Consider the following 57,671-nt stretch of genomic DNA (forward strand, 5'->3'; position numbering starts at 1 on the left):
AAAGCACAGCATGGTCCAGGAGCACTATTACCCAGGTGGCTTCGTAAAAATCCAGACTCTGATTATAAGCGTAAACCAGAGTCCAGAGATCCAAAAGAAATTCTAGACTCTATAATTGCAAGAGAAGTAAATCAATTAAATACTGAGCCGAAACTATCTGAAAATTACCAAACTGTGGTAGAAGCTCAAAAATTATTAAAAGAACGATTTACACTAAAAAATGCAGTAGATCATCTATTACAAAACATTGGACTCGGTCATTTAATTATTAGAAAAGTGCCTGAGGACTTATTTGATGAAGTTGATCCCGTACTTGCTCTGAGCGAGGAATTTTCACAACTCGCTGATATAACCCCTCCTCGGCTTCATTTATCACGTTCATGTCACAGTTTGGGATTTTTTAGTCCAAGTTGCGCTTTAGAAAGTAGGGTTCTGCCACATAAATTATCACGATCGCAAGGCGATGAAATTCAGATGGATTCAAGTCAAAGTTTCAGAGCCTCGCAAAATTAGCCCTGTCATCTCTCTTAAAAGTTCATTATAACCAGTTAAAAGAGTTGACAGGATTATTTAGACACCACCCTCTTATTGCTTCCCGAGTTCATATTTATTGTGAAGATTGATTGAGCTTGAAACATGGAAAATTAAAGTGATGATTCAGTTAGAAAGACACTGTCTTTTGTATTGTTAAGAACAGTAATCATTGACCAATATCATGCAAAGCTGTAATTCCCATCATACTGATCTTGAGCTCGATGCTGCTCTCATGTAAGGCTGATCATCGCACTGAAGCCTAAGGTTCTGCTCCTGTTGCATTTCAGAACTGAACTTCTTCAAAGCGTCCATTTCCATAACATGTCGAACAGTATAAGGTAATGCATCTAAACCGCGTTGAAGACAATTCTCTTTTATTTCATTTATTGTAGATAATCCATAGGCATTACTCATTTTTAATCCCTGCCCAAAGTAAGCATTGTGAATGAGCCTTTCGGAAGACTCTTCAAATAATCCGGCTAAATGAATCAATTCCCAGCATCTTCTATAACAGTCAATTGTTTTATTTTCCATATTAAGATTCTGATAAAAACCAGCGAGATAAAAATAAGTATTTGCAAGCAACAAACAACCAGGGGTTTTAAATTTTAGTAATTTGGAATACAAGGCATCTACGTTACTGTATAGGTTATCGATTTGTTTCTGTTCAGTACTCTCCTTGCAACCAATAATCAAAGTGGTTAAAATCTGTTGGATGGCATGAAAAGAATCAAATTTAAAAGCTGAAAGTGAAAGATATTCTTCATAGTTACTTTCTGATGTTCCTTTTTCCTTCCTGGCAGCTAAATACAATGTATAGCCACAATAAAAATCAGCTCTGGATTTAGGAAATGGATCTCGAAATTGAAAACATGTATCTCTTTGCAATCGTATCTTGTTGAATTTATTTATCCAGAATACACTTAACTGAGGGCTATCAAGTACTTCTGTATCTCCATCCTGACTCTTGGCTTTGAGCAAAGCCAGCTCCAATGGTGTTAGCTTCTCTAGATCTGAAACAATCTGTTCTAAACTAGCATTTTGCAGATCTACTCTTTTAATTTCAATATGAGAGTAACTCATAGGTTCCCTTAATTTATTATTACAATTGTATCATCATTAGTGATTATTTTACTTCTTATTTGATCATTTTTCAAGCTGATTGATTGATGACGGGTGAGCAAAATAGGAACTATCAACCAAAATCTGTGCTATGCTTTTACAATACCGTCGCAATTCATTTCATACGAACAATCAATCCAACAAGCAGACAAGGAAGTTTCATGCTAAAAACATACAAATATAGTGTTTGGTTCATCGCGGCATTATTTGTAGTTTATTCCTTTTGTCTCAATACAGCATCGGCAGTTTTTGCTGAATCAATACAAACATCACTTCATGCGAATAATATCAGTGTATCGGCTGCATTAAGTGCATTTATTCTCGGGTTTGCCTTCATGCAGATTCCAGCCGGTTATTTACTGGATAAATTCAATGCACGATATATAGTCAGTACCGGCATATTGATTCTGGCAACAGGCAATGTTTTAATTTCATATGCAGACAATCTGACACTATTCACTCTGGCCAACTTCATTCAGGGAATTGGAGCATCCTTTGCATTTATTTCTGCCGCAGTACTCATATCTCAGTGGTTCTCTGAAAAAGAGTTCCCTATATTGTTTGGCTTAATCCAGGGCGTCTCATGTACTTTAGCGGGCATCATTCATTATTGGTTCACATTAGCCTTAGCGACACACAGCTGGAATGACATCTACCGAAGTTTATCACTCTTTGGATTTTCTTTATTTATATTATCCCTGTTATTAATCAAATCCCCCAAAGATTATAAACGAGAACAAGGTTGCTCTTTAAAACAGTCACTAATCACCGTTTTAAAAAACAAACAAATACTTTTGTGTTCAATTGCAGGCGCGACATCCTTCGGAGTGCTTCTGGCCTATGCGGGCCTGTGGTATCTGAAAATTCAGATGTATTACTCTATCGCCAATCTTCAAGCTGTGATGATAAGCGCAATGATTTTTTTTGGTATTGGTGTGGGTACTCCCTTCCTCGGCTGGTTTTCAAATAAAATAAAATCACGGGTTAAGGTAATTCATGTCACCCTGTGTCTGGGTACTATGACACTATTACTTGGGATTTATCTTCCACATTTTAATTTGAATACACTCATCATCATTCAAATCGTTTCATTTTTTATAGGTTTTTTTCTCTCAGGCTCCATGCTGTTTTATACCCTGGTAAGTGAATTTTCAACTAATGCTACGCGAGGAGTTGCTATTAGCGTATTAAATACTGCCGTATTCTTATTTAATACCTTGATGATGTTTCTTCCTTATTTATTTATTACCGCTTTGTCACCAGACTTTTTTACCTATCTCTGGATACTGCCTTTCTTTATTCTGGTTTCGATACTGCTACTTTATTTTATAAATGACAGTTCTCCATCTTAATTCATTGGGAGTTATAGCATGAATGATAAAACAGCATACCGAGGTTCACTGTTCTATTTCAAGGATTCAGCGACTATTGCTAATGTACCCGTCAATAAAGACAAACAAACAGATGAAGATTGTCAGTACGTATACATTGAAGATGGGCTTCTGATTGTAGAATCCGGAAAAATCGTAGAAGCGGGAACTTATAGTGATTTAAAAAATAAGATTAAAGACTTAAAACTGGTCAATTACACCGGTAAATTAATTACCCCTGGATTTATCGACACTCATCAGCATGCATCGCAAAGCGCCATTGTTGCCGCCTATGGAGAGAAACTATTGGAATGGCTGGAGAATTATGTTTTTCCAGCTGAGAGTACATATATTGACGATGAACATGCACGAAATGATTTAAATTTCTTCCTGGATCAACTATTAAAGAACGGCACAACTACAGCCGTATCCTATGGGCCCTTATTTTATAGCGCATCGAATATATTTTTTGAAGAATTAACCAATAGAAATATGCGCTTCATCACCGGCAATATATTAATGGATATTAATTCACCCGACTCTCTAAAGTTGACCGCAGAACAGAATTATGACAATTGCAAACAATTGATCGAAAAATGGCATAATACCAATAGACTCGCCTATTGTATTTCTCCCCGTTTCGCTCTGTCTTGCTCTCAACAAATGCTGGAACTGTGTGGCGCGTTAAAAAAAGAGAATCCGGATTGTTACATTCAGACACACTTAGATGAAAATCTGAAAGAAATTGCTGAAGTAAAAAAATTGTACCCCAAGAGTAAACATTACATGGATGTATACGACCATTTTGGACTGGTCACTGACAGGACTGTATTTGGCCACTGCATCCACACAACACATGAAGAACTTGAGTTATTTAAAAAATCAGGAGCAATAATATCCTGGTGCCCATTAAGTAATAATTTTCTCGGCAGTGGATTATTCAATTTTGGCAGAGCAGTTAAATATACGGACAAAATTACAATGGGAACCGATTGGGGAGCAGGTAATTGTCTCTCCATGTTCGCGGTATTGGATGATGCCTATAAAGTCTCCATGCTTAACAGCGTACAATTACCCAGCATGATCCGATGGTATATGGCAACCTATGGGGCGGCTAAAGCCCTCCAGCTTGATGACAAAATTGGTACGTTTTCTCCAGGTAAAGAGGCGGACTTTATCGTGATCGATGCGGATGCAACTCCTTATTTAAAATACAGGCGTGAAAAAGTGAATGATATTTTTGAATTTCTCTTTATTTTAATGACTTTGGGCTCAGAGGAAAATATAAAGGCAACCTACATCTATGGCAAACCTGCATACATTAATGAACATTAGGACATGTGTATAAATCATCGATGCCCCGAATAAAACTGAATGATTCGCCAAGGGAATACAACAATAAATTAGGACGCCAAAATAGTTATCTCGGAATCGCTGCTTTCCAGCAAGCGATACCGAGTGAATTTTATATATACTTTTATCCGGTTACTCAGGAACAGAACGTTCTTCTTCTAAAAAACGAACCTGGCCGGTTTTAATATCATGCACTCCAGCAACTATCCCTACTTTCTTACTGTTTACCAAATCTCTAAGAATGGGACTTCTAGCCTGAATTTCTCTGACAACATTTAATGCATTTGCCTGAGCAATAGCATCAACTAATTGCGCATCACTACAATTTTTAGTGCCCATAGATTCCATACTGGGTTTCACAACCGGTTGAATTTTATCTAAAACATCAGTTAAATGCCCCAATTTGACGTCTTTACACGCACCGGAAACAGCGCCACAAGACGTATGCGCCAATACGACAATTAAGCGCGAACCAACAACCGCTGAGGCATACTCCATACTGCCCAGTATGTCATCGTTAACCACATTCCCGGCAACACGTAAGGTAAACAAATCAGCTAAACCTTGATCAAAAATTAATTCCGGCACACTACGGGAATCCATGCAATTGAGCACTACTGCAAAAGGAAACTGACCATAGGAAGAGATCTTGGCCTGTTTTAAATAATCACGAGAAATTTGTTTATTTGCAAGAAATCGCTGATTCCCTTCTTTCAATCTTAATAAAGCCTGCTTAGGGGACATTTGCTGTTGCTTTTCCTGACTTATGGTTTTACCCAGAGGAGCTGTTTCACTAGATGAAGCGTGGGCCAGATCATTGGAAATCCAGATGACACTGCAAGCCAGGACCATTATTTTTAATACGATATGATACATTAATAAACTCCCTTTCAATAATTTATATTTTAACCAAATTTATCATAACGTTAACTTACCTATATTTGCAAAGATCGATTACACAAGATTCCTTCATCTATAATGAATAAAGAAGCCTTATTTACTTGCAAGGTACTCTCCAGCTATTGTCCCTGTTTACTTTTAAAGTTACAGTCATGATCCAAATTAAATAGTGGAGCATTCATGTTAAGGAAAACCCAACTACTAGGCACAGGACTGATTATTTTAGCAGCCTCATCAGCAAACTCAGGATTTTATACCGGAATTGGGATGGGATCAGATTCAGTTGATTTCGCAATGAGATCCCGGGTTACTGGACCAAACCCAGGGCATCCTGCAAATTTTGATGTAATCAATAAATCACATGCATCAGCTACGGGCATTTTTGGTTCACTCTTTGCCGGTTATGGCGCACTTGTTTATAAGAAATTTTATTTTGCCGCAGAAGCAAACGGTACTCTCAGTGCAACTGAATCTAACGGCTATAATTTTGAATTCATCCACAAATCGTTCTCACAGACCGAAATTAAACTTAAAAACACGATTGGCATCAGCATACTTCCGGGATATCAATTTTCACCTGATACATTATTTTATGGTCGCCTGGGACTTACTAACAGCACACTGCAAGTAAATACCTCTGACATTTCCCTGGCTAACTTCACCAGGAAAAAAAATGGCTTTCGTTATGGCTTGGGTATAAAACAGAACATTACCAATCGGCTGGCATTGCGTATGGATTATAGCCGTATAACCTATAATGGCACTAATACAAGTACTTTTGATCCCATAGGAGTAGTGATTAAATCAACACATATGTCACCCAATGAACAATTAATTGAATTTGGGTTAATTTTTAATTTTGCATAATTCACTTTAATCCACTCATAATGAATGGCTGTTACAGCCATTCATTCCCTATTTTGATTTTCTACGCAGACTGCCCAATTAATATATTGCATTAACTACCCCCCTAATTCATAATTAGAGTCTCGATTTTTATGGAAAAACTATGACAGCATCGTTACTCGATGGAAGAGAGTTATCAGCTCTTCGCCGGAATGAACTCAAACTCAGAGTGCAGCATCATGTTCAACAAGGACAGAGAGCACCGGGGCTGGCTGTCGTACTCATTGGCACTGATCCTGCATCAACGATCTATGTTAATAATAAACGAAAAGCCTGTGAAGAAGTGGGTATCAGGTCCCACTCCTATGATTTACCGGCAGAAACCAGCCAACAGGAATTACTTCAACTGATTACAGAGTTGAATCACTCAGAAGAGATTGATGGAATATTAATTCAATTACCATTACCCAAACACATCAATGAAACAGTGATCATTGAACACATAAAACCAGAAAAAGATGTGGATGGTTTTCATCCTTATAATTTGGGACGACTGGCTCAGAGAAACCCCTTATTGAGGCCTTGTACGCCCTTGGGCATTATGAATCTGTTACACCATTATCAATTAAATGTTAAAAGAAAACATGCGGTAGTCATAGGTGCTTCAAATATTGTTGGCAGACCAATGAGTCTTGAGCTATTACTCGCAGGTGCTACTGTTACGATTTGCCATAAATTCACCCAAAATCTACAAAAACTGGTGGAAATTGCCGAGCTGGTCGTTGTTGCAACAGGCAAAATGGACGTCATTGATTCTGACTGGCTTAATGAAAGTCAAATAGTAATTGATGTTGGAATGCATCGTTTGAGCGATGGCAGTATTCGAGGTGATGTTGATTTTCGTAAAGCAGTAAATAAAGTAGCCTGGATAACTCCTGTGCCAGGTGGAGTTGGTCCAATGACTATAGTTTCATTACTTGAAAATACTATGTTAGCGGCATCGAAATTCAAGGGATGAAACTTATTTATCCAGTTCATCCCAATCAAATTCACCGCTTAACTCATCAAAATCATCTTTAAACTCATCTCTCAGGCGCTTTCGTTCTAATCGGTCTTCCAGCATGCGTTTTACTCTTTTTTTCTGAGTCATGTCGTCAATGTCGTCATCATAGTTATAATCAGAAAACGATTGATCATCATATTCTTCATGTAAACCCATTTCACCCTCCTTTTGAATGTCCTCAAGAAAAGTATAGTGCACAAATTTAAAATACGGTAATTGGAGTTGAATTCATTAATTAAGCACAATAATGTATCGAATAAATCGACATGGAGAGCCATTTATTCCCTGAACCGAAATCAAATACACTACTCTGAAAACAACTGTTCACCGCGTATAAAAAATACATCACTGCCCTATAAAACACTGCGTCCAGAACAGTTATTACGATAAATAATGGGATTCTGTTATACTCAGCAAAACTCTTTAAACAAGTACTCATTTATGCTCAGCTATCAACATGGATACCATGCGGGCAATTTTGCCGATGTAATCAAGCACGTGACTTTAACCCGACTGTTATCGTATGTAATAAAGAAAGACAAACCATTGCTTTATCTTGAGACCCATTCTGGAAAAGGACAATATGACTTAAGGGATAAACAGGCAGAAAAAACAGGAGAATACAAACAGGGAATTAAATTAATCTGGCCTGATCGTAAAAAGCTCAATCCAGTATTTAAAGACTATTTTGATACCATCAGAAGTATGAATCATGAAGATGGATTAAGAAATTATCCTGGTTCCCCTTACTTCGCAATTCATACATTACGCATGCAGGACAGATTATACTTGTGTGAACTTCATCCTGCTGAATTCGAGTCCCTGGATCAGATGGCTCATTTGAATAAGAAAGTCCATACCAGCAATACTGATGGTATGATCAGTATGAAGGCGCTATTACCCCCTCCTGAAAAAAGAGGATTAATTTTTATTGATCCCTCCTTTGAACGCAAGGAAGAATATAAAGAAATCCCTTCCGCTATAAAACAGGCTTTTGCCAAATTTTCAACTGGCGTTTATTGTCTTTGGTATCCTGTGGTCAACAGAAAACTAACCGAACAGCTCATCCGGGGTATGAAAGATATTGAGGCAAAAGAAGCACTAAGAATAGAGTTTAATCTTACTCTAGCTCCCAAAGATGGAATGACTGGTTGTGGATTATGGATTATCAATCCGCCTTTCACTTTAGCTGCGGAACTTAAAATAGTACTGGATACGCTTAGAACCTATTTTAATCCAGGCGTGTCTTCTTACATTATTGAACCTTATTCTAAATTACACGAGAAATAAATGATTCAAGTGATCCCTATTCCTGCATTTTCGGACAATTATATCTGGGCTATTACGGGTGATGAGCCGGGGGTTTTCGACTGTATCGACCCTGGAGAGGCAGATCCGGTCATTCATTTCGCAAAAACAAATCAATTAAAACTTCGTACTGTTTTATTAACGCATCATCATCATGATCATATTGGTGGGGTGACTGATCTACGTAAAGCTTATCCGAATTCCATAATCTATGGGCCAAGTGATTCGCGAATTCCTTACCTCACCCAAACCGTGGGTGAACACCAATCCCTCAAAATTGGAACATTAACCATTGATGTCCTGTTTAATCCAGGACATACGTCCACTCATATAAGTTATTATGAACCTAGTCAGGAATGGTTGTTTTGCGGCGATACCCTTTTCTCCGCGGGCTGCGGCCGAGTGTTCGATGGGACAATGGAACAATTACACCACTCGCTAAACCTGTTTAAAAAATTACCGCAGTCTACAAAAATTTTTTGTGGTCACGAATATACACAGCAAAATCTCAGATTTGCTCTGACTGTAGAACCTCAAAATCAGGATGTTATAAACTATATAAACCAGTTAACACACCAAAAACTCAGCTGCTCCCTGCCCTCTAACCTTGGCCTGGAGTTGACTGTTAATCCTTTTCTTCGCACGGATAAACATGCAGTAATTGAATATGCTCTAAACCATGGTGCGCAATCTTCTGATTCTCTAGAGGTATTCAGAATCTTAAGAAATCAAAAAAATTCATTTCAATAAAAAACAAATGGTCTCAATTTTATGCTTTTTGTATTTATAAAATCCACAAAGGGTTTAATAGTTCACTGATTTTTAGTAAACTGTTTAGCCAATTATGAACTCAGGTAATACCATTGAAATTTAAGTCATTCATTATAAAAGGTTTTTTATTCTGCAGCTTTATGTTTCTTGGCATTTCTAATGTTTCAATTGCTCGCGGTGCGCCGGATGTTTGGGATGTACTGCGTAGTGAATTTTCTCTAAATCATGAAGTAACCCGTCCTGAAGTCCAGGAACAAATTAGATGGCTAGTTGCTCACCCAAGTTACTTAAATAAAGTCAGCAGACAATCAGAACGCTACATTTATCATATTCTGGGTGAAATCAAAAAACGCAAATTACCTGGCGAGCTAGCGCTTATTCCAATGGTTGAAAGTGCCTATGATCCCTTTGTCTATTCTGGGGCCGGAGCTGCAGGATTGTGGCAACTCATGCCCAAAACAGGCAGTGAACTGGGATTAAAACAGGATTGGTGGTTTGATGGACGACGCAGCATTGGACCATCTACCGATGCAGCACTGAATTATTTGCTGTACCTGAATAAATTTTTCAAAGGGAACTGGATATTGGCTATTGCTGCTTACGATTGCGGAGAAGGGACTATCGCCCGGGCAATTAAATCTACAGTACGTCCCAGTAGAACTGTCAACTTTTGGAATTTGCCTGTACCAAGAGAAACCAAACTTTACGTACCTCGATTGCTTGCCTTGGCAGAAGTAATAAAGAATCCAGGTCGTTATAAAGTGAGTTTGCCCAGTATTCCTTATCTACCTTATTTCGAAGAAGTAAATATAGGCAGTCAAATTGATTTGAATCATGCCGCCAAACTTGCTGGCATCAGTTATACAGAATTAAAAAAACTGAATCCTGGTTATAATCGTTGGACAACCCCACCCTATAAACCATTCAAATTACTAATACCTACAGAAAAAGTTGAACGATTTAATCTGAATTTATCCAATATACCCGAAGATAAACGTGTAAGCTGGCCGAAACATCAAGTACAAGAAGGCGACAGCCTCGACTCTATTGCCGCTCGATACAACACAACGGTACAGTTAATTAAGCAATTAAATCAATTGACCAGTAATAGTGTAAAGCCCAATCAAGCCATATTGATCCCAAGTAATAAAAAGACACCTGTGGTTGTCAAAAAAGAAGCTTCTGTTTCAACTACTTTGGCAAAACAGTTAACCAAAACTAAAAACCAAAGAGTGATTCATGTAGTAAAAGCGACAGACAGCATCCAAAAAATTCAAAAGACTTATGGAGTAACGGCTAACGAGATTAAAACCTGGAATAAATTAACGTCAAATAAACCCTTAAGAGCCGGGCAACATTTAATCATTTGGAACAAGGTAAAACAACCTTCCTTCTACATAGTAAAACGAGGAGATAGTTTAAGCGTTATTGCGAAGTCTCATCAAACAAAAGTGAAATCACTTCTTGAATTAAATCCAGGCCTTGGAAGAAAGAAAACGCTTCGCCTGGGACAAAAAATATTGGTGGGCTAATCAATCCAGATGAGCCATTAGGAAGTGCGCTGATAACGGATGATATTTACGGAAATTCAGGGCCTTTTATCTTAAGATTTTGCTCAGGTTTAATTCGCTGGATTAATACCTGTCCATTGAAATTGATACAGATAATGAACCGGAAAATGAATTACTAATAACCATAAAAACGAAAAAATGCCTGAATTATAGTTTTTCGTTTTTCAGGATGACCTTGAAAAATCACATATTACTTATTGATTTACAATACAATTTTTATTAATGTGCGAGAATATATTGATTTATTTTCCTTTTCAGGTATGAAGCTTGCAGGAGTGTACTGAAACTTGTGTTATACTGTTAATATCTAATTAATAAATTAAATAATATGAAATTACTGTTTGATTTTTTTCCCATAGTTTTATTTTTTATTGTATATAAATTTTTCGGAATTTATATAGCAACAGCTGTTGCCATGATTGCATCAATCAGCCAGGTAGCTTTTTATCGATTAAAATTTCAGCACTATGAAAAAATGCATGTGATCAGCCTTGCCATTATTATGGTTCTTGGTGGCGCCACTTTATTTTTTCACAATCCATGGTTTATCAAATGGAAACCAACTGGAATTTATTGGCTATCCGCTCTAGTATTCTTTAGTTCCAGTTTTATAGGCTCTAAACCTATCATTCAAAAAATGATGGAAGCCAATGTAAAGCTGTCTTCTAAAATCTGGCACAGGCTTAATTTTGCCTGGACCTTGTTTTTTATTATGATGGGCGCTTTAAATCTTTACGTCGCTTATTATTATGATACTGATGCCTGGGTTAATTTTAAATTATTTGGTGGAGTTGGATTTACTTTACTGTTTGTACTGATACAGGCTTTTTATTTAACCAAGCATATGGATGAAAATGCGCTGGAAAAACAATAATATATAACAGAGTCTTCATCTACGATGATGAAAAATAAGTAGGAGCTACGATGAGACTATTACTTGTTGAAGATGACGAACTACTTGGCGATGCTGTGAAGACTGGTTTAACCCAGTTTGGATATATTGTTGATTGGTTAAAAGATGGCGAAGCGGCTCGTGCTGCTTTAAAATCAGAATCATTTGAATTGATCATTCTGGATTTGGGGTTACCCAAATTATCAGGCCTATCATTATTGCAAAGTACCCGACACGATGGCAACGCCACACCCATTATTATTTTGACTGCCCGTGAATCTGTAGAAGATCGTGTAAAAGGTCTGGATAGTGGTGCCGATGACTATCTCGTCAAGCCTTTCGATTTAAATGAACTAAGCGCTCGTATTCGAGCCTTGGTAAGACGATCCCAAGGTCGAGCCGATTCCGTTCTGCAATATAGAAATATCACCCTGGATCCCGCAGCACATTCTGTCTTGGTCGATGACGTCCTCGTTAATGTACCTCGTAGAGAATTTGCTCTGCTGCAAAAACTACTTGAAAATAGCGGTCAGGTTTTATCTCGTGAACAGTTAATGCAAAGCATCTATGGCTGGGAAGAAGATGTAGACAGTAATGCCCTGGAAGTGCATATACATAATTTGCGTAAAAAACTTAATGCTAATTTTATTCGGACTATCAGAGGTGTTGGCTATATGGCTGAAAAAAATGATGGTGTTATTATATCGTGAAATCGTCTATACGAAAATTTCTATTAATTAACCTGCTACTGGCTATCACGATCACCACCACTCTTACCGCTATAGGTAACTACTACCTGGATCAAAAGGATATTCAAGACCACCTGGATACCTTGATGGCAATTTCAGCTTTGTCTTACCAGGCTTTATTAGGAGATGATCTTCATCAACGTCCTCTGATAAAAATTCAGGATGCTCTCGAAACCATTCCGCAAAAAATCGATGCCTATTACCAAAAGCGATTTTTAAACGATGAACCCCCGGAAAACTATCTCGATAAATTTAATTTCCAGGTTTGGACAAACGGCGGAAAACTATTATTACATTCATCTACGGCACCCAAGGTTCCATTAACTTCTGAAATAGACGGATTCAGTGATAAAAAAATCGCCGATCAAAATTGGCGTGTGTTTACCACTTATAATGATAAAGCAGGCATTCGTACCGTTTTAGCAGAGCGATATGATACCCGAAATGAACTGGGTCATCGCATAGCGCAGGATGATCTTTACATCATGCTGCTTACATTTCCCCTATCTGGATTATTGATTTGGATTATTATTGGTAGAGGATTAGACAGCCTGGATAAAGTAGCAGAAGAAGTAGCCAACCGTGCGCCCTCTCATTTGGAACCCGTCGATTTACAGGAAGTCCCAGAAGAAATTAAACCAGTAATAGATGAATTGAATAAGTTATTTTATCGGCTAAAAGAAGGTTTCGAGCGAGAAAAGCGTTTTGCTGCTGACGCAGCGCATGAATTAAGAACTCCTCTTGCCGCTCTCAAAGCGCAAGCACAAGTCGCGCTTAATTCAAATGATATTGAAGAAAAAAATCAGGCGCTGCAAAAATTAATCGCCAGCGTAAATCGCAGCACTCATATTGTTCAACAGCTATTAACTATGAGCAGACTCGTACCAGAGGCTACCAGTTTTCATGATGAAGATGAAGTCAATTTAAGTAAGCTTACTCGTGAAATATTAGCTATGCTGGCGCCATCAGCGGTTGAAAAACAGATAGAATTAGAATTTGAAAGTGATGATAACATACCCAAAATTCAAGGAAACCCAACAGCATTAGGTATTCTAATTCGTAATCTGGTAGATAATGCCATTCGTTACTGTGGCGAAAATGGACGAGTTATTGTTCGTCTTATTAAACAAAATAATGAATTGGTCCTTGAAGTTGGGGATAATGGCCCCGGAATTCCTCCTGAATTACAGGCCCGTGTTTTTGAGCGATTTTTTAGAGTATTGGGAAATAAAAGTCCTGGTAGTGGTCTTGGGCTGGCCATAGTACAACAGATTTGTGAATTGCATGGAGGCAGAGTTGTTCTTGATTCACCAAAAACAGGTACTGGCCTCATTGTAAAAGTATACTTACCTCTTAAGTCAAAAAACCGAATGATACAATAATAATGTAACTGGCTCATTCGAAAGTTTAATCTACAGAATCAAGGATGCTTATTTTCAATCGTGTGTTCTGCAGTTAATAACTCATTCAAATCAGCGCCAATAATCGGATCATTTAACCAACCACTAACACCTGCACTCAAAGTACCAGTAGTCAGTACTGCCTTATCTCTCTCACTTAAAACACGATGCTCCGGGTTTTCAAGTTGTTCTAGCAGGTGATCGATTGCAGCGAGTTTTTCTGATTTGCTATAACCGCTTAAGCCAAAAAAGCTACCTGCATATTCTATTAAACCCCAGGAATACTCGGTTGTTCTGGAACTGGTAGCATCGATGTAAGGCCTTAAACTTTCTCTAAACCGTTCAATTGCGGCAGATCGAGGATGTTCAGATTGCGATTCTTCAGGCCCAGGATCCATTACTGTTGCAATTGGCTCCGCGCGAGGTTCTGTTTGAATTTCTGCTATGGATTGAGAGGATGTATTTTCTGCATTGATCTGTATTTCAATCAAGCGTATTTTTTTTTCAAGAGCAGCAATTTGAACTGGTAAATTTTTAGAAATATTGATTAACCGAACAGTGGGACCGAATTCATGGGCATAATAAATCAAACTTCCTTGATCAATTCCACTCAATTCGGAGTTTCTAAATTGTTCCATTGCATGTTCTTTCTCTGAAATTAAGGATGAAGCAAGGGCTTTATCAACTAGCACAGCTAAATCTTTGTATTCCTGTTCAAGCTCAATTAATTTGTGCATAACTAACAACCAATATGATCAATATATATTCAATATGAGTTTAGCAGGTAATTCTTAAGTGAATATTAAATTAAATAACATCATCATAAATTCCGCTTGTAAAGCTATTATGCTTGTATTCATTAATAAACAATCAGTGATATTGACTATTCAATGATACAGGTAATCAATTATATACTGTAAACCCGAAAAATAAGGGTGCTGGTTACATTACAATTAATCTCGGAGCTGAAGTTGCAGAAATTCATCATTGACCTAAAACAGAGACTTGAATCACAGTAGAAGTTAACACACTGATTCAATAAAACAGCCGAATGATACAAGAAATAAATACCCGTACCATTCGCTTAAACGTATTCGAACAAATCAGATCATCTGATTAATTAATATAATTTCAAACAAAGCAGTTTATCTGATTGTAATACTCTTTATGAACCAGATGACTCTTTAACTTGATTCGCTTGTGATTGTTGAGCAGCGTTAGCTTTAGCAGCATTAGCTTGAGCAGCGTTAGCTTGAGCAGCGTTAGCTCGGGCAGCATTAGCTTGAGCAGCATTAGCTCGGGCAGCATTAGCTTGAGCAGCATTAGCTTGAGCAGCGTTAGCTTGAGCAGCGTTAGCTTGAGCAGCGTTAGCTTGAGCAGCGTTAGCTTGAGCAGCGTTAGCTTGAGCAGCATTAGCTTGAGCAGCATTAGCTTGAGCAGCATTAGCTTGAGCTGCATTAGCTTGAGCAGCGTTAGCCTGAGCAGCGTTAGCTTGAGCAGCGTTAGCTTGAGCAGCATGTGCTTTTGCAACATGAGCATGAGCAGCATTAACATTAGCTTGAGCGGCATTAGCATGAGCTTGGGCTGCTTTTGCATGAGCTGCATTTGCTTGAGTAGCATTTGCTTTAGCAGCATCAGATTGATTCGCTGTAGCATGTACGGTAGATGCTAAAAGTGCTGTTGCAGCAATACCTAAAATACGTTTCATAAACACTCCTGTATATTATTAAGTTATAGTCCATTGGCCGACCATGATTTATCTTAAAATCATAGTCATAACAGCTTATAGGATAATGAGATACTTCTCAAGAGAGACTGTTTTTAGCCATGACGGTTACATTTAAATAAATTAAATTAGCACAAAGAACCGAGCCGCGACCGTTAGGAAGCGGAACATTAAGCGATGATATCTCTTATCACATCCCAAAGCACCCCACTCAAAGCCTGAGTTACTATGTTTCTTTGACAAACAAAATCCAGGTGAGTATACATTAGATATATAGATCACTTTATGAACAACAGTTGGCTATGATAACTGAAGACCCATTTGCAAGATTAGCAGCAACTTCAGAAAGTGAAATGTATAGAAAACCTGTTCTGACAGGAAAAGTTCCGACGACCCCGAGAAGTATGTATAAGGCAATGAATGGGGGCGACATTGCTTGCAGCGTATATCTTTAAAACTATCAGACCAAACAGGGGCTTTCGAACACGTTAATTCAATTCAGGTCATGATCTCATAGAGAGAATCTGCAAGGACTCACGTATTAACTGTTCACATGTTTTAATTCCATCATCAATTTTATTAACCACTTTCAAAGCTTCCTGTGGCTTATAACCCAAAGCCTCCAAAGCACTAATGGCTTCATCCTGGCTGCTCATCTTATGCTTTAGTTGATGCATGGAATCTGATTGAACTTCTCCGAATTGCTTAATGCTGTCCCTCATTTCAACAACAAGCCGTTCTGCTGTTTTTTTACCTATACCAGGTAATTTAGTTAAAAGCGCCGCATTTTCCTGATGTATACATTGAATAAATTCATTTGGTGAAATACTGGATAACACTGCCATTGCCAACTTTGGACCTACGCCATTTACTTTAATCAGGGCACGGAACAGGGATCGTTCCTGTTTATCCAGGAATCCATAAAGCAACAAGGCATCTTCACGAACTACTGTATGTATATGAAGACCGACAGCAGTCGCCGATCCTTCGAGCTGGAAAAACGTATTTAATGAAGTCTCTACATCATAACCAACGCCATTGACATCCAGGACAATTTTTCCTGGTTGATGTTTATCTACAATGTGTCCATTCAGCCAACCAATCATCGTGTACGTCTCCTTCGTGTATACCCTTTTTTACGAACGGCAGCAGCTAATCCGTTTCGCATATGACTATGACATATCGCAATTGCCAAAGCATCTGCTGCATCATTTTGAGGTGAACTGTTCAGCATCAGTAAGTGTACCACCATATGGTTCACCTGATCTTTTTCGGCTGCACCATAACCCACTACAGTCTGTTTCACTTCCCTTGCAGAATACTCACTGATTTTAATACGGTGGGAAGCAGCAGCAACCATTGCAACCCCCCTTGCCTGCCCCAATTTTAACGCTGAATTGGGATTCTGATGCATAAAAACCTGTTCTATTGCAACTTCCGTAGGCGAATACTCATCCATTAATTGGCAAATTCCATCATAAATCTGTAATAATTTTTGACTTAATTCACCATCAGGCGAAGTACGTATACAACCGCTATCAACATATTCAATCGTGCGGTTTGTTTCCCTGATCAGCCCATATCCAGTAATCCGCGATCCCGGATCTATCCCTAAAATAATAGTCATTAATTCATGGATTCTAATAAGTTTTCTGAAAATTCAGCATTACTGTATACCTCTTGAACATCATCCAAATCTTCAAGCATGTCGATTAATTTAATCAAGGACTCAGCAGTTTCATCATCAATAGAAATCATGGTTTGTGCACGCATGGTCAGATGAGACTGTTCGATCTCCAAATTAGCGTTTTGTAATGCATTCAGTACACTATGATAAGCTTCAACGGGTGTAATTACTTCAATTTGTCCATCCTCAACAGTGACATCTGAAGCTCCTGCATCAATGGCAAGTTCCATCACCTGATCTTCAGATTGACCCGCTGCCATAAGAATTTCACCTTGATTAGCAAATAAATAGGAAACCGAACCATCAGTTCCAAGGTTTCCACCGTGTTTCGTAAATGCATGACGGACTTCTGAAACGGTTCTATTTTTATTATCGGATAAACAATCAACCAGAACAGCAATGCCGCCTGGGCCATAACCTTCATAACGCATAGCAACCATGGCATCACCATCAAGGCCGCCTACTCCACGCTTTACAGCATTATCTATGGTATCACGCTTCATATTCGCATTCAGCGCCTTTTTTACAGCATCCCGTAAACGTGGATTTGTCGACTCATCGCCACCTCCCATGCGGGCAGCAACGGTAATTTCACGAATTAATTTAGTAAATATTTTCCCTCGCTTGGCATCCTGTACTCCTTTACGAAACTTAATATTTGCCCACTTACTATGACCTGCCATTGCTTCACCTCTAACCCAATAATTAATTACCTTGATTATACATCGCTCCATCGCTAAAAAGAACGTCTAAAACATCATTCACTCTCGACATTTTGAACTTTTTTAGACTATGCTAGCCTGTTCAGTAAAAAACCCTTAAGGAGACTTACAGTGTATATGCAAGGATTTGGTAATTATCATCAAAGTGAAGCCGTAAATGGTGCATTACCCTTAAATCAAAATTCGCCTCAGCACTGTAATCTGGGACTTTATGCTGAGCAGTTAAGCGGTACAGCCTTTACACGCCCAAGGCATAATAATCTTCGCAGCTGGCTCTATAGAATACTTCCTTCAGTAGCTCAAGGAATTTATTACCCCTATGAACGAAACGTCACACACCCATTTAATGAGGAACAGTCACCCAATCCTTTACGCTGGTCACCTTTATATACCAGCTCACAGATCGAGTGTAATTTTATTGACGGCTTATTTCATATTGCTGGTTCCGATAAAGTGAATGCATATATTTACCATTGTAATCAATCCATGGAAGATAAATATTTTGCTAATAATGATGGCGAAATGTTATTCGTACCCTATCATGGTGAAATCAATCTGCACACGGAATTTGGTACACTCAACTTATGTCCAGAGCTCATTGCAGTCATACCGCGCGGGGTCAAATTTAAAGTTGAGCTAATAAGTAAAGAAGCTAAGGGTTACCTTTGTGAAAATCAGGGAAGCCCTCTGACCCTTCCTCAGTTAGGTCCAATTGGCGCCAATGGATTGGCGAATCCCCGTCACTTCCAATATCCTGTTGCTTCATTTGAACAAAATACCAAAGAGAGTACTTTAATATGCAAACATCAAAATAAACTTTGGTTTGCTGTAAGTGATCATTCGCCTCTTAATGTAGTTGCCTGGCACGGAAATTATGCTCCTTACAGCTATAATTTAAATCTGTTTAATACTATAAATACTGTAAGTTATGATCATCCCGATCCGTCCATATTTACTGTACTGACCTCTGAAAGTGATACGCCAGGGGTAGCCAATTTGGATTTCGTCATTTTTCCGCCACGCTGGATGGTAGCAGAACATACCTTTAGACCTCCCTATTTTCACCGCAATTACATGAGTGAATTCATGGGACTGGTGCGTGGAGAATACGATGCTAAAAAAGAAGGTTTTTCCCCCGGGGGAGTCAGTATCCATAATGGCATGACACCGCACGGACCAGATCATGTATCTTATGATAAAGCTTCGTCACTGGAACTAAAGCCCGAATACTATGATTCTTTAGCATTTATGTTTGAAACAAAAGACGTGTGGCTGGTTACGGAGCAGGCTATCCATAACCCGGCATTTCAAGCAGATTACGCCAAATGCTGGCAGGGATTTAAAGTGGATTTTAAAACAGAATAATGGATATAAATAGCTAATTGCTCTTTGCTAAACTCTCAATTTTAAATGTAACATTTTAATCGTTTTAAGATCCCCTCATCCGCCTTCGGCACCTTCTCCCTCAGGGAGAAGGTAATTCTAGTGGGATCTTGTTATATTTAGAATTTAGAATTTAGAATTTTGTTAAAAATAAATTAAAACTAATATGTAATCCCCGCTTTCGCGGGGATTACATAGTTCGTTAAGATCCAAAGTGTAGGACATCGAAGTAATGATAAATCGAAAGTTAGATAAATTGTTAATCAGAGCTTTTGTAAGTATCCAGGAATCACTGTTTTCTTCTATTCATCTAGAAGAGATCCTCCTGGGTTAAACCTACCCGTTCCAATAACGTTCTTAATGTTTTTAATGCCTCAACCTGAATTTGACGTACCCGTTCACGAGTCAAATCAATTTCTTTGCCCACATCTTCAAGTGTTGCCTTTTCAAACCCTCTTAGACCAAATCGTCGGGCTATCACTTGCTGCTGGTTTTCAGTTAATTTATCTAATAAAGATTCTATATGGAGACGAAGATTCTCATTAGTTAATAATTCGGCTGGATTCACGCTGTTTTCATCAGCGATTGTATCCAACAGAGATTTGGTTTCATCAAAACCTATTGGCGTATCAACTGAAGTTACTTTATCGTTTAAACCCAACAGTTTTTGAACATCTTCCAATGGTTTATCAACCATTTCAGCGATTTCTTCAGGTGAAGGTTCATGATCGAGCTTTTGCGTTAATTGTCTTGCTGCCCTTAAATAGACATTCAACTCTTTGACTACATGAATTGGTAAACGAATGGTTCTCGTTTGATTCATGATAGCTCGTTCTATAGTTTGTCTGATCCACCAAGTGGCATATGTTGAAAATCTGAATCCACGGTTGGGATCAAATTTCTCTACGGATTTCATTAAACCCAAATTACCTTCTTCTATCAAATCAAGTAATGGCAATCCTCGATTGAGGTAACGGCGAGATATCTTAACAACCAAACGCAAGTTCGATTCAATCATCTTCTTACGTGCCGCTACATCACCCTTCAAAGCAAGAGTTGCATAGTGAACTTCTTCCTCGGCACTTAGTAATGGTGAAAACCCAATTTCACTTAAGTACAGTTGGGTTGCATCCATCGCCTTAGCAATATTTTTGCCTCGGTGAAAAGAAGGAAAAGCAACATCATCACTGAAATCAGGTAGATCAAGAAGTTCCTCGTCCTCTGATTTATCGATAACCGATTCAATATCATCCTCGATTAAAAGCGAATCATCATCGGGTTCAGCCCACTCTTCTTCCTTGATTTCCGTCTCTTTTATTGGCTCATCTTCCTCGCTCATTGTATCACCTATAATGTTTAGCCCCGTTTCGAAATGTTTATTCCTTCTCAACAAGTCTATTGTTGCTATAACTACAAGTTATATGTCAACCTTTTTGTAGATAATTCAATGGATTGACTGGTATACCCGCCTTTCTGATTTCAAAATGAACACCCCAATACTTACGTTCAATCATTCCAGCCTCTGCTATCACTTGTCCTGCACTAACTCGCTGTCCTTCCGAAACCAGGTTTCTGGAATTATTTCCATAAGCTGTTAAAAACTCATTATTATGTTTGATAATTATTAAATTACCATATCCAGCTAATCCACTTCCAGCATAAGCAACTACGCCACCAGAGGAAGCGCGAACTCTGCTCCCTTTAGTACATGCAATATTTATGCCTTTTTTACCCTGATCAGGAACAAATGAGGTCACAACCTGACCATTAACCGGCCACAGCCATCCAGAACGTGAACCAAAGCGCGAGAAAACAGTAGGTGAGTGGATCACTCTCTGCGGACGTCGGGTAACTGGTTGCGTGTATCTCGGAGTATAAGCTTTCCTGACTGGATAGGTTGTTCGCCCGACACCTTGAACATTCAAAACTTGACCTACTCTTAAAGAAAATGGTGGTCGTAAATGGTTTAACTGAGCTAGTTTTCTATAATCGGTGTCGTAACGAAATGCTATTGCATAAAGAGTCTCACCACGCCGAACAGTATGAGTTTTTTGATATTTGGAATAGGGTTGCCATTTTAACTCAGTTACCGGTGCCAGGTCATTTCTTGCCCCACAACCGGCAAGAATTATCAGGAGGAATAGGCAAAAAACTCTTCTGCATAAATTTAGCATTATAAAAATCTCAAATTAATCGACATAAACAAAATCAGGTATTGGATTTAAGCCTGTAAATGCACTCCAGAAAGCAAGTTGGATAATTGATCAAACAACTTATAATTGGTCATATCCAGATGAAGTGGCGTTATAGAGACAAAGCCTGAATTAATTGCATGAAAATCTGTTCCCGGCCCTGCATCTGCTTCCAAGCCTGGTGGTCCAACCCAAAAAATGGGTCTACCTCTTGGATCATAATCTTTAACTATGGGTTCAGCGCCATGACGTGTACCCAGACGTGTTACTTGTAATCCTTTAATCTGATCCAATGGTAAATTTGGAACATTTACATTGAGTATCGTTTGAGATGGAAGACTGTTAACACTGAGTTTCATAACCAGTTGACGGGCTATAACAGCCGCAGTTTGATAGTGCAGGTTCGAATCGCCTACCATGGAGATTGCTATGGCAGGCAATCCAAGGTAACGCCCCTCCATGGCTGCGGCAACCGTTCCGGAGTATAAAATATCATCTCCCAGATTGGCGCCTTCATTTATTCCGGAAACGACCATATCGACTACAGGTTCTAAAAAACCGGTTAATGCAAGATGAACGCAATCAGTAGGAGTCCCCTCAACACTGTAATACCCATTATCTAATTTCTTTATTCTAAGGGGATCTCTCAAAGTTAAAGAGTTACTAGCGCCACTTCTATTTCGGTCTGGTGCGACGACTTCGACCTCAGCAGTTCTGGCAAGCTCTGTGGCCAAAACTCTAATTCCAGTTGCCGATACACCATCATCATTACTTACTAAAATTCTCATCATCAACTCTCAGGTGATTCCAACCATTTCACTACAGCAAGATAGTCAGCTAAATCGTGTTCATTTTGTGCTAAAGAAGCCTTTAATTCAGTATTCACTCCACCAGTGTTTAACTGCTGCTTTTGCTTGGCAATAGTTTGCTGAATGGCCAGAATTTTATTACCAAAAGCCTGTGGATTTAATTGCAATTGATAGGCCAGACTATTCAAACGATTACCCAGTTGCTGAATTTGCTCGCAGGTCAAACCAGCTGGTTGTTTTTCAGGACAGGACTTAATCGCCATTTGTAATTCTTTAGGATTGGACCGATAATAATGTTCGCCCCGCTCATTACAGGCCGTTAATCCCATTATAATGAAAATCATCACCAGGTACTTATTCATTCACAACCTCTTGATGTAGACTACAAAAAGCCGATATTATCACCAGTCAGCAAGTAACGCTATCTTAAGAGAATACCACATGCTTGATTTTAAATTGAATCGTGACGCACAAACCGGTGAGTTGTATATAGAGACCGCTTTATGTGGTAAGCCTTTACTGACTACACCACAATTAAATAAAGGCACTGCTTTTACTAATGAAGAGAGAAAGGAATTTGGTTTATTGGGAAAACTTCCCAATCGTGTAGAGACTCTGGATGAGCAAGTAAAACGAGCTTATTTACAATATTCAACCTATACAACTCGATTGAAACAGAATATTTATCTAAATAATCTGCATGATAAAAATCAGATTGTTTTTTATAAGTTGTTAAGCCGGCATTTAGCTGAAATGCTGCCAACGATTTATACGCCAATAGTAGGCACCGCAGTGAAACGCTTTAGCCATGAGTACAGGCAGCCCAGAGGTCTTTATATTGCTCATTCTGATAAAAACCAGATTGAAGAGATAATCAATAATCGCTCCAATCCGGAAATAGATCTCATTGTCGTAACTGACGGGGAAGGAGTTCTAGGTATTGGTGATCAGGGGATAGGAGGTATGGATATCCCGGTAGCCAAACTCATGGTCTATAGCTTATGCGGAGGCATCGATCCAACACGAACTTTACCCGTATTTCTTGATGTAGGCACCAATAATCAGGAATTATTAGATGACCCAATGTATCTTGGATGTCGCCATCAACGCATTGACAGCTCTGAATACGATAGTTTTATCCTGACCTTCGTCACCGAAGTGCATAAACAATTCCCCAATGCCTTTCTTCATTGGGAGGATTTTGGGCGTGGAAATGCCAGACGAATATTGGATCAATATCAGGATCAATTATGTACTTTTAATGACGACATTCAGGGAACTGGCGCAGTCACTCTCGCGGCATTGCTGGCTGCCTGCGACGTCACCGGAACAAAGCTTCAGGATCAACGAATTGTTGTATTTGGCGCAGGCTCTGCAGGTACGGGTATTAGTGATCAGATTATCGATGCAATGGTTCGAGATGGTCTGACTGTCCAGGAAGCACATCAGCGATTTTGGTTAATAGACAGACAAGGTTTATTACTTGATACCGATATGGATTTGACGGATGCGCAAAAACCTTATGCACGAACAGCAGAGGATATAGCATCATGGGCAATTAATGAAAAACAACATCCATCGCTCACTGATACTGTGCGTCATGTAAAACCCACGATCTTGATAGGCTGCTCTGCTCAGACTGGCGCCTTTTCCCAGGATATCATTGAAAGCATGTCGGCACATTGTGATCGCCCCATAATTTTCCCTCTTTCTAATCCAGATGAAAAATGTGAAGCGCAACCGGCAAATATTTTAGAATGGAGTCAAGGAAGAGCACTTATAGCCACAGGAACCGCATTTCCTCCTATTGAATTTCATAACCGTATGGTTCAGGTAGCCCAATGCAATAATGCCTTAGTATTTCCAGGCATAGGTCTGGGAGTCCTGGCAGTTAACGCTACACGATTGACTAAAGAGATGATTCTGGCTGCATCCAAAGTACTGTGTGATTTTGCACCCAGTAAAAAAGACAGTTTCTTGCCTTTATTGCCTTCTCTGGATAATGCTCAAACTGTAGCAAAAGCAATTGCTGTTGCTGTAGCTCGCTGTGCTATTGATTCTGGATACGCCCAAAAAAATCAAGACGCAGATTTGGAACAATTGATTAATGATATATTTTGGGAACCACGATATTTACCCTTTAGAAAAGCAAAACATCAATAACAAAGAGAATCAAGTCATCCTGAACGAAGTGAAGGATCTCCAAACGCTGGCACAATGCCAGAATCAGGAGATCCCTCGCTTCTCTCGGGATGACGGTTGTTTGGCTACAGCCCAGTTACGTCATCCTGAACGAAGTGAAGGATCTCCAAACGCTGGCACAATGCCAAAGTCAGGAGATCCCTCGCTTCTCTCGGGATGACGGTTGTTTGGCTAGGGATTCACAAAATTAACGATAACAGTCTGTATTTTTCCGGGTACCTTTTCCCAGGAACGAGCATAGCTGAACACCATTTTAGTTGATTTAGGATACGTTTTACCTTTATTCAAAGCAAAGGTAAACGTCATTTCTCCTCCAGCTCCAATCAAATTGGTTTTAGGTCGTTGATACTGACTGCTCGTTAAAGTTAATAAGTCCTTATCATACTGATCCACAGACCACTGAAATCCAGTAGTTGGGTTTGCTGCCAAAGTAACTTCAAAACTGGCCACATTATTATCAACATCCATCGTTAAATCATCAGCTGCATTCGCGATAATTGAAATACCCATTAATAAGCAACCTAATAATATGTTCATCATTATTCCCTACCTGTCTCATTATGTCATTGTCATGGATTTCTATTGGCGTTAATGGTTTGCAATACTCCTGAATTAAAAATTAATTCGTATTGAAATTCAGCCGATGATTTTTGATAAATCCAGGTTTCTATGGTATTTGTTCCCACCCCTATTTGATATCCGTATTGATTGAAAATAGGAACGGACTGCTCATAAACCTGCTTATACAATGGCTCACCGCATTTAAGGAGTATGTTATACTGGTTGTCCCCTTCATACACTAATTTATCTCCACATCGCATCGCCAATGCATTGGTGAAAACAAGGTGACTCAACACCATAGCCAAAAAACAATTTCGAGCAAACATCATATGCTCCTGCGTCTGAGTTATGAATGCATTTCTCCAGGGTTGATATGAAACTCCTCTTCCCATCTGCACGTCAAATTGCATTACTTTATTTAAGCTTAGCACTTTGTCAGAAGTCCAACGAGTTATTCAATCATGTATTTTGCCAATCAGGCAGTGCAATGGCCAAATGATTTCTCGTTCAATATCGATCTGTCCCCAGCTGGATTTCAATTCATTCAATATTAAATCTAGCGAATTAGATCCTTTCCGCTTTTGAAATTCCTTAACCGCAGACCATGTAGATAAATAACCAACCAACTGATTAAAGTTGATCCTCTTTTTTATGTAAAATTCAGGCGTTTCTATCAGAGTAAACGGAAATGGAATGGTCTGATATTTCTCATCTATATAAAAACGCTCTTTAGGCCAAAATTCAGTACCCAATACATCATAATAAAGTTGTTTAATAAGGCGATCTATAGAATCATCATTCAATGAACCCAAACTATAACACCAGGCTGCAATGATGCCTTCGGGACTACTGACTCGTTTGACCTCATCATAAAACAAGGGAAAATTGAACCAGTGCAGAGCCTGTGCAATAGTAATCAAACCAATAGAGCCTGACGGAATTGGAGTTTTTTCAGCCGGGGTGCAGACATACTTAATATTTTGCCGCTGTACCGCCACATCGAGCTGCGCCTGATTAATATCCGTAGCAATAACCTGTGAAAAACGTTCAGCCAAAGCCTTGGCTGCCTGACCATTTCCTGTGCCGCAATCCCATACGGTCACATCGTGAGCTACCCTCTGTGCCAGATGATCAAACAAAGCTGGAGGATAATCCGGACGACAAAGCAAATAGTGCTCGGTTTCTTTATTAAAATGACGGATATAGTCCCTATTCTCTTTACTCATCCCAGTTATCCCTCTCTTTATCCGATTCCGGCAAGAAGCCACCTACTTGTGCATCCCACATGGACTTATATAACCCGTTTCTGGCGACTAATTGATCGTGTGTACCGTCTTCAACAATTTTCCCTTGTTCAAATACAAGGATTCTATCCATATGCAATAAAGTAGATAAGCGATGAGCAATGACGATTGTTGTTTTAGATTCCATTAAATGCCATAGCGAATTTTGTATCGCTTCTTCTGTAAGAGAATCAAGTTGAGAAGTCGCTTCATCCAATATCACTAATTTGGCATTTTTTAATATAGCACGGGCAATGGCAACGCGCTGTCGTTGTCCTCCGGATAATTTAATCCCTCGTTCCCCGACCATAGTATTATATCCTTCAGGTAATAAAGAAATAAAATCATCACAGCAGGCCTTCTTAGAGGCCTCGATTACCTCTTCATCAGTGGCGCCAGGATTTCCATAGCGTATATTTTCCATCAGAGTTCGATGAAACAACGTAGTATCCTGGGGAATCATGCTGATTGCCGCGCGAAGTGATTCTTGTGTTACCTTGCTGATATCCTGCCCGTCAATCAGTATTCGTCCTGACTCAACATTAAAAAAGCGCAGTATTAAATGAATAAAGGTTGTTTTACCACTTCCTGAAAAACCAACCAGCCCTACTCGTTGATTCGGTTCTATGATTACCGATTTATTTTCGAATACTTTCTTTCCCTTGTTGTAATGGAAGGTAACATTCTCAAACTCAATTTTTCCTTCTTTAACAGCCAGAGGTTTTGCATCAGATTCATCCATAATATCAATAGGAGCACTAAGAAGTGCAATTGCCTGACGAGCAATACCAATTTCGCGATACAAATCAGCCATTGCATGGCATAAGTACCAAATTTGGGTCATGATGGCAAAAGAGACATTAAAAATAAATACCAAATCACCCGTAGTGATTAACCCTTTTTGCCAGAAAACCAATAACAGATAAACCATGGTTACCAACATTATTGTAACCGGGATGTCCAGATACAGACGAAATATATTCATATAGATAGTCAGCTTCTTGTTGCTTTGTTCCTCCTTATCCTGACTCAGCTTAATATAGGCCATTTCGTCGCGGGATCTGGCAAACAGCTTCACTGCATTTGCGTTGCTGAGACTGTCTACAATTTTCCCGCTTAATTCACTTTTATCCTCAGCATTCTCTATAGAATATCGATCTACTTTTTTTGATAATTGATAACTGATTAATAACTGCAAAACAATCCAGGTTAACAAAACTACGGCGAACCAATAATTAATGGTGCACATAAGTATCAAGGCAACAATAATGGATGAAAACGCGGCAATACCATACCAGGTAATGATCATAAAGATTGAATCCAATGCGCGCGGTAAATCATTAATTTTATTCGCCAGACTTCCGGCCATCTGATTGGAAAAGTAATGATAGGATTGTTTGCTTAAATAATCGAACACTGACATGCGCACATCAGCCTGAAATCTTGGAATAACATAACCTTGCCACCAATTTTGTAATCGCAAAATAAGCAGTAAAGTGATCCAGGCTCCGCCTCCTACCCATAACGCAGGAGCGACTGCTAAAAATATATTTTGACCTGGAGAATGTGAGCCTAATGCGTCGACAATCATTTTTAATGAATAAGGAATGGCATTATTTTCCAAAACCATAGTAATGGGAGCCAAGAAAAAAACAATAAAAGCCAAACGCTGTTTTTTAATAAAATATAAAAAAAACTGGCCTAATTTTTTAGGTAACTCTGCTGTATTTTTATTCTCATTATTCATAAGGTACACCCACTATTAGCATGAACTAACATCAACCATATTAACCTATTTATTTAACAATCAGATAAATTTATTATATATATGAGCGATATACATTTATTAAAGTATAGACAAAAATACGGAGTACCCTATTGAATTGTTGCGTCCTTTAACTTACCACAAGGACGATACTCCTGTGTTGATAAGTTAAAGGAACTCAATTTCAATAGGGATACTGATTCGAAATCTGTGCTTACGCAGCAGATGCTGTATTGGGAGCAGCGTTCATAATTGCGTCTTCAATAGCATTTATTTTTTTGACACTGTCGGTGGAGAAAAAAGAGAATTTACTACCATTTAAAACCATGCCAATACCAAGCGCTATACCATAACCAATTCCGGCAGTTAGAATGATAGCGGTTATGTTCAATATGATGGTCACCAATCCCCGATGTTTTTCAAGCTCAAGGCGATTAGCGGTAATCGATTTATCACAGACTCTTTTAAATTCTCTATAGCGATCTTGAGTTGGATTAGCAAAATACGCTTCACCTGCACTCACTAATTCTTTGTGAAGAGCTGAAGCCGCATCAAAGGCTTTCTTATAATTGAATTGACCTTTATTTACTTTTAATTCAAATTCACTCTTTTTTTCATGAAGTAAATTAAGATTTCTTTTAAATTGCAGCTCAATAACACGTGCTTGTCTTTGCTCTGATTTCTCAGGCTCATTAACGCGCTGATCTTTTAAATCCATTGCATTGGGATTGTCTAAAACGCCTTGTGGTGTTGACTTACAATCAACCAGACCCAGTGATTTGCGGCGATCAACAAGAGTCGAATATTCCTGTTCAGTCATTCCGGCCAGAAATTCGGCAGCTCTCTTTTTAATTTTCAGTTTTTTATCCACAATGCCCATATTGCACAATTTAGGCACTGAGTAAGGATTATCACCATTAAGATTTCTGGAATGTTGCTTTACATAATCATTGACTGGCTTCCCGTTGTATCTAACAAAATTTCTTCCCGATACATTGGTTCTATAATAATCTAAATCTTGAATGTGCTTAATTAATGACCCAAAATGCTGGGGTAAATCTATTATTTTTACATAATTCAAAAGTTTAATTGCTTCCAAAAAAGAGGGGCGATTAAACTGACTAAGTTCTTGACGTGATTGAACAAGAAATTGAATATAATCCGCATAATGTTCAAATCGACCTATATTCTCATGACTGACACAAGGTCTCAGAGTTTCATGAAGATCATTGATTTTAGAAAAGGCCAAGGCGTGATCCAATGCAAAATATGGACAATGTTTTCCCTCCATTTGTAAAAAGGCACCACTATAGGTAAGTTTTGCATTTGGACAATGTTCAAATATCGATGAAAAGCCTTGAAGAACAGTCGGCATAGAGTTTGCAGCATCAAGAAAATAAAACTCTAATTGTCCTTGATTCACTCGGACATCCATTGTACTCCAATGGTTTCCATGCTTAAAAATGATCTGAATACGCGTATTCTCAGGATATAGGTTTTTATTCTGATTCAGCTGGATTAAAAATTGATTAAATTCATTCTGTTCAGGATTCTTGTCATCTAAATTCAACACCACACAATTAAAGGTGGAATGATGCTTGTCCTTATAGTGTTTTAAACTGGCAACTGCTACAGTCATTGCTTCGATAGAGATAGGACAATCTTGAGATGCAAGTTCTTCTTTAACTTGGTCGATTGATAACATAGTAATTTAATTCTCATTTAAAATGCTCAAATTGTACACAAGGAATCTTAACGAAATATTATGAGGCAGCTGTCTTCTCATTATTATAAAGAGTGATACAAAAGTTTTTCTGAAGACAGGACATAAATAGGATCATGCCCTATAACGTTCAGGTAATGGGGAATATTCAGGAAGAAGAGTGGTTCGTAGATGTTTGTAGGTATTTGCCGAGTACATTGTCAACAGACCCTAGTCAATATTATTCAATTTAATCTTGATCTTAAGACACATAAAAGCGATGATTTTATCTTTTTGAAGTAGGAGATCGTGTGGAACACGAAACAATGGAATTTGATGTCATTATCGTGGGGGGTGGACCTGCGGGTTTATCTGCCGCTATAAAATTAAAACAATTAGCCCAGGCCTCACATCGAGAGCTGTCAGTATGTATTTTAGAGAAAGGGGCTCAGATTGGAGCTCATATTCTTTCCGGAGCAGTATTAGAGCCAAGAAGTCTCAAAGAATTACTTCCGGATACATGGCAAAACGCTCCCCTGGATACCCCGGTTACTCAGGATCAATTCTATTTCCTGACCGAAAAAAAATCGTATAAATTACCAACGCCCAAGCCCATGCATAATCAGGGAAACTACATTATCAGTCTAGGAGAGCTTTGTATATTTCTTGCCGAACAGGCAGAAGCCCTGGGCTGTGAAATTTACCCCGGATTTGCCGCAACAGAAGTACTGTTTAATGATAAAAATCAGGTTATCGGCATTTCAACAGGTAATGTTGGAATTGATAAAGAAGGCAAGGAAACCAATAATTTTCAACCAGGGATGCACTTATTGGCAAAACAAACGCTATTTGCCGAGGGCTGCCGTGGACAGCTGAGTCAGTATTTGATGGGACGATATCATCTTAGGGACAATGCACAACCACAAACTTATGGAATAGGAATAAAAGAAATATGGCAGGTAGATGCTTCTCGTCATGAACCCGGTAAAGTAATTCATACTATAGGCTGGCCCATGGATCACGCGACCTATGGAGGCTCCTTTATTTATCACCTCTCCAAACAACGTGTAGCCATCGGATTTGTTGTCGGTTTGGATTATAAAAATCCATGGTTAAATCCCTTTGCTGAATTACAACGATTTAAAACACATCCAATAATCAATTCTGTTTTAACCGGTGGAGAACGACTTAGCTATGGGGCGCGCGCGCTCAATGAGGGTGGATGGCAATCCCTTCCCAAGCTTATTTTTCCAGGCGGAGCATTAATTGGTGATGCGGCAGGTTTTCTCAATGTACCGAAAATCAAGGGAATACACACTGCGATGCAATCAGGAATGCTTGCTGCTCAAGCTTGTTTTGAAGTTTTAAATCAGGACTCTACGAATCAGCATGAGTTAAGTACCTATCCGGAAAAAATAAAAAATTCCTGGTTAGCTCAGGAGCTTTATTCGGTGCGTAACATTAGACCAGGATTTAAATTTGGACTTATCCCTGGTTTAATTAATGCGGCTTTTGAAACCTATATCACCAGAGGCCACTCTCCGTGGACTTTATCCAATCATGCCGATCATACGAGCCTTATTCCAGCAGATAAAGCAAAAAAAATTGACTATCCAAAACCCGATGGTAAATTAACTTTTGACAAGCTTTCTTCCGTTTTTTTATCCAATACCTATCATGAAGAAAATCAGCCCTGCCATCTCAAACTGCAACAACCGAAATTAGCCATTGATGTGAATCTAAAAATCTATGCCTCTCCCGAGAGTCGTTATTGCCCTGCTGCTGTATACGAAATAGTTGAGGAAGAACAAGGACCAAGATTACAGATTAATGCTCAGAACTGCATTCATTGTAAAACCTGTGATATTAAAGATCCTCGTCAAAATATTATCTGGCATGCCCCTGAAGGCGGTGGTGGGCCTAACTATACTGGAATGTAGCCTATATATAACTGACCCGCCATAAATCACTTCATGGCGGGTTTGAATCTGAGATTTTAAAGATCTTCCGGGTCTTTATTGATAATTTTAGGCCATTCATCATTCGCTTTTTTGATATAGCCATTAATGTCTTTAGACCAAATTTCCTGAATCTGATTGTTAAGGTTCAGATAGAGAGTTCCATCCACAATCTTCCATGCCAAAGGATCACTGATTATCTTTTTCCCAACGGATACCCCATAGGCACAATAACCGCCATATGCAGGCAAGTATTTTTTAGGATCCGCCTGAAATGCTTTTTTATTGGCGTCCGTTGCAAAAATATAACTGATCCCGTTATAAAAAACCGTATGATTGCCATTCCCTCGAACAGGGCCACTTTTTTGATGGTATGAAACCAGATCATATCCTTGCGCCCCTACCAGACTGTTGGCAAAATCGGCTGCAAAGCCTGTACCAGATAAGTTAAACCAGACAATTAGAGATACAACTAAAAATTTAAAGTTCTTCATTCTATCCATCCTTATTCATTAACAGGTTCAGCATTTATATCTATCTGTTTAAATAGATTATCAGGAGCTATTACTTATTCATCCTATTAAACAGGATAGGAGTTACTCGCAATTTATGCCATTACTTTTAATGTTCTGCTTATGCAGGCATGTACTTAATTCAAAAGAAGTTCAAACTCCAATTGAACTGCATTAGATAACAGCAGGTTTTAAAATTTGCTTATAATTTGGATAAAAATCTTCTAGCTGCTGTGATAAATGATCTACCGTACCCAAGGGAAACCAAATATCAGGTTTCGGTCTGGCACCTTCATGAAGTATAAGTTCCTGCATCAGGAGACCCAGTTTATTAACATCGAACTCAATTCCTCTATCACCGATTAATGCTTTAGTCTTTAAAAGTTCTAAAGCATCTCTTATCTTGGGCATAGAAAGCCAGATCTGAGGATCCATTTGATAAGTTTCATTACACTCCAGAGTACCGAGCAGAGTCAATGCCTTGGTATAATCATCAAAGGGTACAGTTAAATAATTTTCTTCAATTCGCTTCAGAATCAGACCAAGATGGAGGGCAACACCATAAGCCTCCATCTCTCTGTTTAGGCTCAATTCTTCAAATCGACTTAAACAATTCATAACATAATCCCGGATTGAAGCAAGCAAGGGCTTAACAAAAAAGCGCCTATCTGTTGTAAGTTGTCTGACTTTCACAGCTGAATGCATGGTATCAGGAACTACCGTCTGTTCCGTTATACCCATATTGGATCCATTCAGACCATCGGAGTATTCTTCGCGACAGTCAAAATCAGCAAGAAGATCTAAAAGATGTTTAAAATTATAATCAAATAAATCAACAAACGCATAACACTCCATGTGCAAAAAAATACGTGAATCATGAGTAGTAAACTTGAGCTGAAAGTAAGAATTGACAGGGAACTCAGTAGAATCTATGGACGAATGAATACCAGGAATATGTCTTTTCAGCTGGCTGAGTAACAGTTGATGATGAATACTATGACAAACAGCAAAATAAACCGTTAATGAATCTGAAGAGGTTTTAACCAAGATGGGTTGAAAATAATTCTGAAAACAAAATCCATAAGCTTTTTTAAGCGAAACAGAATCATTTGAGAGGGGAATCCCCAAAGAATTACCCGCTGTAAAAAAGGTTGGTAAACGAGTTAAAGCGCTTATTGAGCTGTCTTGCTCCTCCGAATCCAGGCTACCCTTTTCTGTATCCGGAATGTATATATCACCATCAAGTTTATTTATACCCCTCATAAAAACATCCTTTTAATATTTAAAACTCCATATAACCACAACCTGCCATTCTGTGGAGGTGTAATCGAAGGTACCGTAGTTTAAAAGATCAAGTCAAGTGCCAGAAAATGATATAAAATGCATTTACTTATATTTTTAAATTCTATTACAAATTCAGTGTATTTTTTCATTATTTAGCGCATTAAGTTGAACTCCCACCGGATTACATCACTCAAACATTTGTTCCTGTGTTAAATTTTTACTGCAATCAGATACTATCAGAGGTAATGACACCAACTTACAAGACTATAAAAACATCAAATCATAAGTTCTCATCAGCCTCTTAAAAATTACAATTTTACTACAGAACCGCTTTAATCCCGTTGTCATTTATCGATGATAAAGGTAGACTTGCGAGTGTAAGTCCCGGTGGCGCAGCTGGATAGCGCGGCCCCCTCCTAAGGGGCAGGTCACAGGTTCGAATCCTGTTCGGGACGCCAATGGAAACAGGTCTATTCCGAGGACATCGGTTACACATTACAGGGCTTCTCTCAATTTCCGTGACATTCATTAAGAATACAAAGCCATCACTGCATAGGACCTTAAAACAATGGAATGGTATTATTCATGTTATTATTTTAAAGATATATATTATGTCTGTATACGAGCAACACATAGTAGTTTGTGATCTTGTCCATGCAAATAATCATTCCAGGGATTACAAACTCATAATTGCCAATTCCATGATGAAATCCATTATAGATTTTCTAAATCATTGTTTCATCAGGTTGAAATTAAATATCGCATACCTCCCCTACGATTATGATCCCAACCATGAAAGCAGATGGACGTACTTCTTTTTAAGAGAAACTATAAGGAACAGTATCGACTCTTGTTATAGTAAACCTGATGCTCATATCGATCATATAGAAATTAAAGTCACCTTAAAAACTGTAGACGAGCACCTGTTTCTTAAGATAAAAGACAATGGAATCGGGTTCTCAGGCATAGCACCCGGAGTTAGATTGACAAAATCTCCTGAAAATACAAAAAAAGACAAAACAAAAATGTTAGGCGGCAAAGGATTTGGACTCGAAATTTGCCAAGAAAAATTGCCTTTGTTGTTTTGTAAAAACAGAAAACATGGGGGAGCCTCGGTTCAATGTTCGCTGGGAAAGAAACCATTTACCCTTAGTTTATAACATGTAATATGGGAACAGATTATACCCTGTATTGGATACCTAATTGACCCGTATTGTAGTCCATATTGCTAAAATGGACATTCCAAGGTGTGGTAGGTGCGTGGTTTGGGTATTGGGTAGAGCCAAATAAATAATCGCTATTCGCTATGTGGATTAATCTATATTCCCCAAACACTCTCCAATGCTCACTAATAATATATTTCAGACCAATTTTTGCTTGTGCTGCAAATGTCCAATCAGCGGCATTGGGATCTGAATTAAAGTGATTAATCCCTGGCTCAGGTGGTATAACCTGTGTTGAAACTGCATCTGAGATAAATATTCTTACAGCCCCTACACCTCCAGCAATATAGGGTTGAAATCCACCTAATCTTGATGATTTATAGGACAATACTGCATTAGTAAGAAACATTCCCATGTCCATTGGGAAAGTAACTTCGAAGGTATGACCTATTACTCTATTATTAGGATGAAATAAATCGGCGCTTTGATCGTTTCTCAGATAGAGTCCTTCAAACTCCGCTGCTGGAATTAAGCTTCCACTTCCAAAAGAACGTTCCGCCCACTCATAGCCTATATGTCCCCCAACGATACCGGCGGGATTACTGTCAGCGCCATTTGCCTGCACATCGAATGGTCCACCAATCCTATCCGGATATAGTGCGACTCCTTGCTGAGTTATACCCTCATTAGCAGAGTACCCTCCTCCCCCGAATAATCCCAAGTAAATCCCATTCTCCGCCCTTATAGTACCCATAGTTCCACCAACAGCATTGGAACAATAAAATGCTAATGAAATCATGCCTAATAAAATAGATTTATTCCAATGTCTTAATTGATACATCTTAATAATTTCTCAAATTAACTATTTGAATGTTCATAACTCTATGTCAATAAATCTTCTAAATCAACCTGCAATCATTCTGGCGATATCATCATAATCAAAAAGCAACCTCAAGTTGTGCTTAATACTGTATTTTATGCATTCGCTGTTTTAAATTTATCCCACTCCAATCCAAGGCTCCAAGGTTATATAATCCCATACACACCGGGCTTATTTACAAATAATGGCTGATGGAACAAATTTTCATGAGCTCTATTGATGTTCCAATAATTACTTGATAAGGTGCCTTAAAATTATGTTATAAATCAAAAAAAGTACCCCTCAGATATGAATACAGAACAATTATTTTCTTATGGTACCCTGCAATACGAAAAGGTACAGCATGCTAATTTCGGACGGAAACTACAAGGCAACATCGATTACTTACCTGGATTTGAATTATCGATGGTAGAAATCACTGTTCCTGATGTTATTGCTACCAGCGGAGAAGCCTTCCACCCGATTATTAGTTATACCGGTAATCCTGAAAACCGGGTAAAAGGTATGGTTTTTGAGCTCAGTATTGATGAACTAAAACGCGCAGACTCCTATGAGGTTTCTGATTATAAACGCATTAAAGTTCAACTGGACTCAGGTTTATCGGCCTGGGTATATGTCAGTGCGGCGACATGTTTAGAATGACATTTTAGGGTATCAGTAACATGACTTATTCTACCTAACAGCCTCTCCCTATAGACTCTTTACCTTTTAGGCCCGCCCTCATCTAAATGATTTAGTCCTTCCTTAAAAATTAAAGTAAATTTCTAATTCAACCGATTTTGGACAACAGGCAAAATTATGCCATTTTTTGATTTCATGCAAATATCAGCTACATTTTAATTGGTACACGAACATTTGAAGGAACCCAAATGAAACAGTTCATTTTATGTATTTTAATCACGTTTGGAACTGCTCTTTCTCATGCATCATCCAACACCGTTGAGTGTACTATGGAAGAAATGAACGATACGATTTCTTTTGTTATTCCTGAAACTATGGCTAAGGTCCCTTCGGTTGACTTTGACTATCCTATTAAAGTGATTCAATTCAGTATGAGATCGGGTAATTTACTTCTGGTTGCAGTTGATCAGGAAGACTCCTCTCGTCCAAGATTATTTATTTCTGCACAATTAAATAAAAAGAACAAGACCTATATTGGGCAGTTTATGACCGATTCTGGTGGTAATGAAATTCAACTGGATAATGGAGTTGTAACCTGTAAAGTGAATGGTACAGACCATTAACTTGGGGCAAAAAAATTATCAAAATAAATCAAATACTTTGAAAAGAACTCATTTTGTTTCTTTATCCAGTGAACTACTAAAAGACTGTATCACTTTTTTAACAGCAAAATGTTCAAATCGCTATACCCTATCATTTTTAAGCAGTCTCACATTGGTAACAGAAAAGTCAGCAAGACCCACAAAAACTCATCAAAGAATTCGATGATTTCTATCCCCAAACTCAATACAGTAAAGCTCAAATATTAACTGGAAATGGTTTATTCAGGAGGATAGCTGCAACCATAGACTATCAAACACTGTCGCCGTCATCATCTCGATATAATTACAATTAACGCTACTTTGTGGTTAGTTCATGTCTCCTGATTTCTTCTTTAAAATGTATTAATTCACATGCTAACCCGATTTGAACTCAATGACTAGCGAATGATATATAGTGAATGTAACACACTTGTTATTTACTACATAATGTAGCATATAATAACTAATTGCTATATTATGTGTTTTTTAGGAGAACTTTATGGGTATAGTAAAAATATCTGATGAATTGCATGAATCCACAAAGCTCATGGCCAGAGCCATGAGTCGTTCAATAAATTCTCAAGCAGAGTTTTGGATCAGAATAGGTAAATTAGCGGAAGAAAATCCATCCATTACTTATTCTGAAATTCTTAAAATTTTAGTTAATCAAGCATCATTGGGTGAAATACATTATGTTAATGAAGACGCATGATGAAATACAAAAAATGCGCATCGCGGGAAAGCTTGCAGCTTTAGTACTGGAAATGATAGAGCCTTATGTAATCGCAGGGAAAAGTACCAGTGAGCTTAATCAGCTGTGTCATCAATACATTACCGAGGATTTGGAAGCTATTCCGTCAACTTTAAATCATTATGGATTTCCAGCCTGTATTTGCACTTCGATTAATCATGTCGTATGCCATGGAATACCCTCTGATAAAATCATTAAAGATGGAGATATCCTTAATATCGACGTTACCGTAAAAAAAGATGGATATATTGGTGATACCAGTAAAATGTTTTTAGTTGGCACTGTAAAACCTTTCGCTAAAAAACTGGTGGACGTGACTCAAGAGTGTCTATATAAAGCCATTTCCATAGTACGCCCCGGGATTAGGCTCGGAGATATTGGGCATATTATCCAGACGCATGCTGAAAAAAATCGATATTCGGTGGTGCGTGAATTCGGTGGTCATGGTATTGGACGAACTATGTGGGAGGAACCCCATATAATGCATTTTGGCAAAGCCAATACTGGATTACAATTGCAGGCTGGAATGACCTTTACCATTGAACCAATGATCAATTTGGGTAGTAAAGAAGTCAAAACTCTGGCTGATGGATGGACGGTTGTCACAAAAGACCATAAATTATCGGCACAGTGGGAACATACAATTTTAGTGACTGATAATGGATATGAAATCCTTACTTTAAGATCAGATGAGACCGGGATAAATCGATTTAACCACTGATATCAGGATCAATGGCATAACTTTGGGGAAACAAATAACCATCCTTAAGATTGGAGTGTTATAAATTTTCATCGCTATACTACTCCTGATAAATAAAAAACAGAAGGGTTATAATGTATATACCCATTGTGTTATAATTGTACATATATTTTTATAAGTGAGTTCAAGATGCTTTTATTTAGTTCTGCTAAACCAACTGTTACTTTTACTAAATTAAACCAGGTTAATGAAGAATCATTTAGTGATTATTTAGAAATGGTCACAAAATGGTTCACTAATGAATGGGGTTATATTCATGATAAAATCGATGAAGGTAAATATAAAGAACCCGAACAAGCCATTGAAGATCGTATGCAATACTTGACCGAAAATGCAGACCGGGTTTATTTGGCTTTTTATAAAGAACTTCTTGTTGGTGCCTTTCGAATCGAAAATAAAATGGTAAATACCAATGAAATATGGTTTATCTACGTAGATCCCACGGCTCGTGGTTTAGGAGTAGGTCGTCAAATAGTACAGGAAATTAAACGTCTATCGAAAGACGAGATGGCCAATATCGTTTTATTAGAGACTTTAAAACCTAGTTTGAATCATTTATACAAATCTGAAGGTGCGGAACAAATTTGTGACAATACCCTGGATAACAATCCAACTGATGTCCTACGAATAAAACTGTAAACCATCCAAAATAGGCTGTTGTAACCTAAATACAGAGAATGAATAGGATAATAGAAGGCTTAAATAGCTTTATTATTCAGGCTATGAAATGTTAAGATTTTGGAATAATGAGGTACAGCAGCAATTTGATTTAGTTATGGATGATATATATAGCTATGTAATGAATGATGCTTGATCCCCTCATCCGCCTGTCGGCACCTTCTCCCTGAGGGAGAAGGATCTTTCGCTGAAATCCTTTGTTCTTCCCTGCAGTTAGCCTTCAGCTTTTCTTGACACAAAGTCCAATCGTTCATTTCTAATCTTATCAAGATCTCGCTAGAATCGCCTTCTCCCTCCTGAAGAAGGACCTTTCACGGAAATCCCTTGTTTTTCCTTACAGTTAACCTCCAGTTTTTCTTGACACAAAGCTCACTGATTCATTTCTAATCTTATCAAGATCTCGCTAGGATTTCCTTCTCCCTCCTGAAGAAGGACCTTTCACGGAAATCCTTTGTTTTTCCTTACAGTTAACCTTCAGTTTTTCTTGACACAAAGCTCACTGATTCATTTCTAATCATATCAAAATCTCGCTCGAATCGCCTTCTCCCTCCTGAAGAAGGACCTTTCACGGAAATCCTTTGTTTTTCCTTACAGTTAACCTTCAGTTTTTCTTGACACAAAGCTCACTGATTCATTTCTAATCTTATCAAAATCTCGCTAGGATCTCCTTCTCCCTCAGGGAGAAGGTGCCGACAGGCGGATGAGGGGATCTTAAAATTTTTAAATTGTTCCATTAAAATACTTAGTCCAACCAACAATGGATTAAACACATGGAATTATTAGATAAAGCAAAAAAACTACGTAAAAACAGCACCAGCATGGAAAGTAAAATATGGAATTCCCTAAGATCACGCCGATTTCAAGGCTTTAAATTCAGAAGACAATGTCCTTTGGGTAACTATATTGTAGATTTCATTTGTATCGAAAAAAAGTTAATTATTGAGATAGATGGTGGTCAGCATAATGAGTGTAGGCAAAATGAATACGATAAAATAAGGACTAACTATCTTAATCATTTAGGCTATAAAGTGTTAAGATTTTGGAATAATGAGGTACAGCAACAATTTGATTTGGTTATGGATGTTATATATAACTTTTTAATGAATGATGCATGATCCCCTCATCCGTCTGTCGGCACCTTATCCCTGAGGGAAAAGGAGATTCTAGTGAGATCTTGATAACATTTGCAATGAAACATTGATCATTGTCTAAATAATTACTTAAGGCCAATTGGAAGTTCCCTCTTTCGCTCTGAGGAACATAAAAAGTGAGAAGCGCTGAGAGTCCATTCCCCACATGCTCTTCATCAATAGAACGACAGATTCAACTTCACCAGCAATTTGATGTCTTTAAAATTGATATAATCTCCCCACAGCCGAAGGGATAACGATGTTATCACCAAAAGCATTTCCCAAAGCACTAACAGCCCTCCATCCGGTACAATGCGCTGGAATTATCATTTTCAGATCAAATTGTTTCATATCATCTACGGTATCAGGAATAATGTGCTCTACTGCTCGACCTGATAAGTGAAAACCACCCATCACGGCATATAAGGGGATCTCAGGGAATAAATTTTTAGCCTCTTTTAAAACATTCACAATTCCTGCATGAGAACAAGCAGAAAAAATAATCAATCCTTTATTTTTTACATGTACCACAAGAAATCGTTCGTCCATTATCCAAGGATCAGGAACCCAATCCTGGTTCGGTAACTGCCTTACATGTCCAGGAAAACCCTTTTCGTAGGCCGTAACTCGCGGAATTTCTCCGCTAAGATAAAACATGTCATCCAATAGTAATCGTGCTTCATCAGAACTATTTAATTCAGCACTATGCTGATACAACTCATCAATAGAAGGAATTTTTTTAAAAGGATGAATCTGCTCATCAAATTTCAATGCGCGTTGATGAAACATTCCTGAATTAATGTGAAAAACCACTTTTTGCTGCGGATTTTTTGATTTAATTAAATTTAATGCTGCCAAAAAACCGCCGGCATGATCCCAATGGCCATGAGACAATACTATTTCTTCAATCTTTGTGGGATCGATCTTTAATTTAGTGATATTTCTTTGAAATACCTCGCCTTCCGGTCCTGCATCAAACAATAGTGAATGAGTCGATGAACCCTTTGAAGCAGTGATTAAAAGAGACAGGCCATGAGCACCGCAGCAAAGACATTCACCAGATAATTCCTCCATGCCATGATGCTCAAGATAATCCATTTCATGAGTTACATTGGAGGGTACAGTTGAAAGACTGTCAGTAACATTATCTACAATAACTTGAACCTGCAATGTGTCTACTTCGACTAAAGTCATTTTTGATCCTTAAAGCAAATTACAAAAATAACCTAGCTTACAGTCACAGGAGCAAAAATTAAATATAATTAAACAACGTTAAACCTTGAATTCGGACAAAACTTTGTTGCGCGATCTGTAAATTCAAAACTTGAATGTTAAATTCTGTTGCTACTTTTACAGGATCGATCTCCCTGAGCAGTTTCAAAGCCGCCGCACTGGTATCAAGTAAATTCTTATTCGCATTATCGGCGCTTTCCAATTGATTTAATCGAGCGCCCAAATCTGCTTGAACTTCAGAAATATGAGAAAATGCTTTATCTAACTGAGCCAGTAATTGATTGTTTTCAGTTTCAGTTGCTGCCTTATCCACTGCTGTTTTATAGGGTTTATTCAGATTGGCTATCATGCGTTGTACTGTTGAAAACATGGATTCGTTTTTGGATGGAGCAATTGCGAAAGAATCGCCCGCCTGTGGTGTACCACTTACTGTCATTTCCATACCATTAAAAGAAATTACCGAACCCTCCTGATATAAAGGAGCGTCATCGGGTAAACCAGTAGGTGGAATTACATCTCCGCTTGCAGTGCCACTAACCATGACTACCATTTTACCTTGAGTATTCAATGCAAAACTCATAGTATAATTATCAGATACATAAGCAAGAGGATTGACTACTGAACCGGTACTGACCACCGCGGTGCCCGTGTTTGGAGTAGCGGTTTGCTTAATTGTAAAAGTTCCATTGCCATTGGGAATGCGCATAAACACATTATCGCCAGTGTCATTATTAGCTACTTGTAAACTATGGGTTACTGCCTGAAATCGTTGCGTACTGTCTCCATTATAAACATATTGCCCCGTTCCATTTATTGAAAACGGCTGAACAAACGATTTTCCTCCACTAAACATGTAATTACCATTTGAATCTTTGGTATTAGCATAATCCAGTAATTGACCCAGGAGATTTTTCGCCTCTACGGATAAAGCCTTTCTATCTTCTTCAGACAAGGCACCATTGCCTGCCTGAATTTGAATTTCTCTCAAACGGTTTAAAGAGCTAATCGCATCACTTAATATCCCCTCTTCCAAACTCAGGGCACTTTCCACAGACTGCCGATTTTTTTGTAACAATTCTGTAGCACCTATACGATGATTCATCAGCTCGATTTGAGCAGAGGCCACCGGATCATCAGATGGCGATTCAACTTTCAACCCACTGGATTGCTGTGATTGCAATTTCAATACCCGTCCTTGCAGATCCAATAAATTATTTAATCCACTTTGATACATTTGATTGGTAGAAATTCGCATTTATCACCTCATCATATCGAATAATAAGCTCATCATTTGATTGGATATCTCCAGCAGTTTCCCTGCGGCTTCATAGGCTTGTTTAAATTTAAGGAGATTAATTCCTTCCTCATCTTGATTCACACCGCTTTTACTTTGCCAAAAATCAAGCGCTTGTTTATGTAGTACATCGGCAGATTCTGAACTTAATTGAGCTTGTTTGGTATGTCCGCCGACTTCAGCCAATAAATTGGCATAACGATCAAAAAGATTTTCAGTTCCATTCGATAAAAACTTGCTTTGTTGAATACCCGATAAACCTAAACCATTACGGTTGTCACCTGCCGCGCCTGAATTATATTCCGCAGTAAATTGATCCCCTGACTTAGGTATGCCCGATATCACCACAGAATAGGATGGATTCAACGCATCGGGTATCTGAATAGTATTATTTGTATTTGGTACAAAAGCCAATGGTCCGGTTGTTGTGCTGTCAGTTACATTAACCAGGTTATATTGCGTGTCCGATATAAAATCAATTCGATATTGTTTATTAACTGCCGTAGTATTGTATACCGTGCCTAAAGCAATTTGCCCCTGACCTGTATTATTCAGTGACGCTCTGGTACTGACGGGTGAAGCCAGAGCGATTTCACGAGCATCATTAATTTGTAATGCCAAATCTCTTGCTGCGCCACGAGTTGGAATAAGGGTAAAGCGATCATTATTCGCAAGATTTGCAGTATCATCAACGGTTATCGTCATACCCTCAAAAACGAGTTGACCTGCTGGAGGCGTGGGTGGAGTATTGGTCCAGTTGAGTATTGTTGAAGATCCATCTGATTTACGAGTCACTCGTACCTCATTGGTCAATGCATCGGTAACTACCACTTCATAATCGCTTAATTTCGTTTGTGATATATCAGAAATGGCTACCGATAACACCCCTGTTCCTGTATTTGTTGATGGCGCTACGACCCTATTCCTTTGCTGCGCAGGACTATTAAAATCAGTAAAGAAATCCTTACCAATTTGATTATTCAAATCCATACCCAATTTATGTTGCGCATTAAAGGTTTGAGCCAGTCCTATGGCCATTTGACCTATCATTTGGCCGGCTTGAGCAATCACATCGTGTTCATAATCCATTAATCCACCAAGCATACCTGAAGTTAATCTTGATGTGATATCTATTTGACCGGTTCCATTACTCAAATAAACCTGGGTTCCGGATACTCCTGAATTACCTGTACCGACAACTAAATCTCTTTGCTCAGTGCCTGAAACCAGCATGTCACCAGTTGCAATTCCGACACTGATTGTGCCATCGCCCTGATCAAAAATAGACAAGTTGGTATATTGAGACAGTTCTTTAAGCAATTCATCCCTTCTATCCAGTAATTCCGGTGAATCAGAGGTGCTCATCAACTGTTTATTTATAGCCGCTATGTCTTTGGTAAGTTGATTGATTTGGCGTACAGCACCCGAAATCTGGGCTGTTGAATTCTGTTGATATTCATCCAGTTTGGTTTGCATGGAGGTAAACTGCTGCACTAATAATTGACTTTGTTTTAATGCCACACTTCTTGAAGAGATACTGTCCGGAGCACTGTTTAATTGACCCAAGGCATCAAAGAAAGACTGTAGTGAGGTTGAAATGCTGGTTCCATCCTGAGACAGTAATTTATCAATCTGAATGGCTTGGGTATAGAAGGTATCAAATTGAGATTTCAGGCTTAAAGTACTTCTGACTTGCGAATTAATGAACTGATCAACATTACGATCAATTGACGAAACAAATACGCCACTACCGACAAATGAGCCGGCATAACGTTGAGAAGGACCTGGACTAAACTGAATGGTCTGTCGTGAGTAACCTTTAGTAGTCGCATTGGCTATATTGTTTCCCGCCACTTCGAAGGCACGCTGAAAAGCACTTAATCCTGAATAAGCAATACTCAGTATGGACATATTCGTTCACTCCCTAAACTAATACATACAATTATTTCAAGTGTTATACTTGATCGGCTAAGCCACATCTTTGTATTGCCTGATTCAATTCATCGCCATGATAAATAGACAGAATTTTACTTCCATAATTCGGATCACTTGCATATCCGGCTTTATGCAGTTCCTGAACGTAGAGGTCTGGATTCCCTGCATTGGCCAAGGCGCTCTGATATCGATCACTGCCTTTTATTAAAGAAACATAATCATTAAAACTGTGTTCGACCGAAGGATATTTACGAAACGACGCATTCATGCTGATTGGCGTATCGGCAATATACTCCGTAGTTTTAATATTCACTGATTCGAACTCTTTACTGGATCCGGTTTTAACATTAAATAAATTATTACTGCTGGAACCGTCTGCATCTTTTGCAACAAACTTTCCCCAACCTGTTTCAAGAGCTGCCTGCGCGATCAACACTTTGGGATCAAGTCCCATTAAAGATGCTGCCTGTTTGGCTTTAGGCCAAATGGACTTAACAAAGTCATCAATAAGTGCTGTTTCTGCTCCCTTTTGCTCTTTAGGCTCGCTTGCCCTGTTGAGTGGAAGGGGCGAATCAGTACTTCCTGTTTTAATGGCATCTGGATGACTTCCACCTACAGTACCTTCCAATTGCCTTGATAACATGGAAGCTAAACCTATACCGCCAGACCCTGCAATATTGTTAGCATATTGTCCGTCCAGCATCTCCTGAAAAGTCGCCTCATTCTTGCCACTAAAAGGACTGGACTCATCAAGAAAATGTTGTCCCATACGCATACTTTTAAGCATGGATTGCAAAAATATGCCTTCAAATTGCCTGGCAACTTCCGGTAAAGCCTTTTTTCCATCTTTATTAGCCTGGACTTTCAATTCATTTAAACTTTGAAAATCACTGACAGCTATCCGTTCTACTTTCATTTCCATCACCTGTTCATTACATCTTTAAATTACGATTAATGTTGCATTCAACGCACCTGCCTGCTGTAAGGCTTCAAGGATGGAGATTACATCCGCCGGCGTTGCTCCTACAGCATTAATTCCTCGAACGATATCCTTTAATGTGGTTCCTTTAGGAAGCACGAAGGCATGATTACTCTTTTGCTGAACATTAACCTGAGATTGTTGTGTTGAAACGGTCCGTCCACCAGCAAATGCATTAGGTTGGCTTATTACCGGTGTCTCAGTAATACTGACTACCAGATTGCCATGAGATACAGCTGCCGATTTCACAATGACATTACTGGAGATAACCACAGTACCAGTTCTTGAATTAATAATAATTTTAGCAACGGGCTCTCCCGGCCTGAACTCTATGTTCTCAAGTACAGAAACATAATCTACACGTTGTGACAACTTTTTCGGAGCAGTGACCGTAACTGAGGCAGCATCCAATGGTCTTGCGGTACCAGGTCCCATCATTTCATTAATGGCGTCACTCATTCGTTTTGCAGTAGTAAAATCAGGCGCATGTAAATTAAAGGTTAATGTTTTTGAGAAATAAAACGGATTTGGGATATCTGCTTCGACAGTAGCACCATTAGGAATTCGACCACCACTTGGAACGTTGACGGTCACACTGGAACCATCAGAACCCGAAGCGCTGATTCCTGAAACAACAACATTTCCCTGCGACATGGCATAGACACGACCATCCGCTCCTTTTAACGGGGTAAGCAACAAGGTTCCCCCTAATAGACTTTTAGAATCTCCTATCGATGAGATATTAACATCCAACGTTTGCCCTTTTTTCATAAAAGTAGAAAGACTGGCAGTTACCATAACCGCAGCAATATTTTTGGAATTAAGTTTGGTGCCTGCAGGGATATTAATACCCAACTGGGTTAACATATTGGCGAAACTGTCTTCAGTATATTTAGTACCTGATTTATCACCTGTACCATTTAAACCCACAACTAATCCATAGCCAACCAACTGGTTAGTTCGAACTCCAGCCAAAGTAGCAATGTCTTTGATCCGCTCGGCAAAAGCCTGGCTTGCCATCAAATTCATTGTTATCAACCATGTAATAATCAGCACTCGCCGCATTACAGTTCCTTGTTGTTAACCTGTTACATAACCTGCACCTTTGAAAGTGTTTCAAAGGTGCTCATTTACCCATGTACACTTCGCTACTCGAACTATTTGTGCCCTACACTTAATCACCAGTTACAGATTATGCAAAAGGTCTCTATAAATTATGTTGGAAATAGAGGGCTCCAAAGGAATCGAGCTAACCAACCCTGAGCATTAGTATTATTAATTTGTCCTGTACCGCCATAAGAGATCCGGGCATTCGCAACTCTATCTGAGTTAATCGAGTTATCTGCTCTAATATCTTGAGGACGAACTATACCAGAAAGCTGCACGTATTCATTACCTTGGTTAATTTTAACCCATTTCTCACCCTGAACAACCATATTTCCATTCGGAAGGACTTTTGCAACCGTAACCGAAATACTACCAGCCAATCGATTATTCTGAATAGATTTTGCATCACCAGTAAATTTCCGTTGATTACTCAGATCAAAATCCATACTGTATCCGCTACCTAATGATATAGGTCTGCCCAGAAATAGATTATTAGTCACTTGTTCTTGATCATTTTTCTTTTGCGTTGTAGACGCATTTTTTTGAGCATCAGTTCGTTCAACCAGAAATATAGTCAATATATCACCCGGATGTCTTGCTCTAGGGGTTTCAAAAAGGGGTAATGCGGTCTCACTGCTATAAATTGCTCCATTGGCTTTACGCAGCTCCTTAGGATCCGGGGAAGCCGGATAAGTTGGGGCATAATCAGGATTAGTTCCTGGAGCAGGTGGATTAATTGCTTCACACCCGCCCAAAAGAAGTACTGACAAACACGTCATTGCTAGATTTATAGTTTTCATGACACGAATCCGCTTAAAGAGTTTGCGTTAAATACTGCAACATACTGTCGACAGTCTGAATACTCTTTGCGGTAATTTCATAACTTCGTTGTGCCTGAATCATATTAACCAACTCTTCAACCACATTGACGTTTGATGCCTCAAGAGAACCTTGCAGTAACGTTCCTAATCCGGAATTACCTGGATTATCGGTTTGTGGTGTACCACTGGCAGCCGTTTCAGTATATAAATTCTGTCCTATGGGTTGCAGTCCTGCATTATTAATAAAATTGGTTAATTGGATGGTTCCAATCACTGATGGTGTATTATTTCCAGCAACGGTAGCACTTACCGTTCCATCTGTACCTATGGTAATGCCAGTTGTTTGAGCGGGAACCGTAATTGCTGGTTGAATGGGATATCCATTACTGTTAACAATCTGTCCTGTATTATCGGTTTTAAGACTTCCATCTCGAGTATAAGCTTGTGTACCATCAGGCATCAAAACAGTTAAAAATCCCTGACCTTCAATCGCAACATCCAGAGGATTCTGGGTATTTTGCAGACCACCCTGAGAGAACATTTTTTCTGTGGCTACTAAATGAACTCCTGTTCCCATATTGATTCCAGTTGGGATTTGAGAGTTTTGAGAAGATTGTGCGCCCGCCTGACGCAGGTTTTGATAAATTAAATCTTCGAATAATGCCCTACCCTTTTTAAAACCGGTTGTATTGACGTTTGCAAGATTATTCGCAATGGTAGCAATATTCTTATCCTGGGCTTCCAGGCCAGATTTACTGACCCATAGTGCTGGTTCCATGAAAGTCTCCCGCAATTATTCTTATTATTATAAAGACTAGTCCTGCAATAGTTGTGCCAGTTTCTGTCCATTATCATCAACTGTTGATAAAATTTTCATTTGAGCATCAAATTCGCGACCGGCACTAATCATTCCAACCATCTGATCAATTGCCTTAACATTTGACCCTTCAATCGCGCCATTAATCAATTTTACAGTCGCATCTGCCTTGGCAACGCCGCCTTGCTTAAGCTGTAATAATCCCTCATCATTTTTAACGATATTGGTTTTATCCAGTGTCACCAGTTTAATTCTATCCAGTATTGCCAGGCTTTTGATATCACCATCCAAAGGAATTATCGTTATCGTACCATCATTACCAATTTCTATAGATTTTGCAGGTGGAATGGAAATAGGTCCGCCATCACCTAGAACCACCTTACCTGAGGCTGTAATTAATTGCCTGTTAACATCCAATCGCAGACTCCCTCCGCGCGTATACGCTTCTTTTCCCTGACTGTCTTTTACTGCCATCCATCCTTCACCATCTATGGCTATATCCAGATCACGGCCAGTTGGTATAATTTCACCAGGAGACAAATCAATGCCATTAGGCCCCTGAACTATAAACGATTGTCCGTTTTTATCATTGACTCCATTTGCATCATTCATATACATGGTTTGTGCCTGATATAAATCAGCTTTAAAACCTGGGGTATTAATATTCGCCAAATTATTGGCGATTAATTCCTGTCGTTTAAAATCAGAACGACCCCCACTAATTGCATTATACAGGATAGGCTCCATGGCTTATCTCCTACCGAATATTAATGATGGTTTGAGTAATGGCATCCCCTGTTCGTATGGTTTGTGCATTAGCCTGAAAGTTACGCTGTGCACCGATTAATTTGACCAGTTCACTGGTTAAATCCACATTAGACTCTTCCAGCCTGCCGGAGTTAATCAATCCCAAACCACCGGTTCCTGCACCGCTCACCAAAGGCTGACCTGAAGAGAAGGTCTCTGCCCAACTCGTATTACCTAAATTTTGCAGGCTTTCAGGATCAGCAAAGTTTGCCAACTGAATCTGCCCCATAGTCAGTGTACGTCCATTGGTATATCGTCCCAGGATGACCCCTGAGTCATCAATATCCAAACCAGCAAGACTTCCTGTTGTATACCCGTCATTTTGAGTAGATTGAACAGCAAATGGACTACCAAATTGTGTACTATCAGATAAATCAATATTGAGACTTAAAGGATTAGATCCATTATTTAAATTAAGGGATAAAGGAATAAAATTATTGGGCAATGCCGCATTTGCTGTATTGGTTACCCCAACAAAAGTTCCATCGGTATTAAAGTTTGCTCTGAACAAATTATCCGTATTATGTGGCCCGACGTTGGCAGGTACGTTTTGATTATCAATTTGAAAGGCAACATACCATTGATTCTCTGTACCCGCCGGCGAGGCAGCATTAGGTGCTCCTGCTGCAGCCGTTGAATCTGCCCTGACAAAGTACATGCTCAATACATGAGAGTTACCCAAACTGTCGTAAATAGTTGATGAACTGACATTGTTATAAGTATCGGTAGAAGGTGTAGCGCCACCAGCCCAATCAACCGCAGGTGCTTTGCTCTGAGAATATAAGTTGACGCCAGCTGTTACTAAAGTACTCGCCCTGGGGCTAATATTGGCAGTATTGATCTGCAAATCTCCTGAAGCTCCCGTAATGGCACCACTTTTATCAGCAAGCAAACCGGTTAATCGCTGGTTATTTGCATTCACTATATGATTTTCATTATCCAGTTTAAACTGACCTGCCCGGGTATAAACTTTGGCACCCTGATCACTTAAAATAAAGAATCCGGAGCCATTAACAGCAAGGTCTAGAGTATTATTCGTTGGGCTTAACGTTCCCGTAGCAAAAGATTGATGGACTCGAGATAATTTGACACCACTACCAACTGAAGAACTGCCTGTACCATAGGCACTATAAGTATATATATCAGCAAATTCCGCCCGCGCTCCCTTAAATCCTACTGTTGCAGAGTTAGCAATGTTATTTCCAATTACATCCAGGTCTTTGGTTGACGCCTGAATTCCACTTAATGCCGTATTAAAAACCATAATAGCCTCCTGCTTATAATTTTTAGCACTCACCCTGATACATGCAGAGATTGCAGATAGTTTATACTGTTATTTGCCTTACCTGGTCCAGAGAGATTGAACCGACTCCGGCTACATTTAATTTTAAACCCTCTCCATTTTGTCCCAGGCTTACACTGTCTACATTTGCTGAAGTCATGGTTTTTAAGGCAACTTCCTGTCCACCATAAGTACCGTTGACTTTGATTTTATAATTGCCCGCGGCTACGCGTTGATTATTTTGATCGGTTCCATCCCAGCTAATTTGAAAAAATCCTGGTACAGGTTGTCCTAAAGAAATCGTTTTAAGCAGCTCACCTGACTCTGAGTAAATTGACGCTGTTGGATTAGCAAGTCCTGCTGGCATATCAATAGCCGCCTTTGCATCACCCTCTGTACCCAAACTCATGCTGTCGCTGTGAACCAGAACTTTTCGACCCACCAGAGCCGAAGCTTGAAGAGCCTGATTTGATTGTAAAGATGTAGCCATTTGTTGTAAGGAATCCTGCATACGGGTAATACCGTCATTAGTACTAAACTGAGCCAGTTGTGATAAGAACTCACCGTTGGGTTGGGGTTGCATGGGATCCTGATTTTGTACTTGAGCGACCATGAGTCTTAAAAAATCCTGCTGCCCTAAGCTTTTTCTTGCAGACTGATCTGCTTGATTCAGGCCTAAATTAGTTGCTGAATTAGATCCATTTACTGAATTTGTCATCCTTTTCCCCTTATTCACCTTATTCACCCAATTGCAGTGTTCGTTGCATTAATTGCTTGGTTGTATTAAGTAATTCTATGTTCATTTGATACGATCTGGACGCAGAAATCACATTAGCCATTTCTTCTACATAATTAATGTTAGAGGTATAAACAAAACCGTTATCATCCGCCATAGGACTATTAGGATCATATCGTTTTGAAGGCTCCGCATTACTCTCATAAATTCCTTTCAGCTGCACACCCGCTTTAATATTCTCTCCCATCCATTGCTGTGCTTTTTCCTGAACTGCCTGAAAGATAGGATATTTGGCTTGATACACCTCTTCTGGACTGCTGGCCTCAACGTTTGCATTACTCAGATTTCCAGCACTGGTTGTTAATCGAGCAGTTTCTGCCGTCATAGCCGATCCGGCAATGTCAAAAATAGCATTTAATGACATGATTATTCCCCTTTTAACGCTACAATCATTGATTTGATTTTACTGTCAAGAAAACTCAGACTTGCTTGATAATTCAGCGCGTTCTTCGCAAATTCTGCAGTTTCAATATCTTTATCTACTGTGTTACCGTCCATGGATTTATGATTCGACATGCGGTATTTCAATTGAGTAGAAAATTCAGCATTGTTATTAATATGATTCGGTGAAGTCACTTGTAACTGCTGAGAATTTCCTGCCATAGAAGCAGCCAGCACTTCATTAAAATCCATATCCATGGCTTTATAATTTGGAGTATTGACGTTGGCCAAATTGTTCGCCAACTGGGATGCCCGATGATCTCGAGCAATAAGCGCTTTGGCATGAATCCCAAAGTAAGAATCAAGATTAAGAGGCATATTCACTCCTTTTTATTATTAATAATAGTAAAGCAAACATTGTGCCAATACAGAAAGAGTGAGAAAATAAGGGAATTTAACCCGTCTGGAGTACTGTATTATGTCAGTCCTTGCGTCAATTCCTCCAAACGCCATCCAACAGATTAAATCTTATCTGCTCCAACTGCAAAATACAATTTGCGCTTCAATTGAAAAGCTTGATGGTCAAGCTCAATTTAGAGAGGAATCCTGGGATCGTTCAGGTGGTGGAGGCGGGATAACACGAGTGCTATCCAACGGTCGAGTATTTGCCAAGGCAGGCGTCAATTTTTCCCATGTATCAGGTGAACAACTCCCTGTTTCTGCCACAGCGCACAGACCAGAACTGGCCGGTAGAAATTATAGTGCTTTAGGCGTTTCGCTGGTGATTCATCCCGAAAATCCCTATGTTCCCACGTCCCATGCAAATGTACGATTTTTTATCGCTGAAAAAGAAGGAGCGGAACCCGTATGGTGGTTTGGTGGCGGATTTGATTTGACTCCTTACTACGGTTTTGTCGAAGATTGTAAACATTGGCATCAAACAGCATTTGAAGCCTGCCAACCTTTTGGCTCGTCAATCTATCCTGAATTTAAAAAATGGTGTGATGATTATTTCTTTATCAAACACCGAAATGAAGCACGTGGGATTGGGGGATTATTTTTCGATGATTATAATAAAATCAGTTTTGAGCACAGTTTTGCTTTGATGCAAAGTATAGGAAATCATTTTATTCCGGCCTACGCACCAATAGTTTCACGTCGAATAGAACATCCTTATGGACCTGAAGAAAAAGCATTTCAAAATTACAGGCGCGGTCGTTACGTCGAGTTTAATTTAGTCTATGACCGAGGCACTTTATTTGGCTTACAATCAGGAGGCAGAACGGAATCCATATTAGTGTCTCTCCCACCCGAAGTACATTGGAACTACAATTGGCATCCCAAAGAAGGCAGCAAGGAAATAAAATTATATACCGATTTCCTTCCTGCAAAAGATTGGATTAATGCTACTAGCTAGGGATCAAGTATCCAATGGGCTATTTAATTTATAAGTTGAATTATGGCCTGTTGGCAGGTTATCCCATCAGAACCATCAAATCTCTGCATAACGCATGATATCAATCCAATCTAACATCACTTTTTTTCTGTCTCTTCAAACAGAACCATAATCCCAATGCAGCAACACTATTCAGGAGACTAATCAATAGAAACACTTGAGGAATAGCCACTTTAAAATGCAATAAGACCATAACCAAAAAGGTTCCAAATACCATAAATAAAGCATTATAAATATTATTAGCGGCAATAGTTCGTGCGCGTGCGTCAGGATGACTGGCTACCTGTAAATAGGTATATAAAGGTACCACAAATAACCCGGCACAAAATGCCAGCATAAATAAATCAAAAGCTATTCGCCAATGATTAAAATGAGCAAAAAAGACGAACAAAGTCGTTAGATGCTCCGAAACTTGAATCTCTGTCGGGGATGCCCAATAAAGATCAAAAGTAAAACAGGTTAATGCCAACATAGCTACAGGTACTACAGTAAGAGAAACACTCCCTCTTAGAAACAGGTTAATCATTAACGAACCTGAAGCAATACCAATAGAAAATAACGCTAAAAATACTGCGAAAACATGGGTATTTGCCCCCAAAACATAATGAGAGTAATCCGGTAGTTTGGTCAGCAATACGGCACCAATTAACCAGAACCATGAGATAGTCAAAGTAGATAATAAAACTCCCTTCTCCTTTTTGGCCTGTTTTAACATGGCTACCGTCGATCGCCAGATATGTAAATCCAATACTAAAGTAGGAAGTGATGATGGCGCGCTTGGAATAAACATACTGGAGGTTAACCCTGTAAAGGCTGCACACAAGGTCATAACAATTGCAATATAAGGGGTTCCATGCTCCGAGCCAATCGCTAAGGTCCCCAATGTGGTACCCAAAAGAATGGCCATAAATGTACTGGCCTCAATTAAACCCGTAGCGCACATTAAATCTTGCTTCGGTAAGTGATCGGGCAAAATGGCGTATTTTATTGGCCCGAAAAATGAAGAGTGAATTCCCAATCCCGTAAGAGTAAACATCATCAAAAAAATACTCTGTCGGTACAAGGCAAAACTCCCTAATACCATCAGAATAACTTCAAATACTTTTACTAAACGCGTTAATAATGCTTTATCGAACTTATCAGCTAACTGACCAGAGGTTGCAGAAAAAATAAAAAAGGGAGTGATATATAAGGTACCAGCCAATGCCTGATAATATTCAGATTGGGACTGGTTACGGCTTATGTGATAGCTAATCATAGTTAACATTGCCAATTTATAAGCATTATCATTAAAAGCACCGAAAAACTGAGTAAGAAAAAGCGGTAAAAATTTTCTCTGCTTTAAAAGATAGATATAGCCTGCACCCACGATCACCCCATCAATGCTGTTTTAAAAGAATATCAGCAAGGATATTGGTGTCCCGATTGAAAGTAAATGAAAAAACTGAATTACCTGATTATTTAGAAGTACCTATACACAATGTAACAATAAAAATAGAGAGACAAATTAATCGAATAAACAATCCTTGTAGCGAAGAGATTGAGCGTTTCTCCTAAATCTTTATCCACTCAATATATTGGTCGCAACCTGCAGAACGTCCTTGTTTTCGGCTTACGAAGCTGGTCGCAGCTTAATTTAATGCAGGAACAGACAAGTACTGATTTTGAAAACGCGTGTTTAGATGAGACGGCTCATCAGCTTGTTCTGAGTCTAAATTCAATCGTTCCAATACCTGAGCTGACAAAGGAGCGATACTTCCCTCAAGAGCTTTCAAAGCAAAACTTCGTTCCGATGAAGGAACCAACACTGCAATCTGATTTATCGCTTTAACAATACAATTGGCAATTTCATGTGCTTTATGTTGTTCAACACACAGTTCCAAATTCTCGCCTTCATGCAACAAAGCTTGCCAAGGTCTTTTATTAAAAAATCCTGGTGTACCTCCGAAACGTCGCTGGATGTCATTCTGTTCCATTTCTTTATCATAATAATCCAATCGCACCGACAGGGTTTCATGGTCGACACGCAAATTCCAGTCGGAATTGTAATGACGTACATACATTTCATGAAACAAATTGACAAACGTATTTAAGACTTCATTGTCCTTAAATGCCAAACCAAGCTCCACGCGCATTCCAGTACTTTTTTGATTGACCTTCCAATGAACACCAACAATACCGTCTGATTGCAATAAGGATTCTTGTTGAGGCATTGCTCCAGGCAAGGTATAAGTACTGCCCACAATCGAAAAGCCATGCGAAAAATTTCCAAAATCAGATTTTTTAGGCACAACCGAGCAGACACCAAATCGTTGCTCTATCATCTGGAATATCTCATCCAAAGGTTTTTCGCATACTGACGCATCCCTGGAACGTTTCATATGAAGATGAAAATCATAACAAACCTCCCCAGGATTCACTGCGGAATTTATGGTCGTACGCCGAATCACGGCATCTAAACCTAATTCTTCTTTAAAAAATACAACCAGTGCTTCTCGATTTGCGGAAAAGCCTAACGGACTTTGATCGATATCCCCTTTAATTTCGGAAAAGATTATTTCCGCCTCTCCTTCTGGTCGTAATAATAAACCTAAATATACCGCTGCCTGAAAAGGATTTTTATCATAGGTAACAGCACCGTACGTTTCGATAACACGAGTTACTCTTCCTCGGAGAATATCAAATAACCACCTCGCATGTTCCCCATTAGGAACAGGACTAAAACAACACACATCAATGTGATTTTTATTGTGTTCAGGTAAATCCTGCAGACTGAATCCAATAGTAAAATTATTGTCTTTTTTATAACTGGTTAAGGCATGACCATCACCCATTCCGGAATCAACAACTATCGCAAACTCATTATTTTGCTCTAAGTGAGCCGCTAGAAGTCGTTGATTACGGGCGCGAGATAATTTAGCGAAGTGTAAACGATTATAATCCAGCCAATCCCTGCTGTGTGGGTAATCGATCACAGGCCAAGGCAAACCGTCATCGGCATAGGTTTTGTTCTGCAATTGAGATCTTACAAACTCAATATCCGCTATTTTTTTTGGGTCAACTTCGCATGGAGCAGCAGAAATTTCTTTCGATGGCAGGTTATCATCCCCATTAACCACGTGATAAGACGCTAAATTGCATGAGATCTCCAATAACTCATTCAAGTAATTTTGAAACTGATTCCGCACAATATCTGGTTGCTCTAACCAATTGAACTTCTCCATTACTGCGAGCAGATGATCAAGTCGTCGCAAATACTGTTGTTCGATTACTCTAATTTGTTGTTCAGTTAATCCATTAATCCGAATACTTGCTTCATCATCCGCGATAACGCTAATTTGATCCGACAACAATCCTTTAATATCACTGGCAAAATCATTTAAATTTAAAATAGCCTGTTTTACCTCATGTCCATCAGGTAAATGAGGCATCATTTTATTAGTGATGGAACAATGTGGAAGATTTTGTGGCGATAAATCGGAACCAATCCAGGTATAAGCCCCTCGATCCTGGTGTATCGATTTGGCAGCGTTCTGCTTTAACTCATTTAGTAACTTGGTAAACATAATTATTACCCACTCTCACTGATTAAAAAGAGCACACTATAAGCCATTGATGAACAAAATGTTATGGCGAAAATCGGACAGCTAAAAGTAGACATGCAAACAAAAAGCGATTGTGTTCAGTTTAAAACCATGCTAGACTGTATCAAATTTAATCACCTTGAGAAATTAATGACTGCTTTGAGCGATTTTAAAGTACATCCTTGTTTAAAACATCATGAAATGATTAAGGATATATGCCGTCCTCTAAAAGGTCTGGGGGTACATTTTTTCGGATATACCGCCGTTGATTCAATGAATAATGGATATTGCCTTGGCTCCAGGGCAAACTACGCAGAAGAGTACCTGCGTAAAAAACATGTAAAAAATGATTTAAATTATAGAGATGAGAAACCAAAAAGTAAAAAAGACTATGATTTTTGGGACTTTCAAGAACTTGATTCCAACAAAAAAGACCTGTACCAGATGGCTGCAGAATTTGATCAAGGACACACGTTAAGCATTACCAAACACGAAATTGACATGACCCACAGCTTTCACTTTAGTGGTCAGCTGGCAGATGAAGGCTTTAACCAACGTTTACTTGAAAAAATGGACACTGTACATGCTTTCATGGATTTATTTAGCCACCAATTAAATAACATCCCTGAACTCAATGAAATCTATAATTATCCAGAGCGTATAGACAACCCGGTTACCTCAGAGAATAGAACCATTACATTAATCGATATCGATCCACGCAGTTTCACTATTGATCACAAAGCGCGCCATACCATTAACTTTAAATCAGAATCCAAATATCTACTAACTGCTAACGAAAGAGAGTGTTTAAAGTGGTTAATCAAAGGCAAATCAGCTGAAATGATTGCTGAGATTAATCACATTTCAAGAAAAACCGTTGAGCGATACAT

Annotated in this window: 57 protein-coding genes, 1 tRNA gene and 1 pseudogene (2 of these 59 cut by a window edge); 25 read left to right on the forward strand and 34 right to left on the reverse strand. The window is 38.9% G+C overall.

Annotated elements, in window-relative coordinates; genetic code table 11:
- Window positions 1–513 carry the 3' portion of a Dot/Icm T4SS effector Ceg32/SidI gene (sidI, locus tag IZU94_RS13980; protein WP_238400447.1) on the forward strand. It extends 2,385 nt beyond the left edge of the window, so 513 of the gene's 2,898 nt are visible here — the last part of the coding sequence; the start codon falls outside the window, past its left edge; its stop codon occupies window positions 511–513.
- A gap of 222 nt (window positions 514–735) precedes the next feature.
- On the opposite strand, the gene mesI is transcribed toward sidI, so the two are convergent.
- A complete protein-coding gene (gene mesI, locus IZU94_RS13985; RefSeq protein ID WP_203111823.1) occupies window positions 736–1,617 on the reverse strand; it encodes a Dot/Icm T4SS effector metaeffector MesI in 882 nt (293 codons plus the stop codon).
- A 200-nt stretch (window positions 1,618–1,817) separates the two neighbouring features.
- Between mesI and IZU94_RS13990 the strand changes: the two genes are divergently transcribed.
- Window positions 1,818–3,008, forward strand: coding sequence for an MFS transporter (locus tag IZU94_RS13990; RefSeq protein WP_203111826.1), 1,191 nt, complete (start codon window positions 1,818–1,820; stop codon window positions 3,006–3,008).
- Window positions 3,009–3,026: 18 nt separating this feature from the next.
- Window positions 3,027–4,361 (forward strand): guanine deaminase, encoded by a 1,335-nt coding sequence (gene guaD / locus IZU94_RS13995; RefSeq protein WP_203111835.1) that lies wholly within the window; start codon window positions 3,027–3,029, stop codon window positions 4,359–4,361.
- A gap of 150 nt (window positions 4,362–4,511) precedes the next feature.
- Here the strand turns inward: guaD and IZU94_RS14000 are convergent, their stop codons facing one another.
- Complete coding sequence (locus IZU94_RS14000; RefSeq protein ID WP_439649238.1) at window positions 4,512–5,231, reverse strand: carbonic anhydrase family protein; 720 nt, start codon at window positions 5,229–5,231, stop codon at window positions 4,512–4,514.
- Window positions 5,232–5,459: 228 nt separating this feature from the next.
- Between IZU94_RS14000 and IZU94_RS14005 the strand changes: the two genes are divergently transcribed.
- Together IZU94_RS14005 and folD are read left to right on the forward strand one after the other, a co-directional pair.
- On the forward strand, window positions 5,460–6,146 hold the full coding sequence (locus IZU94_RS14005) for an outer membrane protein (protein ID WP_203111844.1): 687 nt from the start codon (window positions 5,460–5,462) through the stop codon (window positions 6,144–6,146).
- A gap of 142 nt (window positions 6,147–6,288) precedes the next feature.
- The gene (gene folD, locus IZU94_RS14010; RefSeq protein ID WP_203111848.1) at window positions 6,289–7,143 is read left to right on the forward strand and encodes a bifunctional methylenetetrahydrofolate dehydrogenase/methenyltetrahydrofolate cyclohydrolase FolD; all 855 of its coding nucleotides are present in this window, start codon (window positions 6,289–6,291) and stop codon (window positions 7,141–7,143) included.
- Between the two features lie 3 nt (window positions 7,144–7,146).
- Here the strand turns inward: folD and IZU94_RS14015 are convergent, their stop codons facing one another.
- Window positions 7,147–7,344 (reverse strand): hypothetical protein, encoded by a 198-nt coding sequence (locus IZU94_RS14015; RefSeq protein WP_203111850.1) that lies wholly within the window; start codon window positions 7,342–7,344, stop codon window positions 7,147–7,149.
- Window positions 7,345–7,629: 285 nt separating this feature from the next.
- On the opposite strand from IZU94_RS14015, the gene IZU94_RS14020 reads away from it, so the two are divergent.
- From IZU94_RS14020 to IZU94_RS14045, 6 genes are all read left to right on the forward strand, one after another.
- Entirely contained in the window at window positions 7,630–8,478 is an 849-nt protein-coding gene (locus IZU94_RS14020) for a 23S rRNA (adenine(2030)-N(6))-methyltransferase RlmJ (protein WP_203111853.1), read from the forward strand.
- 3 nt (window positions 8,479–8,481) lie between these two features.
- Entirely contained in the window at window positions 8,482–9,246 is a 765-nt protein-coding gene (gene gloB / locus IZU94_RS14025; protein WP_203113351.1) for a hydroxyacylglutathione hydrolase, read from the forward strand.
- Window positions 9,247–9,359: 113 nt separating this feature from the next.
- Window positions 9,360–10,799 carry a lytic transglycosylase gene (locus tag IZU94_RS14030; RefSeq protein ID WP_439649235.1) on the forward strand — a complete coding sequence of 480 codons (1,440 nt, stop codon included), beginning with the start codon at window positions 9,360–9,362 and terminating at the stop codon, window positions 10,797–10,799.
- Between the two features lie 367 nt (window positions 10,800–11,166).
- Window positions 11,167–11,712: a septation protein A gene (locus tag IZU94_RS14035; RefSeq protein WP_058475281.1), complete on the forward strand. Its 546-nt coding sequence runs from the start codon at window positions 11,167–11,169 to the stop codon at window positions 11,710–11,712.
- A gap of 50 nt (window positions 11,713–11,762) precedes the next feature.
- On the forward strand, window positions 11,763–12,440 hold the full coding sequence (locus IZU94_RS14040) for a response regulator (RefSeq protein WP_058475282.1): 678 nt from the start codon (window positions 11,763–11,765) through the stop codon (window positions 12,438–12,440).
- Window positions 12,437–13,861, forward strand: coding sequence for an ATP-binding protein (locus IZU94_RS14045; RefSeq protein WP_203111864.1), 1,425 nt, complete (start codon window positions 12,437–12,439; stop codon window positions 13,859–13,861). Before IZU94_RS14040 ends, IZU94_RS14045 begins: the two co-directional genes overlap by 4 nt.
- A gap of 38 nt (window positions 13,862–13,899) precedes the next feature.
- Here the strand turns inward: IZU94_RS14045 and ceg19 are convergent, their stop codons facing one another.
- The 5 genes from ceg19 to IZU94_RS14070 all read right to left on the reverse strand — a co-directional run bounded on the left by ceg19 (window position 13,900) and on the right by IZU94_RS14070 (window position 17,975).
- Window positions 13,900–14,616, reverse strand: coding sequence for a Dot/Icm T4SS effector Ceg19 (gene ceg19 / locus IZU94_RS14050; RefSeq protein WP_203111867.1), 717 nt, complete (start codon window positions 14,614–14,616; stop codon window positions 13,900–13,902).
- A 428-nt stretch (window positions 14,617–15,044) separates the two neighbouring features.
- Window positions 15,045–15,587 carry a hypothetical protein gene (locus IZU94_RS14055; RefSeq protein WP_203111870.1) on the reverse strand — a complete coding sequence of 181 codons (543 nt, stop codon included), beginning with the start codon at window positions 15,585–15,587 and terminating at the stop codon, window positions 15,045–15,047.
- Between the two features lie 521 nt (window positions 15,588–16,108).
- Window positions 16,109–16,711, reverse strand: a complete 603-nt coding sequence (gene ruvA, locus IZU94_RS14060; protein ID WP_203111873.1) for a Holliday junction branch migration protein RuvA — start codon at window positions 16,709–16,711, stop codon at window positions 16,109–16,111.
- Window positions 16,708–17,232, reverse strand: a complete 525-nt coding sequence (ruvC, locus tag IZU94_RS14065) for a crossover junction endodeoxyribonuclease RuvC (protein WP_203111876.1) — start codon at window positions 17,230–17,232, stop codon at window positions 16,708–16,710. Before ruvC ends, ruvA begins: the two co-directional genes overlap by 4 nt.
- On the reverse strand, window positions 17,232–17,975 hold the full coding sequence (locus tag IZU94_RS14070) for a YebC/PmpR family DNA-binding transcriptional regulator (protein ID WP_203111880.1): 744 nt from the start codon (window positions 17,973–17,975) through the stop codon (window positions 17,232–17,234). The genes ruvC and IZU94_RS14070 overlap by 1 nt, the downstream gene beginning before the upstream one ends.
- Window positions 17,976–18,125: 150 nt before the next feature.
- On the opposite strand from IZU94_RS14070, the gene hmgA reads away from it, so the two are divergent.
- Window positions 18,126–19,379, forward strand: coding sequence for a homogentisate 1,2-dioxygenase (hmgA, locus tag IZU94_RS14075; protein ID WP_203111883.1), 1,254 nt, complete (start codon window positions 18,126–18,128; stop codon window positions 19,377–19,379).
- Window positions 19,380–19,707: 328 nt separating this feature from the next.
- On the opposite strand, the gene rpoS is transcribed toward hmgA, so the two are convergent.
- The 4 genes from rpoS to IZU94_RS14095 form a co-directional block, all read right to left on the reverse strand.
- Complete coding sequence (gene rpoS, locus IZU94_RS14080) at window positions 19,708–20,736, reverse strand: RNA polymerase sigma factor RpoS (protein ID WP_058475291.1); 1,029 nt, start codon at window positions 20,734–20,736, stop codon at window positions 19,708–19,710.
- Window positions 20,737–20,821: 85 nt separating this feature from the next.
- Window positions 20,822–21,571 (reverse strand): peptidoglycan DD-metalloendopeptidase family protein, encoded by a 750-nt coding sequence (locus tag IZU94_RS14085; RefSeq protein WP_203111886.1) that lies wholly within the window; start codon window positions 21,569–21,571, stop codon window positions 20,822–20,824.
- 47 nt (window positions 21,572–21,618) lie between these two features.
- Window positions 21,619–22,377: a 5'/3'-nucleotidase SurE gene (surE, locus tag IZU94_RS14090; protein ID WP_203113355.1), complete on the reverse strand. Its 759-nt coding sequence runs from the start codon at window positions 22,375–22,377 to the stop codon at window positions 21,619–21,621.
- 2 nt (window positions 22,378–22,379) lie between these two features.
- Window positions 22,380–22,760 carry a hypothetical protein gene (locus IZU94_RS14095; RefSeq protein ID WP_203111890.1) on the reverse strand — a complete coding sequence of 127 codons (381 nt, stop codon included), beginning with the start codon at window positions 22,758–22,760 and terminating at the stop codon, window positions 22,380–22,382.
- A 79-nt stretch (window positions 22,761–22,839) separates the two neighbouring features.
- Between IZU94_RS14095 and IZU94_RS14100 the strand changes: the two genes are divergently transcribed.
- On the forward strand, window positions 22,840–24,561 hold the full coding sequence (locus tag IZU94_RS14100; protein WP_203111893.1) for an NAD-dependent malic enzyme: 1,722 nt from the start codon (window positions 22,840–22,842) through the stop codon (window positions 24,559–24,561).
- A gap of 210 nt (window positions 24,562–24,771) precedes the next feature.
- Here the strand turns inward: IZU94_RS14100 and IZU94_RS14110 are convergent, their stop codons facing one another.
- The 5 genes from IZU94_RS14110 to IZU94_RS14130 form a co-directional block, all read right to left on the reverse strand.
- The gene (locus IZU94_RS14110) at window positions 24,772–25,137 is read right to left on the reverse strand and encodes a protease inhibitor I42 family protein (RefSeq protein WP_203113358.1); all 366 of its coding nucleotides are present in this window, start codon (window positions 25,135–25,137) and stop codon (window positions 24,772–24,774) included.
- A gap of 32 nt (window positions 25,138–25,169) precedes the next feature.
- Window positions 25,170–25,490 carry a DUF2845 domain-containing protein gene (locus IZU94_RS14115; RefSeq protein ID WP_238400449.1) on the reverse strand — a complete coding sequence of 107 codons (321 nt, stop codon included), beginning with the start codon at window positions 25,488–25,490 and terminating at the stop codon, window positions 25,170–25,172.
- 126 nt (window positions 25,491–25,616) lie between these two features.
- Window positions 25,617–26,387 (reverse strand): class I SAM-dependent methyltransferase, encoded by a 771-nt coding sequence (locus IZU94_RS14120; RefSeq protein ID WP_203111899.1) that lies wholly within the window; start codon window positions 26,385–26,387, stop codon window positions 25,617–25,619.
- Complete coding sequence (locus IZU94_RS14125) at window positions 26,380–28,191, reverse strand: ABC transporter ATP-binding protein (protein ID WP_203111901.1); 1,812 nt, start codon at window positions 28,189–28,191, stop codon at window positions 26,380–26,382. The genes IZU94_RS14120 and IZU94_RS14125 overlap by 8 nt, the downstream gene beginning before the upstream one ends.
- Before the next feature lie 232 nt (window positions 28,192–28,423).
- On the reverse strand, window positions 28,424–29,914 hold the full coding sequence (locus IZU94_RS14130; RefSeq protein ID WP_203111903.1) for a YopJ family acetyltransferase: 1,491 nt from the start codon (window positions 29,912–29,914) through the stop codon (window positions 28,424–28,426).
- A gap of 308 nt (window positions 29,915–30,222) precedes the next feature.
- Here IZU94_RS14130 and IZU94_RS14135 point away from each other — a divergent pair, with 308 nt between their 5' ends.
- Window positions 30,223–31,851, forward strand: a complete 1,629-nt coding sequence (locus tag IZU94_RS14135; RefSeq protein ID WP_203111905.1) for an electron transfer flavoprotein-ubiquinone oxidoreductase — start codon at window positions 30,223–30,225, stop codon at window positions 31,849–31,851.
- 56 nt (window positions 31,852–31,907) lie between these two features.
- Here the strand turns inward: IZU94_RS14135 and IZU94_RS14140 are convergent, their stop codons facing one another.
- Window positions 31,908–32,363 carry a YHS domain-containing (seleno)protein gene (locus tag IZU94_RS14140; protein WP_203111906.1) on the reverse strand — a complete coding sequence of 152 codons (456 nt, stop codon included), beginning with the start codon at window positions 32,361–32,363 and terminating at the stop codon, window positions 31,908–31,910.
- Between the two features lie 192 nt (window positions 32,364–32,555).
- Entirely contained in the window at window positions 32,556–33,644 is a 1,089-nt protein-coding gene (locus tag IZU94_RS14145; protein ID WP_203111908.1) for a hypothetical protein, read from the reverse strand.
- Window positions 33,645–34,046: 402 nt separating this feature from the next.
- On the opposite strand from IZU94_RS14145, the gene IZU94_RS14150 reads away from it, so the two are divergent.
- Both IZU94_RS14150 and IZU94_RS14155 read left to right on the forward strand, forming a co-directional pair.
- Window positions 34,047–34,123: transfer RNA gene (locus IZU94_RS14150), tRNA-Arg, on the forward strand.
- 153 nt (window positions 34,124–34,276) lie between these two features.
- Window positions 34,277–34,825 carry an ATP-binding protein gene (locus IZU94_RS14155; RefSeq protein ID WP_203111910.1) on the forward strand — a complete coding sequence of 183 codons (549 nt, stop codon included), beginning with the start codon at window positions 34,277–34,279 and terminating at the stop codon, window positions 34,823–34,825.
- A 19-nt stretch (window positions 34,826–34,844) separates the two neighbouring features.
- Here the strand turns inward: IZU94_RS14155 and IZU94_RS14160 are convergent, their stop codons facing one another.
- A complete protein-coding gene (locus tag IZU94_RS14160; RefSeq protein WP_203111912.1) occupies window positions 34,845–35,669 on the reverse strand; it encodes an outer membrane protein in 825 nt (274 codons plus the stop codon).
- Between the two features lie 327 nt (window positions 35,670–35,996).
- Here IZU94_RS14160 and IZU94_RS14165 point away from each other — a divergent pair, with 327 nt between their 5' ends.
- From IZU94_RS14165 to IZU94_RS14195, 7 genes and pseudogenes are all read left to right on the forward strand, one after another.
- Complete coding sequence (locus IZU94_RS14165; protein WP_203111914.1) at window positions 35,997–36,350, forward strand: gamma-glutamylcyclotransferase family protein; 354 nt, start codon at window positions 35,997–35,999, stop codon at window positions 36,348–36,350.
- A 227-nt stretch (window positions 36,351–36,577) separates the two neighbouring features.
- Window positions 36,578–36,952, forward strand: a complete 375-nt coding sequence (locus IZU94_RS14170) for a hypothetical protein (RefSeq protein WP_203111916.1) — start codon at window positions 36,578–36,580, stop codon at window positions 36,950–36,952.
- A gap of 517 nt (window positions 36,953–37,469) precedes the next feature.
- Complete coding sequence (locus tag IZU94_RS14175) at window positions 37,470–37,682, forward strand: ParD-like family protein (protein WP_203111919.1); 213 nt, start codon at window positions 37,470–37,472, stop codon at window positions 37,680–37,682.
- Window positions 37,663–38,442 carry a type I methionyl aminopeptidase gene (gene map, locus IZU94_RS14180; protein WP_203111930.1) on the forward strand — a complete coding sequence of 260 codons (780 nt, stop codon included), beginning with the start codon at window positions 37,663–37,665 and terminating at the stop codon, window positions 38,440–38,442. Before IZU94_RS14175 ends, map begins: the two co-directional genes overlap by 20 nt.
- 168 nt (window positions 38,443–38,610) lie before the next feature.
- Window positions 38,611–39,120: a GNAT family N-acetyltransferase gene (locus IZU94_RS14185; RefSeq protein ID WP_203111932.1), complete on the forward strand. Its 510-nt coding sequence runs from the start codon at window positions 38,611–38,613 to the stop codon at window positions 39,118–39,120.
- 85 nt (window positions 39,121–39,205) lie between these two features.
- Window positions 39,206–39,295 (forward strand): annotated as a pseudogene (locus IZU94_RS18460) (hypothetical protein); the annotation flags it as partial.
- A gap of 634 nt (window positions 39,296–39,929) precedes the next feature.
- Window positions 39,930–40,274 (forward strand): endonuclease domain-containing protein, encoded by a 345-nt coding sequence (locus tag IZU94_RS14195; RefSeq protein ID WP_203111934.1) that lies wholly within the window; start codon window positions 39,930–39,932, stop codon window positions 40,272–40,274.
- A 234-nt stretch (window positions 40,275–40,508) separates the two neighbouring features.
- On the opposite strand, the gene IZU94_RS14200 is transcribed toward IZU94_RS14195, so the two are convergent.
- From IZU94_RS14200 to flgB, 12 genes are all read right to left on the reverse strand, one after another.
- Entirely contained in the window at window positions 40,509–41,483 is a 975-nt protein-coding gene (locus IZU94_RS14200) for an MBL fold metallo-hydrolase (RefSeq protein WP_203111937.1), read from the reverse strand.
- A gap of 58 nt (window positions 41,484–41,541) precedes the next feature.
- Window positions 41,542–42,777 carry a flagellar hook-associated protein FlgL gene (gene flgL, locus IZU94_RS14205; protein WP_203111940.1) on the reverse strand — a complete coding sequence of 412 codons (1,236 nt, stop codon included), beginning with the start codon at window positions 42,775–42,777 and terminating at the stop codon, window positions 41,542–41,544.
- Between the two features lie 3 nt (window positions 42,778–42,780).
- A complete protein-coding gene (gene flgK / locus IZU94_RS14210; RefSeq protein WP_203111943.1) occupies window positions 42,781–44,727 on the reverse strand; it encodes a flagellar hook-associated protein FlgK in 1,947 nt (648 codons plus the stop codon).
- A gap of 43 nt (window positions 44,728–44,770) precedes the next feature.
- Window positions 44,771–45,667 carry a glucosaminidase domain-containing protein gene (locus IZU94_RS14215; protein ID WP_203111946.1) on the reverse strand — a complete coding sequence of 299 codons (897 nt, stop codon included), beginning with the start codon at window positions 45,665–45,667 and terminating at the stop codon, window positions 44,771–44,773.
- A gap of 24 nt (window positions 45,668–45,691) precedes the next feature.
- Window positions 45,692–46,795: a flagellar basal body P-ring protein FlgI gene (locus tag IZU94_RS14220; protein ID WP_203111950.1), complete on the reverse strand. Its 1,104-nt coding sequence runs from the start codon at window positions 46,793–46,795 to the stop codon at window positions 45,692–45,694.
- 149 nt (window positions 46,796–46,944) lie between these two features.
- Complete coding sequence (gene flgH / locus IZU94_RS14225; protein WP_203111953.1) at window positions 46,945–47,637, reverse strand: flagellar basal body L-ring protein FlgH; 693 nt, start codon at window positions 47,635–47,637, stop codon at window positions 46,945–46,947.
- Between the two features lie 13 nt (window positions 47,638–47,650).
- Window positions 47,651–48,436, reverse strand: a complete 786-nt coding sequence (flgG, locus tag IZU94_RS14230) for a flagellar basal-body rod protein FlgG (protein WP_203111956.1) — start codon at window positions 48,434–48,436, stop codon at window positions 47,651–47,653.
- Between the two features lie 36 nt (window positions 48,437–48,472).
- Complete coding sequence (gene flgF / locus IZU94_RS14235; RefSeq protein WP_203111959.1) at window positions 48,473–49,222, reverse strand: flagellar basal-body rod protein FlgF; 750 nt, start codon at window positions 49,220–49,222, stop codon at window positions 48,473–48,475.
- Between the two features lie 10 nt (window positions 49,223–49,232).
- On the reverse strand, window positions 49,233–50,546 hold the full coding sequence (gene flgE, locus IZU94_RS14240) for a flagellar hook protein FlgE (protein WP_203111962.1): 1,314 nt from the start codon (window positions 50,544–50,546) through the stop codon (window positions 49,233–49,235).
- A gap of 61 nt (window positions 50,547–50,607) precedes the next feature.
- A complete protein-coding gene (locus IZU94_RS14245; protein WP_203111965.1) occupies window positions 50,608–51,282 on the reverse strand; it encodes a flagellar hook assembly protein FlgD in 675 nt (224 codons plus the stop codon).
- Window positions 51,283–51,301: 19 nt separating this feature from the next.
- Window positions 51,302–51,724 (reverse strand): flagellar basal body rod protein FlgC, encoded by a 423-nt coding sequence (gene flgC, locus IZU94_RS14250; protein ID WP_203111967.1) that lies wholly within the window; start codon window positions 51,722–51,724, stop codon window positions 51,302–51,304.
- A gap of 2 nt (window positions 51,725–51,726) precedes the next feature.
- Window positions 51,727–52,119: a flagellar basal body rod protein FlgB gene (gene flgB, locus IZU94_RS14255; RefSeq protein ID WP_203111969.1), complete on the reverse strand. Its 393-nt coding sequence runs from the start codon at window positions 52,117–52,119 to the stop codon at window positions 51,727–51,729.
- Between the two features lie 100 nt (window positions 52,120–52,219).
- Here flgB and hemF point away from each other — a divergent pair, with 100 nt between their 5' ends.
- A complete protein-coding gene (gene hemF / locus IZU94_RS14260) occupies window positions 52,220–53,158 on the forward strand; it encodes an oxygen-dependent coproporphyrinogen oxidase (protein ID WP_203111971.1) in 939 nt (312 codons plus the stop codon).
- Window positions 53,159–53,258: 100 nt separating this feature from the next.
- Here hemF and IZU94_RS14265 read toward each other — a convergent pair whose 3' ends face one another.
- Both IZU94_RS14265 and IZU94_RS14270 read right to left on the reverse strand, forming a co-directional pair.
- Window positions 53,259–54,566: an MFS transporter gene (locus IZU94_RS14265; RefSeq protein ID WP_203111973.1), complete on the reverse strand. Its 1,308-nt coding sequence runs from the start codon at window positions 54,564–54,566 to the stop codon at window positions 53,259–53,261.
- Window positions 54,567–54,828: 262 nt separating this feature from the next.
- Complete coding sequence (locus IZU94_RS14270) at window positions 54,829–56,763, reverse strand: hypothetical protein (RefSeq protein WP_203111975.1); 1,935 nt, start codon at window positions 56,761–56,763, stop codon at window positions 54,829–54,831.
- A 63-nt stretch (window positions 56,764–56,826) separates the two neighbouring features.
- Between IZU94_RS14270 and IZU94_RS14275 the strand changes: the two genes are divergently transcribed.
- Window positions 56,827–57,671: the 5' portion of a helix-turn-helix transcriptional regulator gene (locus IZU94_RS14275; protein ID WP_203111977.1), read on the forward strand. Its footprint extends 88 nt past the window's final position; 845 of the gene's 933 nt are visible here — the first part of the coding sequence; it begins with the start codon at window positions 56,827–56,829; its stop codon lies beyond the right edge, outside the window.

This window comes from Legionella bononiensis (genome assembly GCF_016786215.1).
Lineage (GTDB): Bacteria > Pseudomonadota > Gammaproteobacteria > Legionellales > Legionellaceae > Legionella > Legionella bononiensis.

What these genes read in the sequence shown, in the direction of transcription:
- mesI (WP_203111823.1), bottom strand. Translation starts at nt 1,617, where the DNA reads ATGAGTTACTCTCATATTGAAATTAAAAGAGTAGATCTGCAAAATGCT.
- IZU94_RS13990 (WP_203111826.1), top strand. Translation starts at nt 1,818, where the DNA reads ATGCTAAAAACATACAAATATAGTGTTTGGTTCATCGCGGCATTATTT.
- guaD (WP_203111835.1), top strand. Translation starts at nt 3,027, where the DNA reads ATGAATGATAAAACAGCATACCGAGGTTCACTGTTCTATTTCAAGGAT.
- IZU94_RS14000 (WP_439649238.1), bottom strand. Translation starts at nt 5,231, where the DNA reads ATGGTCCTGGCTTGCAGTGTCATCTGGATTTCCAATGATCTGGCCCAC.
- IZU94_RS14005 (WP_203111844.1), top strand. Translation starts at nt 5,460, where the DNA reads ATGTTAAGGAAAACCCAACTACTAGGCACAGGACTGATTATTTTAGCA.
- folD (WP_203111848.1), top strand. Translation starts at nt 6,289, where the DNA reads ATGACAGCATCGTTACTCGATGGAAGAGAGTTATCAGCTCTTCGCCGG.
- IZU94_RS14015 (WP_203111850.1), bottom strand. Translation starts at nt 7,344, where the DNA reads ATGGGTTTACATGAAGAATATGATGATCAATCGTTTTCTGATTATAAC.
- IZU94_RS14020 (WP_203111853.1), top strand. Translation starts at nt 7,630, where the DNA reads ATGCTCAGCTATCAACATGGATACCATGCGGGCAATTTTGCCGATGTA.
- IZU94_RS14035 (WP_058475281.1), top strand. Translation starts at nt 11,167, where the DNA reads ATGAAATTACTGTTTGATTTTTTTCCCATAGTTTTATTTTTTATTGTA.
- IZU94_RS14040 (WP_058475282.1), top strand. Translation starts at nt 11,763, where the DNA reads ATGAGACTATTACTTGTTGAAGATGACGAACTACTTGGCGATGCTGTG.
- ceg19 (WP_203111867.1), bottom strand. Translation starts at nt 14,616, where the DNA reads ATGCACAAATTAATTGAGCTTGAACAGGAATACAAAGATTTAGCTGTG.
- IZU94_RS14055 (WP_203111870.1), bottom strand. Translation starts at nt 15,587, where the DNA reads ATGAAACGTATTTTAGGTATTGCTGCAACAGCACTTTTAGCATCTACC.
- ruvA (WP_203111873.1), bottom strand. Translation starts at nt 16,711, where the DNA reads ATGATTGGTTGGCTGAATGGACACATTGTAGATAAACATCAACCAGGA.
- ruvC (WP_203111876.1), bottom strand. Translation starts at nt 17,232, where the DNA reads ATGACTATTATTTTAGGGATAGATCCGGGATCGCGGATTACTGGATAT.
- IZU94_RS14070 (WP_203111880.1), bottom strand. Translation starts at nt 17,975, where the DNA reads ATGGCAGGTCATAGTAAGTGGGCAAATATTAAGTTTCGTAAAGGAGTA.
- rpoS (WP_058475291.1), bottom strand. Translation starts at nt 20,736, where the DNA reads ATGAGCGAGGAAGATGAGCCAATAAAAGAGACGGAAATCAAGGAAGAA.
- IZU94_RS14085 (WP_203111886.1), bottom strand. Translation starts at nt 21,571, where the DNA reads ATGCTAAATTTATGCAGAAGAGTTTTTTGCCTATTCCTCCTGATAATT.
- surE (WP_203113355.1), bottom strand. Translation starts at nt 22,377, where the DNA reads ATGAGAATTTTAGTAAGTAATGATGATGGTGTATCGGCAACTGGAATT.
- IZU94_RS14095 (WP_203111890.1), bottom strand. Translation starts at nt 22,760, where the DNA reads ATGAATAAGTACCTGGTGATGATTTTCATTATAATGGGATTAACGGCC.
- IZU94_RS14100 (WP_203111893.1), top strand. Translation starts at nt 22,840, where the DNA reads ATGCTTGATTTTAAATTGAATCGTGACGCACAAACCGGTGAGTTGTAT.
- IZU94_RS14110 (WP_203113358.1), bottom strand. Translation starts at nt 25,137, where the DNA reads ATGAACATATTATTAGGTTGCTTATTAATGGGTATTTCAATTATCGCG.
- IZU94_RS14115 (WP_238400449.1), bottom strand. Translation starts at nt 25,490, where the DNA reads ATGATGTTTGCTCGAAATTGTTTTTTGGCTATGGTGTTGAGTCACCTT.
- IZU94_RS14120 (WP_203111899.1), bottom strand. Translation starts at nt 26,387, where the DNA reads ATGAGTAAAGAGAATAGGGACTATATCCGTCATTTTAATAAAGAAACC.
- IZU94_RS14125 (WP_203111901.1), bottom strand. Translation starts at nt 28,191, where the DNA reads ATGAATAATGAGAATAAAAATACAGCAGAGTTACCTAAAAAATTAGGC.
- IZU94_RS14130 (WP_203111903.1), bottom strand. Translation starts at nt 29,914, where the DNA reads ATGTTATCAATCGACCAAGTTAAAGAAGAACTTGCATCTCAAGATTGT.
- IZU94_RS14140 (WP_203111906.1), bottom strand. Translation starts at nt 32,363, where the DNA reads ATGAAGAACTTTAAATTTTTAGTTGTATCTCTAATTGTCTGGTTTAAC.
- IZU94_RS14145 (WP_203111908.1), bottom strand. Translation starts at nt 33,644, where the DNA reads ATGAGGGGTATAAATAAACTTGATGGTGATATATACATTCCGGATACA.
- IZU94_RS14155 (WP_203111910.1), top strand. Translation starts at nt 34,277, where the DNA reads ATGTCTGTATACGAGCAACACATAGTAGTTTGTGATCTTGTCCATGCA.
- IZU94_RS14160 (WP_203111912.1), bottom strand. Translation starts at nt 35,669, where the DNA reads ATGTATCAATTAAGACATTGGAATAAATCTATTTTATTAGGCATGATT.
- IZU94_RS14165 (WP_203111914.1), top strand. Translation starts at nt 35,997, where the DNA reads ATGAATACAGAACAATTATTTTCTTATGGTACCCTGCAATACGAAAAG.
- IZU94_RS14170 (WP_203111916.1), top strand. Translation starts at nt 36,578, where the DNA reads ATGAAACAGTTCATTTTATGTATTTTAATCACGTTTGGAACTGCTCTT.
- IZU94_RS14175 (WP_203111919.1), top strand. Translation starts at nt 37,470, where the DNA reads ATGGGTATAGTAAAAATATCTGATGAATTGCATGAATCCACAAAGCTC.
- map (WP_203111930.1), top strand. Translation starts at nt 37,663, where the DNA reads ATGTTAATGAAGACGCATGATGAAATACAAAAAATGCGCATCGCGGGA.
- IZU94_RS14185 (WP_203111932.1), top strand. Translation starts at nt 38,611, where the DNA reads ATGCTTTTATTTAGTTCTGCTAAACCAACTGTTACTTTTACTAAATTA.
- IZU94_RS14195 (WP_203111934.1), top strand. Translation starts at nt 39,930, where the DNA reads ATGGAATTATTAGATAAAGCAAAAAAACTACGTAAAAACAGCACCAGC.
- IZU94_RS14200 (WP_203111937.1), bottom strand. Translation starts at nt 41,483, where the DNA reads ATGACTTTAGTCGAAGTAGACACATTGCAGGTTCAAGTTATTGTAGAT.
- flgL (WP_203111940.1), bottom strand. Translation starts at nt 42,777, where the DNA reads ATGCGAATTTCTACCAATCAAATGTATCAAAGTGGATTAAATAATTTA.
- flgK (WP_203111943.1), bottom strand. Translation starts at nt 44,727, where the DNA reads ATGTCCATACTGAGTATTGCTTATTCAGGATTAAGTGCTTTTCAGCGT.
- IZU94_RS14215 (WP_203111946.1), bottom strand. Translation starts at nt 45,667, where the DNA reads ATGAAAGTAGAACGGATAGCTGTCAGTGATTTTCAAAGTTTAAATGAA.
- IZU94_RS14220 (WP_203111950.1), bottom strand. Translation starts at nt 46,795, where the DNA reads ATGCGGCGAGTGCTGATTATTACATGGTTGATAACAATGAATTTGATG.
- flgH (WP_203111953.1), bottom strand. Translation starts at nt 47,637, where the DNA reads ATGAAAACTATAAATCTAGCAATGACGTGTTTGTCAGTACTTCTTTTG.
- flgG (WP_203111956.1), bottom strand. Translation starts at nt 48,436, where the DNA reads ATGGAACCAGCACTATGGGTCAGTAAATCTGGCCTGGAAGCCCAGGAT.
- flgF (WP_203111959.1), bottom strand. Translation starts at nt 49,222, where the DNA reads ATGGAGCCTATCCTGTATAATGCAATTAGTGGGGGTCGTTCTGATTTT.
- flgE (WP_203111962.1), bottom strand. Translation starts at nt 50,546, where the DNA reads ATGGTTTTTAATACGGCATTAAGTGGAATTCAGGCGTCAACCAAAGAC.
- IZU94_RS14245 (WP_203111965.1), bottom strand. Translation starts at nt 51,282, where the DNA reads ATGACAAATTCAGTAAATGGATCTAATTCAGCAACTAATTTAGGCCTG.
- flgC (WP_203111967.1), bottom strand. Translation starts at nt 51,724, where the DNA reads ATGTCATTAAATGCTATTTTTGACATTGCCGGATCGGCTATGACGGCA.
- flgB (WP_203111969.1), bottom strand. Translation starts at nt 52,119, where the DNA reads ATGCCTCTTAATCTTGATTCTTACTTTGGGATTCATGCCAAAGCGCTT.
- hemF (WP_203111971.1), top strand. Translation starts at nt 52,220, where the DNA reads ATGTCAGTCCTTGCGTCAATTCCTCCAAACGCCATCCAACAGATTAAA.
- IZU94_RS14270 (WP_203111975.1), bottom strand. Translation starts at nt 56,763, where the DNA reads ATGTTTACCAAGTTACTAAATGAGTTAAAGCAGAACGCTGCCAAATCG.